The 54,480-nt window shown below is 65.1% G+C and carries 62 protein-coding genes and 1 tRNA gene (1 of these 63 cut by a window edge); 40 read left to right on the top strand and 23 right to left on the bottom strand.

What is annotated here, in order from left to right; genetic code table 11:
- Positions 1–787 carry the 3' portion of an MFS transporter gene (locus QTI51_RS24905; protein WP_116911113.1) on the top strand. It extends 746 nt beyond the left edge of the window, so 787 of the gene's 1,533 nt are visible here — the last part of the coding sequence; its start codon lies beyond the left edge, outside the window; it ends in the stop codon at positions 785–787.
- Positions 788–810: 23 nt separating this feature from the next.
- On the opposite strand, the gene QTI51_RS24900 is transcribed toward QTI51_RS24905, so the two are convergent.
- From QTI51_RS24900 to QTI51_RS24875, 6 genes are all read right to left on the bottom strand, one after another.
- Complete coding sequence (locus QTI51_RS24900; RefSeq protein ID WP_132748883.1) at positions 811–1,980, bottom strand: pentapeptide repeat-containing protein; 1,170 nt, start codon at positions 1,978–1,980, stop codon at positions 811–813.
- Between the two features lie 83 nt (positions 1,981–2,063).
- Entirely contained in the window at positions 2,064–3,386 is a 1,323-nt protein-coding gene (locus QTI51_RS24895) for a pentapeptide repeat-containing protein (RefSeq protein WP_116910904.1), read from the bottom strand.
- A gap of 221 nt (positions 3,387–3,607) precedes the next feature.
- Positions 3,608–4,849 (bottom strand): hypothetical protein, encoded by a 1,242-nt coding sequence (locus QTI51_RS24890; RefSeq protein WP_132748885.1) that lies wholly within the window; start codon positions 4,847–4,849, stop codon positions 3,608–3,610.
- Positions 4,846–5,019: a hypothetical protein gene (locus QTI51_RS24885; protein ID WP_165840382.1), complete on the bottom strand. Its 174-nt coding sequence runs from the start codon at positions 5,017–5,019 to the stop codon at positions 4,846–4,848. Before QTI51_RS24885 ends, QTI51_RS24890 begins: the two co-directional genes overlap by 4 nt.
- A 51-nt stretch (positions 5,020–5,070) precedes the next feature.
- The gene (locus QTI51_RS24880) at positions 5,071–5,232 is read right to left on the bottom strand and encodes a hypothetical protein (protein WP_165840383.1); all 162 of its coding nucleotides are present in this window, start codon (positions 5,230–5,232) and stop codon (positions 5,071–5,073) included.
- Positions 5,233–5,344: 112 nt separating this feature from the next.
- Positions 5,345–6,238, bottom strand: a complete 894-nt coding sequence (locus tag QTI51_RS24875; protein ID WP_116910906.1) for a LysR family transcriptional regulator — start codon at positions 6,236–6,238, stop codon at positions 5,345–5,347.
- 125 nt (positions 6,239–6,363) lie between these two features.
- Here QTI51_RS24875 and QTI51_RS24870 point away from each other — a divergent pair, with 125 nt between their 5' ends.
- The 3 genes from QTI51_RS24870 to QTI51_RS24860 all read left to right on the top strand — a co-directional run bounded on the left by QTI51_RS24870 (position 6,364) and on the right by QTI51_RS24860 (position 8,353).
- Positions 6,364–7,116: an SDR family oxidoreductase gene (locus QTI51_RS24870; protein WP_116910907.1), complete on the top strand. Its 753-nt coding sequence runs from the start codon at positions 6,364–6,366 to the stop codon at positions 7,114–7,116.
- Positions 7,117–7,155: 39 nt separating this feature from the next.
- Positions 7,156–8,052, top strand: a complete 897-nt coding sequence (locus QTI51_RS24865) for an SDR family NAD(P)-dependent oxidoreductase (protein ID WP_116910908.1) — start codon at positions 7,156–7,158, stop codon at positions 8,050–8,052.
- 76 nt (positions 8,053–8,128) lie between these two features.
- A complete protein-coding gene (locus QTI51_RS24860; RefSeq protein WP_116910909.1) occupies positions 8,129–8,353 on the top strand; it encodes a SlyX family protein in 225 nt (74 codons plus the stop codon).
- A 64-nt stretch (positions 8,354–8,417) separates the two neighbouring features.
- Here the strand turns inward: QTI51_RS24860 and trhA are convergent, their stop codons facing one another.
- The 8 genes from trhA to cyoA all read right to left on the bottom strand — a co-directional run bounded on the left by trhA (position 8,418) and on the right by cyoA (position 16,128).
- Positions 8,418–9,104: a PAQR family membrane homeostasis protein TrhA gene (gene trhA / locus QTI51_RS24855; RefSeq protein ID WP_116910910.1), complete on the bottom strand. Its 687-nt coding sequence runs from the start codon at positions 9,102–9,104 to the stop codon at positions 8,418–8,420.
- 102 nt (positions 9,105–9,206) lie between these two features.
- Positions 9,207–9,752, bottom strand: coding sequence for a response regulator transcription factor (locus QTI51_RS24850; RefSeq protein WP_116910911.1), 546 nt, complete (start codon positions 9,750–9,752; stop codon positions 9,207–9,209).
- Positions 9,733–11,154, bottom strand: a complete 1,422-nt coding sequence (locus tag QTI51_RS24845) for an ATP-binding protein (RefSeq protein WP_116911114.1) — start codon at positions 11,152–11,154, stop codon at positions 9,733–9,735. The genes QTI51_RS24850 and QTI51_RS24845 overlap by 20 nt, the downstream gene beginning before the upstream one ends.
- Positions 11,155–11,207: 53 nt before the next feature.
- Positions 11,208–12,032 (bottom strand): SURF1 family protein, encoded by an 825-nt coding sequence (locus QTI51_RS24840; protein ID WP_116910912.1) that lies wholly within the window; start codon positions 12,030–12,032, stop codon positions 11,208–11,210.
- A complete protein-coding gene (gene cyoD / locus QTI51_RS24835; RefSeq protein ID WP_207786741.1) occupies positions 12,032–12,442 on the bottom strand; it encodes a cytochrome o ubiquinol oxidase subunit IV in 411 nt (136 codons plus the stop codon). The genes QTI51_RS24840 and cyoD overlap by 1 nt, the downstream gene beginning before the upstream one ends.
- Positions 12,439–13,104, bottom strand: coding sequence for a cytochrome o ubiquinol oxidase subunit III (gene cyoC, locus QTI51_RS24830; RefSeq protein WP_116911116.1), 666 nt, complete (start codon positions 13,102–13,104; stop codon positions 12,439–12,441). Before cyoC ends, cyoD begins: the two co-directional genes overlap by 4 nt.
- On the bottom strand, positions 13,097–15,100 hold the full coding sequence (cyoB, locus tag QTI51_RS24825; protein WP_116910913.1) for a cytochrome o ubiquinol oxidase subunit I: 2,004 nt from the start codon (positions 15,098–15,100) through the stop codon (positions 13,097–13,099). The genes cyoC and cyoB overlap by 8 nt, the downstream gene beginning before the upstream one ends.
- 2 nt (positions 15,101–15,102) lie before the next feature.
- The gene (gene cyoA, locus QTI51_RS24820; RefSeq protein ID WP_116910914.1) at positions 15,103–16,128 is read right to left on the bottom strand and encodes a ubiquinol oxidase subunit II; all 1,026 of its coding nucleotides are present in this window, start codon (positions 16,126–16,128) and stop codon (positions 15,103–15,105) included.
- A gap of 180 nt (positions 16,129–16,308) precedes the next feature.
- Here cyoA and QTI51_RS24815 point away from each other — a divergent pair, with 180 nt between their 5' ends.
- From QTI51_RS24815 to QTI51_RS24805, 3 genes are all read left to right on the top strand, one after another.
- Complete coding sequence (locus QTI51_RS24815) at positions 16,309–17,646, top strand: MFS transporter (protein ID WP_116910915.1); 1,338 nt, start codon at positions 16,309–16,311, stop codon at positions 17,644–17,646.
- An 83-nt stretch (positions 17,647–17,729) separates the two neighbouring features.
- Entirely contained in the window at positions 17,730–18,413 is a 684-nt protein-coding gene (locus QTI51_RS24810; protein WP_116910916.1) for an HAD family hydrolase, read from the top strand.
- Positions 18,410–18,739 (top strand): hypothetical protein, encoded by a 330-nt coding sequence (locus QTI51_RS24805; RefSeq protein WP_116910917.1) that lies wholly within the window; start codon positions 18,410–18,412, stop codon positions 18,737–18,739. Before QTI51_RS24810 ends, QTI51_RS24805 begins: the two co-directional genes overlap by 4 nt.
- Here QTI51_RS24805 and QTI51_RS24800 read toward each other — a convergent pair.
- From QTI51_RS24800 to QTI51_RS24780, 5 genes are all read right to left on the bottom strand, one after another.
- Positions 18,682–19,692 (bottom strand): isopenicillin N synthase family dioxygenase, encoded by a 1,011-nt coding sequence (locus tag QTI51_RS24800; RefSeq protein ID WP_116910918.1) that lies wholly within the window; start codon positions 19,690–19,692, stop codon positions 18,682–18,684. The genes QTI51_RS24805 and QTI51_RS24800 overlap by 58 nt on opposite strands.
- Entirely contained in the window at positions 19,689–20,441 is a 753-nt protein-coding gene (locus QTI51_RS24795) for an amino acid ABC transporter ATP-binding protein (RefSeq protein ID WP_116910919.1), read from the bottom strand. Before QTI51_RS24795 ends, QTI51_RS24800 begins: the two co-directional genes overlap by 4 nt.
- The gene (locus tag QTI51_RS24790) at positions 20,438–21,148 is read right to left on the bottom strand and encodes an amino acid ABC transporter permease (protein WP_286516309.1); all 711 of its coding nucleotides are present in this window, start codon (positions 21,146–21,148) and stop codon (positions 20,438–20,440) included. Before QTI51_RS24790 ends, QTI51_RS24795 begins: the two co-directional genes overlap by 4 nt.
- Before the next feature lie 13 nt (positions 21,149–21,161).
- Positions 21,162–21,857: an amino acid ABC transporter permease gene (locus tag QTI51_RS24785; protein WP_116910921.1), complete on the bottom strand. Its 696-nt coding sequence runs from the start codon at positions 21,855–21,857 to the stop codon at positions 21,162–21,164.
- Between the two features lie 264 nt (positions 21,858–22,121).
- On the bottom strand, positions 22,122–22,949 hold the full coding sequence (locus tag QTI51_RS24780) for an ABC transporter substrate-binding protein (protein WP_286516310.1): 828 nt from the start codon (positions 22,947–22,949) through the stop codon (positions 22,122–22,124).
- Between the two features lie 275 nt (positions 22,950–23,224).
- Between QTI51_RS24780 and fabV the strand changes: the two genes are divergently transcribed.
- The 4 genes from fabV to QTI51_RS24760 all read left to right on the top strand — a co-directional run bounded on the left by fabV (position 23,225) and on the right by QTI51_RS24760 (position 28,401).
- On the top strand, positions 23,225–24,421 hold the full coding sequence (fabV, locus tag QTI51_RS24775; protein WP_286516311.1) for an enoyl-ACP reductase FabV: 1,197 nt from the start codon (positions 23,225–23,227) through the stop codon (positions 24,419–24,421).
- A gap of 27 nt (positions 24,422–24,448) precedes the next feature.
- The gene (locus tag QTI51_RS24770) at positions 24,449–24,868 is read left to right on the top strand and encodes a group II truncated hemoglobin (protein WP_116910924.1); all 420 of its coding nucleotides are present in this window, start codon (positions 24,449–24,451) and stop codon (positions 24,866–24,868) included.
- Positions 24,869–24,906: 38 nt separating this feature from the next.
- Entirely contained in the window at positions 24,907–26,130 is a 1,224-nt protein-coding gene (locus tag QTI51_RS24765) for an NAD(P)/FAD-dependent oxidoreductase (protein WP_116911117.1), read from the top strand.
- Positions 26,131–26,331: 201 nt separating this feature from the next.
- A complete protein-coding gene (locus QTI51_RS24760) occupies positions 26,332–28,401 on the top strand; it encodes a bifunctional 2',3'-cyclic-nucleotide 2'-phosphodiesterase/3'-nucleotidase (protein WP_116910925.1) in 2,070 nt (689 codons plus the stop codon).
- Between the two features lie 151 nt (positions 28,402–28,552).
- Here QTI51_RS24760 and QTI51_RS24755 read toward each other — a convergent pair whose 3' ends face one another.
- Both QTI51_RS24755 and radC read right to left on the bottom strand, forming a co-directional pair.
- A complete protein-coding gene (locus QTI51_RS24755) occupies positions 28,553–29,209 on the bottom strand; it encodes a Smr/MutS family protein (protein WP_116910926.1) in 657 nt (218 codons plus the stop codon).
- Entirely contained in the window at positions 29,209–29,886 is a 678-nt protein-coding gene (radC, locus tag QTI51_RS24750) for a RadC family protein (protein WP_116910927.1), read from the bottom strand. The genes QTI51_RS24755 and radC overlap by 1 nt, the downstream gene beginning before the upstream one ends.
- A gap of 108 nt (positions 29,887–29,994) precedes the next feature.
- Here radC and QTI51_RS24745 point away from each other — a divergent pair, with 108 nt between their 5' ends.
- The 11 genes from QTI51_RS24745 to QTI51_RS24695 all read left to right on the top strand — a co-directional run bounded on the left by QTI51_RS24745 (position 29,995) and on the right by QTI51_RS24695 (position 37,764).
- Positions 29,995–30,438, top strand: a complete 444-nt coding sequence (locus tag QTI51_RS24745; RefSeq protein WP_116910928.1) for an FKBP-type peptidyl-prolyl cis-trans isomerase — start codon at positions 29,995–29,997, stop codon at positions 30,436–30,438.
- Positions 30,435–31,400 (top strand): 4-hydroxy-3-methylbut-2-enyl diphosphate reductase, encoded by a 966-nt coding sequence (ispH, locus tag QTI51_RS24740; RefSeq protein ID WP_116910929.1) that lies wholly within the window; start codon positions 30,435–30,437, stop codon positions 31,398–31,400. Before QTI51_RS24745 ends, ispH begins: the two co-directional genes overlap by 4 nt.
- Positions 31,397–32,362: a threonine/serine dehydratase gene (locus QTI51_RS24735; RefSeq protein ID WP_116910930.1), complete on the top strand. Its 966-nt coding sequence runs from the start codon at positions 31,397–31,399 to the stop codon at positions 32,360–32,362. Before ispH ends, QTI51_RS24735 begins: the two co-directional genes overlap by 4 nt.
- Positions 32,363–32,405: 43 nt before the next feature.
- Positions 32,406–33,737, top strand: coding sequence for a serine--tRNA ligase (gene serS, locus QTI51_RS24730; RefSeq protein ID WP_116910931.1), 1,332 nt, complete (start codon positions 32,406–32,408; stop codon positions 33,735–33,737).
- 56 nt (positions 33,738–33,793) lie between these two features.
- Positions 33,794–33,883, top strand: a tRNA-Ser gene (locus QTI51_RS24725).
- Between the two features lie 175 nt (positions 33,884–34,058).
- Positions 34,059–35,276, top strand: coding sequence for a tyrosine-type recombinase/integrase (locus tag QTI51_RS24720; protein ID WP_286516313.1), 1,218 nt, complete (start codon positions 34,059–34,061; stop codon positions 35,274–35,276).
- A 2-nt stretch (positions 35,277–35,278) separates the two neighbouring features.
- Positions 35,279–35,887, top strand: a complete 609-nt coding sequence (locus QTI51_RS24715) for a hypothetical protein (protein ID WP_286516314.1) — start codon at positions 35,279–35,281, stop codon at positions 35,885–35,887.
- A gap of 181 nt (positions 35,888–36,068) precedes the next feature.
- Entirely contained in the window at positions 36,069–36,362 is a 294-nt protein-coding gene (locus tag QTI51_RS24710; RefSeq protein WP_286516315.1) for a hypothetical protein, read from the top strand.
- A gap of 21 nt (positions 36,363–36,383) precedes the next feature.
- Positions 36,384–37,097 carry a hypothetical protein gene (locus QTI51_RS24705; protein ID WP_286516316.1) on the top strand — a complete coding sequence of 238 codons (714 nt, stop codon included), beginning with the start codon at positions 36,384–36,386 and terminating at the stop codon, positions 37,095–37,097.
- A gap of 61 nt (positions 37,098–37,158) precedes the next feature.
- The gene (locus QTI51_RS24700) at positions 37,159–37,395 is read left to right on the top strand and encodes a helix-turn-helix transcriptional regulator (protein ID WP_286516317.1); all 237 of its coding nucleotides are present in this window, start codon (positions 37,159–37,161) and stop codon (positions 37,393–37,395) included.
- 51 nt (positions 37,396–37,446) lie between these two features.
- Entirely contained in the window at positions 37,447–37,764 is a 318-nt protein-coding gene (locus QTI51_RS24695) for a site-specific integrase (protein WP_286516318.1), read from the top strand.
- 8 nt (positions 37,765–37,772) lie between these two features.
- Here the strand turns inward: QTI51_RS24695 and QTI51_RS24690 are convergent, their stop codons facing one another.
- Positions 37,773–38,114, bottom strand: coding sequence for a hypothetical protein (locus QTI51_RS24690; RefSeq protein ID WP_286516319.1), 342 nt, complete (start codon positions 38,112–38,114; stop codon positions 37,773–37,775).
- Positions 38,115–39,291: 1,177 nt separating this feature from the next.
- Here QTI51_RS24690 and QTI51_RS24685 point away from each other — a divergent pair.
- The 18 genes from QTI51_RS24685 (at position 39,292) to QTI51_RS24595 (ending at position 52,933) form a co-directional block, all read left to right on the top strand.
- Complete coding sequence (locus QTI51_RS24685) at positions 39,292–40,014, top strand: hypothetical protein (RefSeq protein ID WP_286516320.1); 723 nt, start codon at positions 39,292–39,294, stop codon at positions 40,012–40,014.
- 56 nt (positions 40,015–40,070) lie between these two features.
- Positions 40,071–40,421, top strand: a complete 351-nt coding sequence (locus tag QTI51_RS24680) for a hypothetical protein (RefSeq protein ID WP_286516322.1) — start codon at positions 40,071–40,073, stop codon at positions 40,419–40,421.
- A 114-nt stretch (positions 40,422–40,535) separates the two neighbouring features.
- Positions 40,536–41,426: a hypothetical protein gene (locus tag QTI51_RS24675; RefSeq protein ID WP_286516324.1), complete on the top strand. Its 891-nt coding sequence runs from the start codon at positions 40,536–40,538 to the stop codon at positions 41,424–41,426.
- A 116-nt stretch (positions 41,427–41,542) separates the two neighbouring features.
- The gene (locus tag QTI51_RS24670) at positions 41,543–41,764 is read left to right on the top strand and encodes a helix-turn-helix transcriptional regulator (RefSeq protein ID WP_286516325.1); all 222 of its coding nucleotides are present in this window, start codon (positions 41,543–41,545) and stop codon (positions 41,762–41,764) included.
- Positions 41,765–41,789: 25 nt separating this feature from the next.
- Positions 41,790–42,254, top strand: a complete 465-nt coding sequence (locus tag QTI51_RS24665; RefSeq protein ID WP_286516326.1) for a CHC2 zinc finger domain-containing protein — start codon at positions 41,790–41,792, stop codon at positions 42,252–42,254.
- Positions 42,251–43,321: an AAA family ATPase gene (locus QTI51_RS24660; protein ID WP_286516327.1), complete on the top strand. Its 1,071-nt coding sequence runs from the start codon at positions 42,251–42,253 to the stop codon at positions 43,319–43,321. Before QTI51_RS24665 ends, QTI51_RS24660 begins: the two co-directional genes overlap by 4 nt.
- Before the next feature lie 147 nt (positions 43,322–43,468).
- On the top strand, positions 43,469–44,041 hold the full coding sequence (locus QTI51_RS24655) for a hypothetical protein (protein WP_286516328.1): 573 nt from the start codon (positions 43,469–43,471) through the stop codon (positions 44,039–44,041).
- Positions 44,042–44,434: 393 nt separating this feature from the next.
- The gene (locus tag QTI51_RS24645) at positions 44,435–44,959 is read left to right on the top strand and encodes a hypothetical protein (RefSeq protein ID WP_286547656.1); all 525 of its coding nucleotides are present in this window, start codon (positions 44,435–44,437) and stop codon (positions 44,957–44,959) included.
- Positions 44,960–45,092: 133 nt separating this feature from the next.
- Positions 45,093–45,581: a hypothetical protein gene (locus QTI51_RS24640; protein ID WP_286516331.1), complete on the top strand. Its 489-nt coding sequence runs from the start codon at positions 45,093–45,095 to the stop codon at positions 45,579–45,581.
- Positions 45,578–46,009: a hypothetical protein gene (locus QTI51_RS24635; protein WP_286516333.1), complete on the top strand. Its 432-nt coding sequence runs from the start codon at positions 45,578–45,580 to the stop codon at positions 46,007–46,009. Before QTI51_RS24640 ends, QTI51_RS24635 begins: the two co-directional genes overlap by 4 nt.
- Positions 46,009–46,215 carry a hypothetical protein gene (locus tag QTI51_RS24630; protein ID WP_286516334.1) on the top strand — a complete coding sequence of 69 codons (207 nt, stop codon included), beginning with the start codon at positions 46,009–46,011 and terminating at the stop codon, positions 46,213–46,215. The genes QTI51_RS24635 and QTI51_RS24630 overlap by 1 nt, the downstream gene beginning before the upstream one ends.
- Before the next feature lie 92 nt (positions 46,216–46,307).
- Positions 46,308–46,595, top strand: coding sequence for a hypothetical protein (locus QTI51_RS24625; protein ID WP_286516335.1), 288 nt, complete (start codon positions 46,308–46,310; stop codon positions 46,593–46,595).
- A 64-nt stretch (positions 46,596–46,659) separates the two neighbouring features.
- Entirely contained in the window at positions 46,660–47,013 is a 354-nt protein-coding gene (locus QTI51_RS24620; protein WP_286516337.1) for a hypothetical protein, read from the top strand.
- Positions 47,010–47,549 (top strand): aspartyl/asparaginyl beta-hydroxylase domain-containing protein, encoded by a 540-nt coding sequence (locus tag QTI51_RS24615; RefSeq protein ID WP_286516338.1) that lies wholly within the window; start codon positions 47,010–47,012, stop codon positions 47,547–47,549. Before QTI51_RS24620 ends, QTI51_RS24615 begins: the two co-directional genes overlap by 4 nt.
- A 52-nt stretch (positions 47,550–47,601) precedes the next feature.
- Positions 47,602–48,330, top strand: a complete 729-nt coding sequence (locus QTI51_RS24610) for a hypothetical protein (RefSeq protein WP_286516339.1) — start codon at positions 47,602–47,604, stop codon at positions 48,328–48,330.
- Positions 48,331–48,340: 10 nt separating this feature from the next.
- Positions 48,341–48,670, top strand: a complete 330-nt coding sequence (locus QTI51_RS24605) for a hypothetical protein (protein WP_286516340.1) — start codon at positions 48,341–48,343, stop codon at positions 48,668–48,670.
- 7 nt (positions 48,671–48,677) lie between these two features.
- Positions 48,678–50,207: a hypothetical protein gene (locus QTI51_RS24600; protein ID WP_286516342.1), complete on the top strand. Its 1,530-nt coding sequence runs from the start codon at positions 48,678–48,680 to the stop codon at positions 50,205–50,207.
- Positions 50,207–52,933 (top strand): lytic transglycosylase domain-containing protein, encoded by a 2,727-nt coding sequence (locus QTI51_RS24595; protein WP_286516343.1) that lies wholly within the window; start codon positions 50,207–50,209, stop codon positions 52,931–52,933. The genes QTI51_RS24600 and QTI51_RS24595 overlap by 1 nt, the downstream gene beginning before the upstream one ends.
- 97 nt (positions 52,934–53,030) lie before the next feature.
- Here the strand turns inward: QTI51_RS24595 and QTI51_RS24590 are convergent, their stop codons facing one another.
- Positions 53,031–53,726 (bottom strand): DUF6988 family protein, encoded by a 696-nt coding sequence (locus QTI51_RS24590; protein WP_286516344.1) that lies wholly within the window; start codon positions 53,724–53,726, stop codon positions 53,031–53,033.
- Between the last annotated feature and the right edge of the window lie 754 nt (positions 53,727–54,480).

Genomic DNA, 54,480 nt, shown 5'->3' with positions numbered 1-54,480 from the left:
GCGGCGCGTGGCGCACCCGATGCTCGACCTGTCGCTGTTCCGTTTTCCGCGCTTTGTCGGCGTGCAGCTGCTGGCCGCCGCGCCGGCCTACGGTTTCGTCGTGCTGCTGGTGCTGCTGCCGATTCGCTTCATCGGCCTGGAAGGGCGCAGCGCGCTGGAGGCGGGCAGCTTCATGTTCGCGCTGTCGGGGCCGATCCTGGTGGTGCCGACATTGGCCGCGTGGCTGGCGCACCGGTTCTCGGCGGGCGCGATCTCGGCGGTGGGACTGCTGGTGTGCGCGGCCGGGCTGGCGTGGCTGAGCCGCTGCGCGCCCGGTGCGCCGCTGCACGAACTGGCGGGTGCGCTGCTGCTCATCGGCGCGGGCATCGGCCTGCCGTGGGGGCTGATGGACGGGCTGGCCGTGAGCGTGGTGCCGCGCGAGCGGGCGGGCATGGCGTCGGGCATCTTCAACACCGTGCGGGTGGCGGGCGAGGGCATCGCGCTGGCGCTGGTGGGCGCGGGCCTCACGGCGCTGGTGGCGGCGCGGCTGGGACATTCGGCCGCAGGCTCGCAGGCAGTGTCACAGGCGGCGCAACGCATGACGACGGGAGACTTGTCGCAGGCATTGGCCCTGCTGCCGGATGTGGACCGCGCGGGGGTGTTGCAGGCGTACGGCGCGGCGTTCGGCAGCTTGCTGTGCGTGCTGGCGGGGGTGACGGTGCTGACGGCGCTGGTGGTGTTTTTGTTCTTGCGGCGCGAGGGGCGTGGGGAGGAGCAGGCGGTGGGGTTGGAGTCGCCTGCGTGTTGATGTCGACCGGGCTCCCCGCCGTTTTAGCGTGGCTTGATGTTGGAGCCTTCGAGCTTGGCCTGTCCTTTGGCGAAGGGCTGGACCTTGCTTTCCCTGGCTTGGGTGTTGGTGAAATCGGTTGAGCGGGCGATGGTGTTGGCGGTAAGTTCCAGCCAGGCGATGCGGCTGTTCGAAAGCACCAGGCTGTCCAGCGTGCAGCCCTGCATCTGGAACAGCGAAGTGTGGATGTGGTGCGTATTCAAACGCGGCACCTTGCTCGCTTGAATGACGACGCTGTCGTTGACGCGCGCTCGCACGTTGGCCAGGTCGAGGCCCGTGCCGCCGGCGATGGTGACGGGTTCGGTGGAGAGGTTGCCGCCGAACACGACGTTGTCGATGTCGATGGCCCGAATTCCGCCAACGTACGCCTCGAAGACCTTTGTGCCGTTACCGAAGATCTGGCTGTTTCGCACGCTGAGGCGCCCGGCTTCCTTGACGTAGGCGTTGATGTAGCCGCCTTTGACGCGTTCGAAGAGGATGGTTTCCTTGACGGTGGCGTCCGTGAGATCGAACTCTTCCAACACGGTGTCTATAACTTCGAGCGAATGCAGGTTGCTTGCAGTCAAGTCGAACTTGCCCCTCAGCTTGCACCCGATGATCTGTACTTTTGGGACGATGCCTTTCGATTCCCTCGCGTCGATCGGGCACTGCATCGAGTCGAACTCACAGTTTCGAATCACCAGTGCCGAGTGCCCCAGCACGCCGAACCACTTCCCTCTGCAGCCATCGAACGCTGCTTCCCCGTAGCTTCCGATGCTGCCCCAGTGATTCGAGTCTTCGCTGGTTCCAATGAAATCGCATCGCTCGTACACCACCGCGCTGCTGCCTTCGGCGCCCCACAGGTGCGAAGCGCCGGCCACGCCGCAATCGCTGAAGCGCACCGACTTCTGCACGCCCCAGGCGAAGATGCCGGAGAACCGGCACCCGCTGAATCTGCAGTCGCTCATCGATGCGAGCTTGACTTCATAGGCGCCAAGGAAGTCGCAATTCTTGAACAGCACATTTCGCCACGCCAACCCCTCGAATCGCACGCCGTGGACTTCAGCGTCCTCAATGGTCAGCAAGGCGTCGCCGGTTTCCTTGCGGCGGAGTTCGGGGTCTTGCAGGTACGCAAAGGCCTTGCCGAGACTGTCGATCCTTCGTTTTTTTCTCACGGTGTTTGCGGCTCGCGTTGATGATGAAAGTGTTCCGAATGCGGCTGCACCGGCAATGAGAAATCGGCGACGTTGCATACGGGCTATTTGCCTTTGATGACGGCACCCGGCATTCGAGTCGCCTGCCTGTTGATGTTGGAGCCTTCGAGCTTGGCCTGTCCTTTGGCGAAGGGCTGGACCTTGTTTTCCCTGGTCTGGGTGTTGGTGAAATCGGTTGAGCGGGCGATGGTGTTCCCCACTAGTTCCAGTTTGCCGATACGGCCGTGGGAAATGTTCAGGCTGCCGATCGTGTTGCGCTCGAAACGGAGATGCCGGGTTTCAAGCCACGAGGCGTCCACCATCGGCAAGCTGCAATCGCGGATGACCGTCAGTTCGTTCAGCGGCGTCGTGCGCCATTCATCGTCCTGCAGAGGACGCCCCGGGCCCAGGTTGACCTTCATCGTCATCGGCGTGCCGAAGCTGCTTCTCTCGAGCAGGACTTGCTGGGCGCTGTCCATTGCCATGACGAAAGAAACATCCCGCCCGCTGCCCCGGATCTCACTGTCGCGGACCGTGAGACTGCGAGCCGAAGCCACGCTCGCATCGATGAAACTCGCCTTGACGCGCTCGAAGAGAACGTCGCCCTTGACCTTTGCATCGGAGAGGGTCAGTTCTTCGAGCACGGTGTCGCGGATGGTGAGCGAACGAAGCGTCGCGGGCGTCATGTCGAACATGCCGCGCAGCGTTGATTTTTCGATCCACACGTCGGAGCCACCGCCGTCCTTGCTGACGTTGCAGTCGACGGTGTCGAAGTCGCAACCGACGATCATGTGCCGCGTCTCACTGATGACGTTCGTCCATTTCATCTTGCAACGCGTGAACTCCGTCTCGCCATAGGACCCCATGCCGCCCCAGCGATTGGGGTCGGGGTCGACGCCAGTGAAGCTGCAGTCCACGAAGCGCACGCCCTTGCTCGCCACGCCGCCGACGACAAAGGTGTTGGCCCTGGCGCTGCAGCGCAGGAAGTCGACGTTCACGAGCTTTCCGAAATTGAATATCCCGGCGAATCGGCAGTTCGAAAACTCGACGGCCTCCATGTCTGCCTTGATCTCGTAGGCCCCTACGAAATCGCAATCGACGAACCTGATGTTTCGCCATGAGGCATCGACAAAGCTGACGCCGGACACCTCGACGTCGCGGATCTCCAGAACCGCATCGCCCGTCTCCCTTGCTCGGAGGGCCGGGTCCTGGAGGTATGCCCATTTCTTGTCGAGCGTGCGTACGTTGCTTTTTCTCATGGCGAACCCTGTTGTTTGCGCGGCGAACGCCGTGATGAGCAATGCGGCGCTCGTGAAGACGCGGCGCTTCAACGGTGTGCCGCCGAAGGACTCGCCGTAGCTGCTGGCGGTCCGGGGGGTGTTGGGCATGGGCGTCGTGCTCCTAGCGGGTTTGATCAGTTGCGGCAGTTTGTGCGTGCCGGGCAGTTGGCCGTGCAAACAACCTCAATGTCGCGCCGACAGTCCATTGCAAAGCTCCAGCACCTATCAGGAAGCGCGTACCAGCTGGGGTGACGGCGCTGACGGCGCTGGTGGTGTTCCGGTGGGCGCCGCAGTCGCCTGCCTGATGTCGAGTGGCCTGCAAACCTCTCTTAACGGGGCTTGATGTTGGAACCTTCGAGCTTGGCCTGTCCTTTGGCGAAGGGCTGGACCTTGCTTTCCCCGGCTTGGGTGTTGGTGAAATCGGCCGAGCGGGCGATGGTGTTGGCGGTGAGTTCCAGCCGGGCGATGCGGCTGTTCGAAAGCACCAGGCTGTCCAGCGTGCAGCCCTGCATCTGGAACAGCGAAGTGTGGATGTGGTGCGTGTTCAAACGCGGCACCTTGCTCGATTGAATGACGACGCTGTCGTTGACGCGCGCTCGCACGTTGGCCAGGTCGAGGCCCGTGCCGCCGGCGATGGTGACGGGTTCGGTGGAGAGGTCACCGCCGAACACGACGTTGTCGATGTCGATGGCCCGGATTCCGCCGGCGTACGCCTCGAAGACCTTTGTGCCGTTACCGAAGATCTGGCTGTTTCGCACGCTGAGGCGCCCGGCTTCCTTGACGTAGGCGTTGATGTAGCCGCCTTTGACGCGTTCGAAGAGGATGCCTTCCTTGACGGTGGCGTCCGTGAGATCGAATTCTTCCAACACGGTGTCTCGCACCGTGAGCGAAAGAAGGGTTGCCGGCCTCATGTCGAACTTTCCGCGTAGCCTTGATCCTTCGATCAGCACTTCAGAACCGCCGCCGTCTTTGCTGACGGTGCAGTCGACGTTGTCGAAGTCGCAGTCGACGATGGTGTGCCGGGTTTCGCTCACCACGTTGGCCCACTTCATCTTGCAACGCACGAACTCCGTTTCACCATAAGAACCCATCCCACCCCAACGATTGGGGTCGGCATCGGTCCCGGTGAACGTGCAGTCCGAAAAGCGCACCCCTTTGCTCCCGACACCGCCGACGACGAAGGTGCCGGCCCTGGCGGTGCACTGCACGAAGTCCACGCTTGTGAGCTTGCCGAAATTGAAGACTCCGGCGAACCGGCAGCCCGCAAACGTCACTGCCTCCATGTCCGTCTTGACCTCGTACGCCCCCACGAAATCGCAGTCGATGAACTTGATGCTTCGCCACAGAATCTCGCCGAAGTCGACGCCAGCGATCTCGACGTTGCGAACCTCCAGGATGGAGTCGCCCGCTTCCTTTTTCCGTAGGCTTGGATCGAGGAGATATCCGAGAGTTTTTTGCAGCGTGCGTACGTTGTTTTTTCTCATGGCGAATCCTGTTGCTGGTGACGCCCAAGCCGCGCCAAGCAGTACGGCCTGCGTGAAACGGCGACGTTCGATGGCGTGATGTTTCATCGCTGATTCGTCTTCTTGCCGGCAATGACTTCTTCGGCGGGTATGTAGCCCTTGTCTTCGCAATGGCTCGCAAAGAATTTCCATTCCAGCACCTCCATGCGCTTCCTAAAGCCTTGCGTGAATTCGAACAGCACGGCCTTGGCGTCTGCATGGAACATCGGCGAGACCATGCATCACTTCCTGATCGCGTCACCCGCGGATTTTTTGCCACTCCTCAACGCCTAGACCCCCAGCGATGCCGTGGCGATGAAGAGGCTGCATTTCTCCTGGCTCGCAGCGAGCAGCAGCGGCGTGCCGAGGCTGGGGTACAGAATCACAGCCACCTTTTGGGCCGGGTCGCTGCAATCGCATACCGCGCTGGCGGTGCGGGGGGTGTGGGGCATGGGCTTCGCGCTCCGGGTGGGTCCATCGGGTCGCGGCAGTTTGTGTGCGCCATGGCGCAGGCACTGCAAACAATGGTCACCTCGCGCCGGCGCTCCGGGGGCGCGCCCGACCTCAGGTTTCAGCGGTCTCGAACACATCCCGCAGCCACTGCGTGAACACCCGCACGCGCGACGACAGCTGCCGGTTCTGCGCATACAGCACCGACACCGGCATCGGCGGCGGCGCGAAGCCGGGCAGCAGCACCTTCAGCCGGCCGTCCGCCAGCTCGCTCGCCACGCGGTAGCGCGGCACCTGCACCAGGCCCAGGCCCGCGACGGCGCAGCCGGTGTACAGGTCCGCACCGGTCACCGACACGGCGGCCGGCAGGTGCACTGTCGTCACCTTGCAGTCGACGGTGAACTCCAGCGGCACCGCCTTGCCCGTGCCGCTGGAGATGTAGTCGACGGCGCGGTGCGACGCCAGCGCCTCCAGGCCCTCGGGCTCGCCGTGCGCCGCCAGGTAGCCGGGGCTCGCCACCGTCACCTGCGGCAGCAGCGCCACGCGGCGCGCGACCATCGACGAGTCTTGCAGCGTGCCCGCGCGCAGCACGCAGTCGACGCCCTCGCGCACCAGGTCCACCAGCCGGTCGTCCTCGCCGATGTGCAGTTCCAGCCCGGGGTGGCGCGCCAGGAAGGCCGGCAGCGCCGGGACCACGAAGTGCCGCGCCAGCGTGCCCTGCAGGTTCACGCGCAGCAGGCCCTTGGGTGCCTCGTCGCGGAACAGGCCCTCGGCCTCCTCGACGTCGGCCAGCAGCCGCACGCAGCGCCGGTAGTAGGCCTCGCCGTCCTGCGTGAGGCGCACGGTGCGGGTGGTGCGCTCCAGCAGCCGGGTGCCGATGCGCTGCTCCACCCGCTTGATCAGGTTGGTGACGGTGGCACGCGGAATCTGCAGGTCTTCGGAGGCCTGCGTGAAGCTCTGGCGCTCGGCGATGCGCACGAAGGCCTGCATTTCCTGGAAACGGTCCATCGGGCTGCGCTCGCATTCATTGTTGAAGTAAATGGAATGGTAATGACGATGCGGGCGTGATTATCTTTAGCGCGGAACGATCGATCATTCGTTCATCCCACCACTCCCTGCCAAGGAAACGCACCATGAACACCCCCGCCCACATCGCCAACTCCCGCGTCGCCCTCGTCACCGGCGCGTCGCGCGGCATCGGCGCCGCCATCGCGCAGCGGCTCGCCCAGGACGGCTTCGCCGTCGCCGTCAACTACGCGTCGAGCTCGGCACAGGCCGACGCCCTGGTCGCCGAACTGCAGGCGGCGGGCGGCAAGGCCCTTGCCGTGAAGGCCGACGTGGCCAGCGCCGAACAGGTGCGCGCCATGTTCGATGCCGTCGAGGCGCAGCTCGGCAAGGTCGACGTGCTGGTCAACAACGCCGGCGTGCTCAAGGCCGTGCCGCTGGCCGAGCACACCGACGCGCTGTACGACCAGACCTTCGACATCAACGTGCGCGGCACCTTCAACACCCTGCGCGAAGCCGCCACGCGGCTCAACGAGGGCGGGCGCGTCGTCAACTTCTCGAGCACCACGCTCGCGCTGAACATGCCGGGCTACGCGATCTACAACGCCACCAAGGCCGCGGTCGAGGCCTTCACGCATGTGTTCGCCAAGGAACTGCGCGGGCGCGACATCACCGTGAACGCCGTGGCGCCGGGCCCGGTCGCCACCTCGCTGTTCCTCGACGGCAAGACCGACGAGCAGGTGCAGGCCTTCGCCAAGATGCCGCCGCTGCAGCGCCTGGGCCAGCCCGGGGACATCGCCTCGGTGGTCTCGTTCCTGGCCGGCCCGGACGCGGGCTGGGTCAACGGACAGGTCCTGCGCGCCAACGGCGGCGTGGCCTGAGCCGCGAGGTTCAAGAGCAAACGCTTCGGAGAAAACACCATGCAGAAACAGATCGTCCTGGTCACCGGCGCGGGCACCGGCATCGGCAGGCTCACGGCTCTCTCGCTGGCGCAGGCCGGCCACATCGTCTATGCGTCGATGCGCGACATCGCCGGCCGCAACGCCGGCCGCGCCGCCGAGCTGCGCGCGCTGGCCGCGGCGCAGGACATTCAGCTGCACCCGCTGGAGCTCGACGTGCTCTCGCAGCCATCGGCCGATGCCGCCGCCGCGACCATCGTGCGCGAGCAGGGCCACCTCGACGTGGTGATGCAGAACGCCGGCCACCTCGTGGTCGGCCCCACCGAGGCCTTCACGCCCGAGGACATCATGAAGGTGTTCGACACCAACGTGCTCGGCGCCCAGCGCGTGAACCGCGCGGTGCTGCCGTACCTGCGCAGGCAGGAGTCGGGGCTGATGCTGTGGATCAGCAGCACCACCACCAAGGGCGGCTTTCCGCCGTTCATGGGGCCCTATGGCGCGGCCAAGGCGGCGATGGATTCGCTGGCCGTGACGCTGGCCTACGAGATCGCGCGTTTCGGCATCGAGACCTCCATCGTCGTGCCCGGCGCCTTCACCCAGGGCACCGACCACTTCCCCAGCGCGGGCAAGCCGGCCGACGCGGCAACCGCATCCGCCTATGCCCGCTACGACGGCGTGATGGACCAGATCGGCGAACGCCTGTCGGCCCTCACGCCCGCCAACGCCGACCCGCAGGCGGTGGCCGACGACATCGTTCGCATCGTGGGCTTGCCCGCAGGCACGCGGCCGATGCGCTCGCTGATCGACTTCGTGGGCGACGGCGCGGCGGAGGTGTTCGAGGTGTCGGAGCGCGTGCGCATCGCGTTCGCCAGGCGCATCGGCATGGGCGACCTGCTGGAGGCCAGGGTGCGACGCTAGCCACTAGCCGCTAACCGCAGGCCATCAAAAAACGGCGTCACAAAAGACGCGTCGGTCTTCCTGTCCAATAGCGCCCATGGAAAACCAACCCGACGCCCTTGCCGAACGCGTGACCGAGCTCGAGATCAAGTCGAGCTACGCCGAAGACCTGCTCGACCAGCTGAACATGACGATCTACCGCCAGCAGCAGCAGATCGACCGGCTGATCCTGCATGTCACGCAGCTTCGCGAGCAGAGCGCGAACGCGATGCAGGACGGCGCGGGGGGCAGTCCGCGCGACGAGTTGCCGCCTCATTACTGAGTGGCTGCACGGAGAATTTGTCTGAGGGCATCGGCGTGTTGGCCCCTGAACCCGCGACGACGAATCAGCCGTGCGAATGCCAGAGCACCGCGAAGAAGTGGCAGGTGCTACCAGCCAGCACGAACAGGTGCCACACCGAATGCGCGAAGCGCACCTTGTTGTCGAACAGGAACACCACGGCGCCCGCCGTGTAGAACAGCCCGCCGGCCACCAGCCAGCCCAGCCCCGCCGCCGACATGCGCTCGTACAGCGGCACAGCCGCCATCAGCGCCATCCAGCCCATGGCCACGTACAGGCCGGTCGACCACAGCGGGTGCTGCAGCCGGTTGAACAGCTTGGCGCTCACGCCCAGCACCGCCGCCGCGCAGATGGCGCCGAACAAGGTCCAGCCCAGCGGCCCGCGCAGCACGCCGAACAGGAAGGGCATGTAGCTGCCCGCGATGAACAGGTAGATGGCCGCATGGTCCAGCCGGTTGAACCAGGCCTTGGCCCGGCCCATGGGCAGCGCGTGGTACAGCGTGGAAATCAGGTACAGCACGATGGCCGTGCCCGCGAACAGGCAGGCGCCGACCACGCCCGCGGCCTGGCCCTGGTGCGCCGCGCTGTAGACCAGGATGGGCAGGGCCGCGATGGCCAGCGCCAGGCCCAGGCCGTGGCTGAGCGCGTTGAAAAGCTCTTCCATCGCCGTCTGGTCGCGTGCCGCCAGGACGGCGGCGCGGGGCGGGCTTTGCGTGTGCGAACGGGTTGTCATCGGTACCTCCTGCGAATGGGGTGGATGTGGCGTGCGGGCTTGCAAGAAGCGCACCGCGCGCCCGGTTTGATCGACCTGTTGAAGACCTGTTTGAGCGACCTTCTACTTGACCTGCTGCTTGCCCAGCTTGCGCGCCAGCGTGCGCCGGTGCATGCCGAGCCTGCGCGCGGTCTCCGAGATGTTGAAGCCGGTCTCGGCCAGCGTTTCGTGAATGCGCTCCCATTCGAGCGTCTTGATCGAGGTCGAGCGGTTGGTCAGCTCCACCTCGGTGGTGCCGGCCGCGCGGCCGAAGGCGGCCTCGATGTCGTCCGTGTTCGACGGCTTGGCCAGGTAGTGGCAGGCGCCCAGCTTGATGGCCTCCACCGCGGTCGCGATGCTGGCGAAGCCCGTGAGCACCACGATCAGCATCTTCGGGTTGTGCTGGTGCAGCATCTGCACGCAGGCCAGGCCCGAGGCCTCGCCGTTGAGCTTCAGGTCGACCACGGCATAGCCCGGCGAGCCGGCGGCCAGCAGCGCCTCCACCTCCGCGAGGTTGCTCGCCTGTTTCACGCCGTAGCCGCGGCGCTCGAAGGAGCGGCCGAGCGCGCGCGCGAAGGCGTCGTCGTCCTCGACGATCAGCAACTGGCGCTCAGCTTCGGTTTCTGTCATGGCCTTCCGATTCGATGGTTCCGTCCTGCGGGAGGGCGTCGTCGCCGATGTAGGCGACGTCCTCGTCCTCCACTTCTTCTTCCTCGAGCACGATCGCCGCCAGGGGCAGCGTGATCTTCACGATGGCACCGCCCTCGGGCCGGTTCAGCGCCGCCACGCGCCCGCCCACGGTGCGCGCCACGTTGACGACCAGGAACAGCCCCAGGCCGCCGCCGGGGCGGCCCTTGCTCGACTGGTAGGGTTTGCCGAACTCCTTCAGGATGGCCGGCAGGAAGCCGGGGCCCGCGTCCGTGACCGTGATCGTCAGCGTGTCGGCGTCGTGCGCCGCTTCCAGACGCAGCCAGTGCGGCGACGCCTCCAGCGCATTGTCGAGGACGTTGCAGATCATCTGCTTGAGCGCCGAGTCGGAAACCATGGGCAGGTCCCGGCCAAAGCGGTTGTCGTACTCGAAGTCCTCGATGGGGCGGGTGGTGCGCCACTCCTGCACCAGGTCGTCCAGGAAGGTGCTGACGGTGGTTTCCTCGGACGACTCGCCGCGCGCCTCGCCGGCGGACAGCAGGATGCCGCTCACGATGCTCTTGCAGCGCTGGATCTGCAGCTCCATCTCGGCCACCTCGGTGAGCAGCTCGGGGTCGGAGTTGAAGTGCGGCAGCCGGCGCCAGTCGCCCAGGATCACGGCCAGCGTGGCCAGCGGCGTGCCCAGCTCGTGCGCGGCGCCCGAAGCCAGCAGGCCCATGCGCACGATGTGTTCTTCTTCGGAGGCGCGCTGGCGCAGGTCGGCCAGCCGCGCGTCGCGCGCGCGCAGGTTGCGGCTGATGCGGGTGATGAAGATCACCAGCAGCGCCGCGTTCAGCGCGAAGCACACCAGCATGCCCTGCACGTAGGGGCTCGCCAGGCCGCGGTGGTGGTCCAGCGGCAGCGCCAGCGGGCGCGAGAACAGCGCCAGCAGCGCAAAGCACAGGCTGGTGATGACCACGATGGTCCAGGTCGACCAGGGCTTGAGCAGCACCGCGCCCAGCGTCACCTGCAGCAGGAACAGGAAGACGAACGGGTTGGTCGCGCCGCCGCTCAGGTAGAGCTGCGCGGTGAGCGTGGCCACGTCGATCAGCAGCGCCAGGAACAGCTCGCCGTTGGTCACGCGCCGCGGGCTGCGCGAGCGCCACAGGCTGACCATGTTGAACAGCGCCAGGCAGGTCAGCACCTGCAGCATGTGGTCCAGCGGCAGCCGGATGGCGAAACCGTAGTGCACCAGCAGGATCGTGACCACCTGCCCGACCACGGCGAACCAGCGCAGCTGGATCAGCTGCAGCATGTTCTGGTGGCCGGTGGCGTTGTCCAGGTTGGCGAACCCGACGCGGGGCGCGTGCAGCTCGCCCGCGACCGCTTCGGTCGTGGCGAACATCTTGGGTGGGGTGGGCGTCGGCATGAGCTGCATTTTCGCCGCACCCGAAGCGCTCACTCGGTGGCGCCCGGCTGTCGCGCTCGGCGCTTCTCGTCGCGCCAGACGAACCAGGCCGCGCCCAGCACCATCAGCGCCAGGCCGTACCAGGTGAAGGCGTACACGGCGTGGCTGTTGGGAAAGGCGATGACCGTCAGGCCGCCGGCGGGCCAGGCGGGGGTGTCGGCAGTGGCAGCTGGCTGCGTTGGCTGTGCCGACTGTGCCGACTGTGCCGACAGTATAGGTGCCGCCTCGGCGTCGATGAAGTAGGGTGCCACGTTGCCCAGGCCGCGCGCCGCGGCAATGGCCTGCACGTCGCGCGAGAACCAGCGGTCGGCCGCCGGGTCGTTCTTGCGCAGGAAGCCGCCCTTGGGCTCGCTCAGGCGCAGCAGGCCGGCCACGGTGGTCTCGCCCTGGGGCTCGGGAGCGGTACGCGCCGCGCGTTCTCGTGCTTCTGGCGGCACGAAGCCCCGGTTGACCAGCACCACGGTGCCGTCGGCGGCCTTCAGCGGGGTCAGCACCCAGAAGCCGGCGCCGAGCCGGGTGCTGGCCTGCACCAGCGTCTCTTTGTCGTGAAGGAAGGTGCCGGTGACGCGAAGGTGCCGGTACTCGTCGTCGGCCGCACTGATGGTGGGCCATTCGGCTTGCCCGGGGGCCGCGGTGGCCGGGGCGTGCACGCGCTGGTCGACGCGGGCGATGAGGTCGAGCTTCCAGGCGCGGCGCTCGACCTGCCAGGTTCCCAGTGCGAAGAACCCGGCGAAGGCAACGGCGGCAAGGACCGCCAGCACCACCCGCGCCGTGCGCGAGGAAGAGGAACGCTGGCGGACTGCCGACGCCGCCATCAGGGCATGTTCTTCATGTCGTGCATGGACGGCATCATGTTGGTGTTCATGTGATACATGACCCACAGCGAGCCGGCCAGCGTGATGACCACGACCACGATGGTGAAGATGAGCGCCAGCAGGTTCCAGCCGCCTTCGGACTTGGCGTCCATGTGCAGGAAGTACACCATGTGCACCACGATCTGCACCACCGCGAACGCGAGGATCACGAGGGCGGTGGTGTTCGGCTTGTCGAACACCTTGGCCATCACCAGCCAGAACGGAATGGCGGTCAGGACCACGGCCAGCACGAAGCCGGTCATGTAGCCCTTGAAGGTGCTGTGGCTCACGGGGCCGTCGTCATGCCCATGGTCGCCGTGGCTGTCGTGGCCATGTGCGCCGTGGCCGGCGTTGTCGATATGCGCGCTCATTGCAGCGATCCCATCAGGTACACGAAGGTGAAGACGCCGATCCAGACCACGTCCAGAAAGTGCCAGAACATCGACAGGCACATCAGGCGGCGGCGGTTGGCGGCGGTGAAGCCGTGCTTGGGCAGCTGGAACATCAGCACGATGAGCCAGACGATGCCGAAGGTCACGTGCAGGCCGTGGGTGCCCACCAGCGCGAAGAACGACGACAGGAAGGCGCTGCGCTGCGGGCCGGCGCCTTCGTGGATCAGGTGCGCGAACTCGTACAGCTCCAGGCCGATGAAGCCCGCGCCCAGCAGGCCGGTGATGGCCAGCCACACCAGCACGCCGCCCATGCGGCGCTGCTGCATCTGCAGCATCGCGAAGCCGTACGTGATGGACGACAGCAGCAGCAGCGAGGTGTTGATGGCCACCAGCGGCAGGTCGAACAGGTCGGCGCCCGAAGGGCCGGCCGCGTAGCTGCGGCCCAGCACGCCGTACACCGCGAACAGGCACGCGAAGATCAGGCAGTCGCTCATCAGGTAGAGCCAGAACCCCAGCAGGGTTCCGTTCTCCGGATGGTGGTCTTCGTTGCGGACGTTGAACAGCTCGAACGTGGGCACGCTCGAGGCGTTGCCCACGGTGTTCGTGTGGGCGGAGGAGGGGAGGGCGGTGATGTTAGACATGGGCGGCCAGGAGGCGCGTGCGCGCGTCTTCGGTACGAACGACTTCATCCGTGGGGATGTGGTAGTCGCGCTTGTAATTGAAGGTGTGGACGATGATGGCCACGAGCATGGCGACGAAGCCGATGCCGGCCAGCAGCCACATCTGCCAGATCAGCGCGAAGCCCATCACCGCGCTCAGCGCCGCGATGATGAAGCCGGCGGCCGTGTTCTTGGGCATGTGGATCGGGCTGAAGCCTTCCAGCGGACGCTGGTAGCCGCGGGCCTTCATGTCCGACCAGGCGTCGTTGTCATGAATGCGCGGGGTGAACGCAAAGTTGTAGGCCGGCGGGGGCGACGAGGTCGACCATTCGAGCGTGCGGCCGTCCCACGGGTCGCCCGTGGTGTCGCGCAGCGAGTCGCGGCGGATGTAGCTCACCACCAGCTGGATGATGAACGAGGCGATGCCCAGCGCGATCAGCACGGCGCCGAAGGCGGCGACCTGGAACCAGATCTGCAGCGACATGTCCTGGAAGTGGCTCATGCGGCGCGTGACGCCCATCAGGCCGAGCACGTACAGCGGCATGAAGGCGGTCCAGAAGCCGACGATCCAGAACCAGAACGAGCACTTGCCCCAGAACGGGTCCAGCTTGTAGCCGAAGGCCTTCGGGAACCAGTAGGTGATGCCCGCCAGCATTCCGAACAGCACGCCGCCGATGATCACGTTGTGGAAGTGGGCGATCAGGAACAGGCTGTTGTGCAGCACGAAGTCGGCCGGGGGAACGGCCAGCAGCACGCCGGTCATGCCGCCGAACACGAAGGTGATCATGAAGCCGATGGTCCACATCATGGGCAGCTCGAACCGGATGCGGCCGCGGTACATGGTGAACAGCCAGTTGAAGATCTTCGCGCCCGTGGGGATCGAGATGATCATCGTCGTGATGCCGAAGAACGAGTTCACGCTGGCGCCGGAGCCCATGGTGAAGAAGTGGTGCAGCCACACGAGGTACGACAGGATGGTGATCACCACCGTGGCGTACACCATCGAGGCGTAGCCGAACAGGCGCTTGCCGGAGAAGGTGGAGACCACTTCCGAGAAGATGCCGAAGGCCGGCAGGATCAGGATGTACACCTCGGGGTGGCCCCAGATCCAGATCAGGTTCACGTACATCATGGCGTTGCCGCCCATGTCGTTCGTGAAGAAGTTCGTGCCGACGTAGCGGTCCAGCGACAGCAGGGCCAGCACGGCGGTCAGCACCGGGAAGGCGGCAACGATCAGCACGTTGGTGCACAGGGCGGTCCAGGTGAAGACGGGCATCTTCATCATGGTCATGCCGGGTGCGCGCATCTTCACGATGGTTGCCAGCAGGTTCACGCCAGAGAGCAGCGTGCCCACCCCCGCTATCTGCAACGACCATATGTAGTAGTCGACCCCCACGTCGGGGCTGAAGATGATGCCCGAGAGCGGCGGGTACGCCAGCCAGCCGGTCTTGGCGAACTCGCCCACGAACAGCGACGCCATCACGAGGCCGGCGCCGAAGGTGGTCATCCAGAAGCTGAAGTTGTTCAGGAACGGGAAGGCCACGTCGCGCGCGCCGATCTGCAGCGGCACCACGAAGTTCATGAGGCCCGTGACCAGCGGCATCGCCACGAAGAAGATCATGATCACGCCGTGGGCGGTGAAGACTTGGTCGTAGTGGTGCGGCGGCAGGAAGCCGGCGTTGTCGCCGAAGGCCATCGCCTGCTGGGCGCGCATCATCAGTGCGTCGGCAAAGCCGCGCAGCAGCATCACCAGGCCCAGGATGATGTACATGATGCCGATCTTCTTGTGGTCGATGCTGGTGATCCAGTCACGCCACAGCGGGCCCCACAGCTTGAAGTAGGTGAGCGCGGCCAGGACGGCGATGCCGCCCAGCACCACGCCGGCAAATGTCGCGAGCAGGATGGGCTCGTGCAGGGGAATCGCCTCCAGTGAGAGGCGACCGAAGACCAGCTTCGTGAGGTCGAGGTGTTCGAGCATCGTTATTCTTCGGTGGTGCACATCGCCGTGACGTACTTGCGCTTGGGCGAATTGATGTTGTCGGGCTGCCAGGCTTGCATGGTGGCCACGTTGAAGGCGCCGGGCTTGCCCAGTCCGCCGTCGGCGTCGATGGCCATCATCTGCTTCATGCACATCTTGCTGCTGTCGACGCAGCGGTTCAGGATGGCTTCGTACAGGTCGGGTGCCACGGTGGCGTAGTGGCGCACCGGCTCGCGCTCGCTGGGCGCTTCCAGCTTCTGGTACAGGGCGCGGTCGAGGCCGCCTTCCTTGTTGCTCTTGACCTTCTCGACCCACTGGTCGAAGTCGCCGTGGCTCAGGCCGTGGAACTTGAAGCGCATGCCCGAGAAGCCCGCGCCGCTGTAGTTGGCGGAGAAGCCGTCGAACTCACCCGGCTTGTTGATCACCGCGTTCAGCTTGGTCTGCATGCCCGGCATGGCGTAGATCTGGCCGGCCAGCGCGGGAATGAAGAAGGAGTTCATCACCGAGGAGGCCGTGATCTTGAACTCGATCGGGCGGTCCACCGGGGCCGCCAGCTCGTTCACCGTGGCAATGCCCTGCTCGGGGTAGATGAAGAGCCACTTCCAGTCGAGCGCCACCACTTCGACCACCAGCGGCTTGGTGTCCGCGGGAATGGCGCGCTGGGCGTCGATGCGGCGCAGCGGCTGGTACGGGTCCAGCGTGTGGGTGCTGATCCAGGTGATCGCGCCGAGCGCGATGATGATGAGCAGCGGCGCCGCCCAGATCGCCAGCTCGAGCTGCGTGGAGTGGTCCCAGTCGGGGCTGTAGACCGCCTCCTTGTTCGACTGGCGGTAGCGCCACGCGAACAGGATGGTCAGGGCGACCACCGGGATGATGATGATCAGCATCAGCACGGTGGAGACGACGATGAGTCGTCCCTGCTGATGGGCGATGTCGCCGGAGGGGTTCATCAACACCGTGTTGCAGCCGGCCAGGAGGACGACTGGAAGCAGCAGGAGTGATCGGCGAAGGTTCTTTAGGATGTGCATGCCGTGGGGAAAAGAGGTGCGAGGTCGGCGCAAAATGACCCCACAATCTACGCCGTGAGACGGGTTTTGCCTATTGGACGTTTTGTCCTATGGCGGTAAACGTGTTTCAGTGCGACGCTATAGGCTCTCCATGATCTTTTTGTGTCGCGTCCCGGCGTGGCATTCGAATTACAGCAAGCAATGACGACGTCCAGCATCACTCCGCAAGGCGCCCATCCGCTGCCGAGCTCGCCCGAACGCGACGCCCGGCAGATCGACGACCACTCGCACATCGCCCCGGGTGAAATCGCTGTCGGCGTGATCATCGGCCGTGCCTCCGAATACTTCGACTTCTTCGTCTACGGCATTGCCTCGGTGCTGGTGTTCCCGGCCGTGTTCTTCCCGTTCGAGCAGCACCTCGAGGGTGTGCTGTATTCGTTCCTGATCTTCTCCTTCGCCTTCATCGCGCGTCCGTTCGGAACTGTCATCTCGATGGCCATCCAGCGACGTTTCGGGCGCGAGGCCAAGCTCACGCTGGCGCTGTTCGTGCTGGGCACCTCCACGGCCGGCATCGCGTTTTTGCCCGGCTATTCGAGCATCGGCTTCACGGCCATCGTGCTGCTGTCGCTGTTCCGCTTCGGCCAGGGCCTGGCGCTGGGCGGCTCGTGGGACGGCCTGCCCTCGCTGCTGGCGCTAAACGCACCGGCCAACCGCCGCGGCTGGTACGCCATGCTCGGCCAGCTGGGCGCGCCCATCGGCTTCTTCATTGCCAGCGCGCTGTTCGCCTACCTGTACTCCAGCCTCCCCAGCGAAGACTTCCTCGATTGGGGCTGGCGCTACAGCTTCTACGTGGCCTTCGCCATCAACGTGGTCGCGCTGTTCGCCCGGCTGCGCCTGGTGGCCACCGACGACTACTCGCGCCTGCTCGAAGAGCGTGAACTGGAGCCCACCAGCGTCACCGAACTGGTCGGCTCGCAGGGCGGCAACATCCTGATCGGCGCCTTCGCCGCGCTGGCCAGCTACGCGCTGTTCCACCTGATCACCGTGTTCCCGCTGTCGTGGATCACGCTGTACTCCGACCAGTCGGTCACCGAATTCCTGGTCGTGCAGATGATCGGCGCTGTGCTCGGCGCCGCCGGCATCGTGGCCTCGGGCCTGCTGGCCGACCGCATCGGCCGCCGTTTCACGCTGGGCGGCCTGGCCGCGGTGATTGCCGCCTTCAGCGGCTTCGCCCCCACGCTGCTCGACGGCGGCCGTGTCGGGCAGGACATCTTCATCCTGGTGGGCTTCGTGATCCTGGGCCTGTCGTACGGCCAGGCGTCCGGCGCCGTGACTTCCAATTTCGCGCCCAAGTACCGCTACGTCGGCGCCGCCCTGACGGCCGACGTGGCCTGGCTGGTCGGCGCGGCCTTCGCCCCGCTGGTGGCCCTGGGCCTGTCGGCCCACTTCGGCCTGGCCTACGTGAGCGTCTACCTGCTGTCGGGCGCGGTCGCCACGCTGGCCGCGCTGGGTTTGAACCGGGCGCTGGCACGCGACTGAGCCGCCGCTGTCGTTCTGTTTCAATCCAAAGGGGCCTTCAGGCCCCTTTTTCTTTTAGGCCCCTTTTTCATTAGGATGCCCGCATGTTCGCCGCCGCCATCTTCGACATGGACGGGCTGCTGATCGACTCGGAGCGCCCCATCATGGCCGCCTGGATCGACGCCGCCCGCACGCTCGACATCGAGCTTTCGCACAGCCAGTACATGCAGGTCGTGGGGCTGTCCACTTCCGAATCGCAGGCCGTCCTGGCGGCGCTGCTGGGCGGCGACGAGGCGTACCTGCACGCCATCGACCAGGTCCGCCAGCGCCTGCAGCTGGAGCGCTCGGACGGCGAGCCGCTGTTTCCCATCAAGGCCGGCGCGGCCGAGTTCCTGGACGCCTTGCGCGCCCGGGGCATCCGGTGCGCGGTGGCCTCGTCGTCCACCCGCGGGCAGATCCAGGCTTGCCTTGGGAGCCTCGACCTGCTGCACCATTTCTCGGCTTTCGCGGGCGGCGACGAGGTGGCACGGGCCAAGCCCGACCCGGCGCTCTACCTGCTCGCCGCGCAGCGGCTGGAGGTGGCTCCGGCGGACTGCATCGCTTTCGAAGACAGCGAGAACGGCGCCAAGGCCGCGCTGGCCGCCGGCATGCGCGTCGTCGTGGTGCCCGACCTCAAGCACCCGCCCGCGGCCATTGTCGAGCGGGCGTTCCATGTGCTCGAGTCGCTGCACCACGCCGTGCCGCACCTGCCGCTGTGGTTTCCCGCGGAGACCGCGAGGCTGCCGTGATCAAGATCGGCACGCTCTGCCATGTGGTCGACAGCTGCCAGGCGTCGCCTTTCACGGAGCGTGCGGTGGGGCGGATCGTCGAGGTGGTGTCGGCGCCCTACGAGGCACCCAGCGAGCGCTACCTGCCCGGCACCTACTACGACGTGCTGTTCGAAGGCTGGACCTTCTATTGCCGCAGCGACAAGCTCATTCCCATCTCCGATCCCGATGCCGAGGTCGAACGCTGGGAAGACGTCTTCCTGGAAGAGCCGGTGTCAACGCCCGTCGTTCAGAGCACTTCGTCGCGCAACTGTGGAAACACCTTCGACACCTTCGCCAGCAGGTAGTCGCCGTAACGGCCGCTGAAGGCGTGCACGTTGGCGCGGTCCCAGCGCTCGGCGCTGTCGTCGCGCGCCGCAGCGCCCGCCAGCCCCTCGATGCGCTGCACGCGCGCCTCGAAGTTCGGGTCGAAGAACAGCGGAAAAGACAGCCGGTCGTGGCCCGAGGTGTTGCGCTTCACGCGGTGCGGCGTCGACTTGTACAGCCCGCCGGTCATGCGGTCGAGCATGTCGCCGATGTTGCAGACGAAGGAGCCGGCAACGGGCGGCGCGTCGATCCAGCCGCTGGGCGTGTGCACCGCCAGCCCGCCGATGTGGTCCTGGTGCAGCACCGTCAGCAGCCCGTAGTCGGTGTGCTCGCCCACGCCCCACTGCACGTCCAGCCCCTCTGGCACGGGCTGCGAGGGGTAGTTGAACAGGCGGAAAAGAATGAGCGGATCGGCCGTGTAGCGTTCGGCGAAGTAGTTCGCTTGCAGCTCCAGGCTCAGCGCAATGCCCTCCATCAGCCGGTGGCCCAGCTGCGTCACCGCCGCCATGTACGCGAGGATGGTGTCGCGAAACTCCGCCAGCCCGGGCGCATCGGGAAACAGGTTCGGCCCGTGCACCGGCGTCTTTGCCAGCACCAGCGGGTGCGTGGCGGGCAGCTCGGTGCCCAGGTAGAGGCCTTCCTTCCAGTCGGGCCGGCCCGAGGTCAGCTCGCCGCCGAGCGGAAAGTAGCCGCGCCACGCGCGCCCGCCCAGCGCCATGCGCCACTGCATCTTGGTGTCTCCGGGCAGCGCGAAGAAGCGGTGGCTCAGCACCTCGAGCCGCTGCACCAGCGCCGCATCGACGCCGTGGCCCGTCACGTAGAAGAAGCCGTGCGCGCGGCAGGCGGCGCCGATCTGCGCCGCGACGGCGTCGCGCCCGGCCGTGCCCGCCACGAGCGGCGCCACGTCGATGAGGGGGAGGGATGAAGCGGTCATGCGTCTCTTGGGTCTCGCGAGAAGGGCGATCGGATGTCGGACAGGAACTGCTTCGCCCGCGGATGCTGCGGGCGGTTGAAGAAGTCGTCGGGCGTGGCGCGCTCCAGCACCTTGCCTTCGTCCATGAACAGCACGCGGTCGGCCACCTCGCGCGCGAAGCCCATCTCGTGGGTGACGCACACCATGGTCATGCCGTCGCGCGTGAGGTCGCGCATCACCAGCAGCACCTCGCCGACCATCTCGGGGTCGAGCGCGCTGGTGGGCTCGTCGAACAGCATCAGCGGTGGCTCCATCGCGAGCGCGCGCGCGATCGCCACGCGCTGCTGCTGGCCGCCGGAGAGCTCGCTGGGCCACGCGTCTGCCTTGTGCGACAGCCCCACGCGCTGCAGCAGCGCCATCGCGCGCTCGTCGGCCTCCTTGCGCGAGAGGCCGCGCAACTGCATGGGCGCCATCGTGCAGTTCTGCAGCACCGTGAGGTGCGGGAACAGGTTGAACTGCTGGAAGACGAAGCCGATGCGCGAGCGAAAGGCGTTCACGTCCAGCCCCGGCGCGTGGATGTCCTGCCCGTCGACCACGATGCGGCCCGACTGGATGGGCTCCAGCCGGTTGAAGGTGCGGATGAGCGTCGACTTGCCCGAGCCCGAGGGCCCGCACACCACGACGACCTCGCCCTTGTGGATGGTCTCGGTCACGTCGACCAGGGCGTGGTAGCTGCCGTACCACTTGTTGACTTTGTCGAGTTCGATCATGCGGTCACCTTGGCGGTGGCGGTGGAAATGCCGCGGCGCGCGAGCCGGCGTTCGAGCCAGTAGGCGAAGCGCGACAGGCCGAAGCACAGAATGAAATACGTGCCACCCAGGATCAGGTAGATCTGCGCCGGCTTGGTGAACACCTGCGTGTTGATCTGCGTGGCAATGAACGACACCTCGGCCAGCCCGATGATGTAGCCCAGCGAGGTCTCCTTGATGGTCGAGACGAACTGGTTCACCAGCGAGGGCAGCATGCTGCGCAGCGCCTGCGGCAGCACCACAAGGCGCATCGCGCGGCCGTAGCCCAGGCCCAGCGCGCGGGCCGTTTCCATCTGCCCGCGCGGCAGGCCCTGGATGCCGGCGCGCACGATTTCCGCGAGGTAGGCCGCATCGAAGATGACCAGCGCGATCAGCATGGTGGTGAACTGGTCGGTCTTCACGCCGGTGACGCTGGGCAGGAAGAAGTAGGCCCAGAAGATCACCATCAGGAGCGGCAGGCCGCGCACCACGAACACGAAGCCCGTGACCGGCCAGCGCAGCCAGCGCCACGGGCTCGTGCGCGCCAGGCCCAGCGCGATGCCTAGCGGCAGCGCCAGCACCAGCCCGCAGGAGGCCAGCAGCAGCGTGAGCACCAGCCCGCCGAGCGGGCCGTTGGGGTACTGCCCGATGAAGAAGTAGACCCAGTAGTCGTTGATGATCTGAAGCATGGTGTGGCCGCCCTCAGACCGTTCGCACGGGGAAGCGGTGGTGGTACCAGGTCGCCAGCCCCGTGATGGCCAGCGACACCGTCAGGTAGGCCGCGCTCGCGAACGCGAAGGACTCGAAGCTGCGAAACGTCGCGCTCTCCACTTGCCCGGCCTGGTACATCAGCTCGGCCACGCCGATGACGGTGGCGATGGAGGTGTTCTTCCACAGGCTCAGCGTCTGCGAGATGAGCGGCGGCACCGTCACCCGCAGCGCCTGCGGCAGCACCACGCGGCGCATGGTCGCGAGGTAGCTGAAGCCCATCGCGCGGCCGGCCTCGAACTGCACCGTGGGAATCGCGCGGATGCCGCTGCGTATGTCTTCGGCCATGAACGCGGCGGTGTAGAGCGCCAGCGCGATGATGGCGCTGTAGGCCTCGATGTGGCCCGCGTAGAGCCACTGCTTGATGCCCTCGGGCAGCAGCTCGGGCGCGCCGAAGTACCAGAACAGCATGTGCGCGAGCAGCGGAATGTTGCGGATCGACTCCACGTACGCAAAGCCGAGCCAGCGCAGCGGCGCGAAGGGCGACAGCCGCAGCATGGCCACCACCAGCGCCAGCGGCAGGGCCAGCACCAGCGCGGCCACGAGCAGCTGCAGCGACAGCAGCAGGCCCGCGACCAGCATGTCGTGGTACTTGCCGGTGAGCAGCAAGGAATAGTCGAACAGGGGCATGGGGGGCGACAGTATCACTGCCCGCAAGGGGGCGGCGGCGCTTGTTGGAGTGCGGCGCTCATGCGAAGGCCGCTTGCCCCCATCCCGGCCTTCCCCCAGAGGGGGAAGGAGCGAGGCGGCGGCTTGGTTTTTCTCCCTCCCCCGCTGGGGGAGGGTTGGGGTGGGGGCACGTCGGCGCTTGCCTAAGCGCGGCGCTCAATCGAACGCCGCTTGCCCCCATCCCGGCCTTCCCCCGGAAGGGGAAGGAGCAAGGCTGGAACCCGCTCAGTCGATCTTGTCGCTGTCGAGCTTGAAGTCGCGCGTCTCGAAGCCCGAGGCCGTCGTCGGGCCGTACCACTTCACGAAGATCTTCTGCGCCTCGCCCGACTTCTCGAGCTCGCGCAGCGTGTCGTCCACCACCGCCTTCAGGCCGCTCTCGCCTTTCTTGATGCCGATGGCCAGCGCCTCGGTGCTCAGGTTCTGCTTGAGCACCACGTACTGCGCCTTCTGCGGGCCCAGCTTGGCGTAGCTGCGCAGCAGCGCGGCCTCGTCGTCCACGTAGCCCACGCCCTTGCCCTGCTGCAGCGCCTGGAAGGCCTGCTGGCTGGTGTCGAAGGTCACGACCTCGACGTTGGGCACCGCCTTGCGGATGTTCGGCTCCTGCGTGCCGCCGCGGATGGTCAGCACCTTCTTGCCCGCGAGCTGCGACACCTCGCCGATGCCGCTGTCCTTCTTCACGATAGCCTTCTGGCCGGTCACGAAGGTGGTGAGCGAGAAGTCGATCTGCGCCTCGCGCTCCTTGTTGTGCGTGAGGCCGGCGGCCACCAGGTCCACGTGGCCCTGCTGCAGCTCGGGAATGCGCGCGGCCACCGCGATCTGCTTGAGCACCGGCTTCACGCCGATCTTCTTCGCGATGGCGTTCACCAGGTCGACTTCGTAGCCGACGATCTGGCGCGTCTTCGGGTCGACGAAGGTCGCGGGCTCGTCGGTGCCGAGCACGCCGACGACCAGTTCGCCCTTCTTCTTGATGTCGGCCAGCTGGTCGGCGTGCGCGAGCGTGCCGAACAGCAGGGTGGAAGCGGCCAGGGCCGCGGCAATCAGGTTCAAGCGCATGTTCTTCTCCTTGAGGGATGGCAGGGCGAGACCATATCAATAAAACCGCAGATCATTAAATGGTCAATTCATATATCGACATGTGTGCGTGGCTATGAGCGCGAGGCGGGTGGCGCCGCGGCATTTCGCCTGTGTGGCTGCTGAAGGCGCGGCGGGCGGGCTGGGTTAAATTCGCGGCGCCCAACGCACGCCGGCTGCGCTCTTGCAGCCCCTGTGCCGCGCCTCGCGGCGCCTCACCGAACGCGCCTCACCGAACATTGACTAGCGAGCTTTCCATGATCATCAAACCCCGCGTGCGCGGCTTCATCTGCGTCACCACCCATCCCACCGGCTGCGAGGCCAACGTCGCGCAGCAGATCGCCTACGTGAAGGCGCAGCCGCCCATCGCCGGCGGTCCGAAGAAGGTGCTGGTGATCGGCGCGTCGACCGGCTACGGCCTGGCCGCGCGCATCACCTCGGCCTTCGGCTGCGGCGCCGACACGCTGGGCGTGTTCTTCGAGCGCGCCGGCAGCGAGACCCGGCCCGGCTCGCCCGGCTGGTACAACACCGCCGCCTTCCACCACGCCGCGGCCGCCGAAGGCCGCTATGCGAAGAGCATCAACGGCGACGGTTTCTCCGACGCGGTGAAGCAGCAGACCATCGACACCATCCGCGCCGACCTCGGCCAGGTCGACCTCGTGGTCTACAGCCTGGCCGCGCCGCGGCGCACGCACCCGAAGACCGGCCAGGTCTTCAACTCGGTGCTCAAGCCCGTCGGCAAGTCGGTGAACCTGCGCGGCCTCGACACCGACAACGAGACCGTGAAGGAGACGGTGCTCGACGCCGCCACGCAGGAAGAAATCGACAACACCGTGGCCGTCATGGGCGGCGAAGACTGGCAGATGTGGATCGACGCGCTGCAGCAGGCCGGCGTGCTGGCCCCGGGCGCGAAGACCACGGCCTTCACTTACCTGGGCGAGCAGATCACGCACGACATCTACTGGAACGGCTCCATCGGCGCGGCCAAGAAAGACCTCGACCAGAAAGTGCTGGGCATTCGCGAGCAGCTGGCCGCCACCGGCGGCGATGCGCGGGTGTCGGTGCTGAAGGCCGTGGTCACGCAGGCCAGCTCGGCCATTCCGATGATGCCGCTGTACCTGTCGCTGCTATTCAAGGTGATGAAGGAGCAGGGCACGCACGAAGGCTGCATCGAGCAGGTGCACGGCCTGTATGCGGAAAGCCTCTACGGCGGCGCGCCGCACCTGGACGCCGAAGGCCGCCTGCGCGCGGACTACAAGGAACTGGCGCCGCAGGTGCAGACGCGCGTGCAGGAACTCTGGCCGCAGGTGACCAGCGACAACCTGTACGAGTTGACCGATTTCGCGAGCTACAAGATCGAGTTTCTGCGGCTCTTCGGCTTCGCCGTGGAAGGTGTGGACTACGCGGCGGACGTGAACCCCGACGTGGCCATTCCAGGCCTCGTCCAGGTCTGAAGAAGCGCCGGAGAGATACTCCCGCCCATGCAGATTCAAGACAAGCCGCCCGCCGGCACGCCCTTCGAGTGGATCGGCGGCGAACCCAAGGTGGAAGCGCTGGTGGAGCGCTTCTACGATTTGATGGACCTCGAGTCCGACTACGCGCAGCTGCGCGCCGTGCACGGCACCAGCCTCGACAACGCGCGCCAGCGCCTGTTCTGGTTCCTGTGCGGCTGGCTCGGCGGCCCGCAGCACTACACCGAGCGCTTCGGCCACCCGATGCTGCGCGCGCGCCATTTGCCGCAGAGCATCGGCGGCCACTCCATCGGCATCAAGGAGCGCGACCAGTGGCTGGCCTGCATGGACCAGGCCATGGGCGAGACGGGCGTGCCCGAAGACCTGCGCGAACGGCTGCGCGACTCCTTCTTCAAGACCGCCGACTGGATGCGCAATCGCGGCGAATGAACGACCTCACAACGATTTCGAAAGACGCTTCTCTCATCATGAATTCCATCGTCATCATCGGCGGCGGCCACGCCGCGGCCCAGCTCTGTGCCGGCCTTGCGGAAGCGGGGCAGGGCGCGCGCGTGCACCTGGTCTGCGAAGAGGCCTGCGAGCCCTACCACCGGCCGCCGCTGTCCAAGGCATTTCTCAAGAGCGCCGACGAGCCCACGCAGCCGCACAAGGCCGCCGACTGGTACCGCGAGGCGGGCATCACGCTGCACCTCGGCGACGCGGCCGTGTCCATCGACCGCGACGCGCACACCGTCACGCTGCGCTCAGGCGCGGTACTCCCGTGGGAGCGCCTGGTGCTGGCCACCGGCACGCGTGCCCGGCAGATGCCCGAGCTGAGGCCGGGCCTGGAGAACGTCGCGAGCCTGCGCGCCGTCGAGGAGGCGCACCGCCTGCGCGAGCGCCTCGCCGCGGCCGAGCGCGTCACCGTGCTCGGCGGCGGCTTCATCGGGCTCGAAGTGGCGGCCACCGCCAAGGCGCTGGGGAAGGCGGTGCAGGTCATCGAAAGCGCGCCGCGCCTGCTGGGCCGTGCCGTGTCGCCAGAGCTGTCGGCGCACGTGCTCGCCACGCACCGCGCGGCGGGCATCGACATCGTGCTCGGCGCGCAGACCGGCGCGTTCGAGGTCGAGGGCGACCGGCTGTTGTCGGTGCAGGTCAACGGCGTGAAGCAGCCGGTCGACCTGCTGCTGCTGAGCGTGGGCGCCGTGCCCGAGACCGCGCTGGCGCAGGCGGCCGGCATCGAGTGCGCCGACGGCATCGTGGTCGACGCGCAGATGCAGACCAGCGCGGCCGGCGTGCTCGCGGTGGGCGACTGCACGCGCTTTCCGGACCGCCGCGCGGCCCGCGCGCTGCGGCTGGAATCGGTGCAGAACGCCAACGACCAGGCACGCACGGCCGTGGCCACGCTGACCGGCGCGGCACGCGACCACGACGCGGTGGCATGGTTCTGGTCCGACCAGGGCAGCATGCGCCTGCAGATGGCGGGCCTGATGCCGGCCGAAGGCACGCCGGGCCTCGCCAGCTTGCGCCGCCCGGGGCCCAAGCCCGAGGCGTTCTCGCTGTTCCACTATGTCGACGGCCAGCTCGTGTGCGTGGAGTCGGTGAACGCGCCGGTCGACCACATGATGAGCCGCAAGCTGCTCGAAGCGGGCCGCAGCCCCGACGCGGCGGCGGTGGCGGACGTGTCAATACCACTAAAGAATCACCTGTCGTAAAGCTGCCGCACGCGGGCGCGCGTCAGGCAGGGTTCACCAACCTGTCACTGCGCTTTCAGAGACTGGCCTTCCTCGAATTTGCAGGGAGATCTCTCGATGAACAATGCAGCTACTGCGGCCCTTTCGGCCCATGCGACCCGTTCCCTGGCGCGCCCGGCATCCCCGGCCTCGCCACGTTCACCACACTCGCGCCTCGTGCCCATGACCACCTGTGCCGCCGTGCTTGCCGCCGTGCTCACCGCCTGCGGTGGCGGCAGCGACGGCGGCAACGTGGTGCTGCCACCGGCCCCTCCGCCCACCACGCCGCCCGCGCCAGCGCCCGCGCCGGTGGCGGCAGGCACGCGCGCCACGGTGGCTTTGCTGGAAACCACCGACCTGCACTTCAACGTGCGCAGCTACGACTACTTCAAGCTCGCCGAAGACAAGTCGTACGGCTACGAGCGCACCGCCACGCTCATCAACGCGGCGCGCAAGGAATTCGCGAACACCATGCTGTTCGACAACGGCGACACCATCCAGGGCACAGCGCTGGCCGACTACGAGGCGCTGGTCAGCCGCATTCCGTGCACGCAGCCGCTGTCGGTCTACAAGGCCATGAACGCCACCGGCTACGACGCCGGCACGCTGGGCAACCACGAGTTCAACTACGGGCTGGACTTTCTCAACCAGGTGCTCGGCGGCGGGCTCGATGTCGACGGCGTCGATGGCACCAAGAAGTGCGCCGGCCCCGCCTTTCCGATGGTGCTGGCGAACGTGCAGAGCGTGAAGAGCGGCAAGCCGCTGCTCGCGCCGTACACCATCGTCACCAAGCAGTTCACGGCCACCGGCCCCGACGGCAAGGCCGTGACGGTGCCGGTGAAGGTCGGCGTCATCGGCTTCACCACGCCCGGCATCCTGAACTGGGACAAGCGCTTTCTCGAAGGCAAGGTGCGCACCGAAGGCGCGGTCGAGTCGGCCACCAAATACATTCCCGAGCTGCGCGCGCAGGGCGCCGACATCGTGGTCGCGCTGCAGCACGGCGGCCTCGACGCATCGCCGTACTCGCCGACCATGGAAAGCCCCGGCCTGTACCTGTCGAAGGTGCCGGGCATCGACGCGCTCATGATGGGCCACCAGCACGGCGTGTTCCCCGACCGCGGCACCAACCCGGGCTACAAGCAGGCCGGCGTGGACAACACGGCGGGCACCGTCAACGGCGTGCCCGCCGTCATGGCCAGTTCGTGGGGCAAGGCGCTGGGCCTCATCCGGCTCGACCTGGTGTACGACGGCAAGGCCTGGAACGTGGACAAGACGAAGACCGACGTCCAGCTGCGCTCCACGCAGACCGGCAAGGACGGCGCGGGCAAGGCGATCTACGTGGACGCCGACCCGGCCGTTGCGCCGCTGGTCGAAACGCAGCACCAGGCCGCCATCAACTACGTGAAGACGCCCATCGGCAGCACCGACTTCCGCATGAACACCTATTTCGCGGACGTGGGCGACCCGGGCGCGATCCAGATCGTGAACCAGGCGCAGGCCGACTACGTGAAGGCCTACCTGCAGGCCAACCTGCCGCAGTACGCGAGCTTGCCGGTGCTGTCGGTGAGCGCGCCGTTCAAGTCGGGCTACGAGGGCGGGCGCGACTACACCGACGTGGCCGTGGGCAACCTGGCGATCTTCAACGCGGCAGACCTCTACCTGTACCCGAACACCGTGTACGCGGTGAAGGTGACGGGCGCTGAAGTCAAGGCCTGGCTGGAGGCCGCGGCCAAGCGCTTCAACAAGATCAGCACGACGGCCACGGCCGACCAGCAGCTCATCAGCACCTTCCCCGGCTACAACTTCGACATGTTCACCACGCCCGACGTGCAGTACGAGATCGACGTGACGCAGGAGGTGGGCAGCCGCATCAGGAACCTGACGTACCTGGGCGCGCCCATCGACCCGGCGAAGGAGTTCGTCATCGCGACGAACAACTACCGCGCGACCAGCGGCGCGAGCTTCATTCCGGCGCTGGACGGCCGCGCGACGATCTATGCGTCGCCCGATGCCAACCGCGACGTGCTGATCGACTACGTGAAGACGCACAAGACCATCACGCGCGCGGCCAACGGCGCGGCCCGCAGCTGGCGCTTCACGCAGGTGACGACGGCGGGGAACGTGGTGTTCACGTCGGGGCAGGGGCAGTTGAGCGCCGCGACCGATGCGGGGTTGGGCAATGTGTCGCTGCTGATGGCGGATGACGGGAGCGGGAAGGGGCGCTCGGTCTACAAGCTCGATTTGAGCAAGTAGGCGGTTGTCTTTTTCCCTCTCCCCTCGGGGAGAGGGCCAGGGTTAGGGCAGGTGCCTTCGACAAGGCGCGGCCTGGACGCAAGTGCTGCTCCCTCACCCCAACCCTCTCCCCAAGGGGAGAGGGGGCAGGAGAAGAAGCGGGGAAAACGCCTCAGCGCCGCACCGGCGCCAGCAACACCACCAGCGCCCCGGCCCCGCCTTCCGCCGGCTTTGCTTGCACGAAGGCGATCACCTCGTTCTTCTGGATCAGCCAGCGCTGCGTCTTGGTCTTCAGCACCGGCTGCTTGCCCGGCGAGCCCAGCCCCTTGCCGTGCACCACGCGCACGCAGCGCAGCCCCTGCTTGTGGGCCGTGCGAATGAAGCCGCCCAGCGCCTCGCGCGCCTCGTCGCTGCGCAGGCCGTGCAGGTCGACCTGCGCCTGGATCGACCATTCGCCCTTGCGCAGCCGCGCCGTCACGTCGGTGCCGATGCCGGGGCGGCGAAAGCTCATGGCGTCGTCCACGTCGAGCAGCGTGGTCACGTCGAACTCGTCGGAGAGCGATTCGCGCAGCACGCGCTGCTCGTCGAGCTGGTGCTGCACCGGAATGGGCGCGGGCGGCTCGGGCGCGAGCGGCACCGAGGCCTTGCGGCGCAGCGGCTCGGTCGCACCGATGGCGCGGGTGAACAGGTCCTTTTCGGCGGCGCGCCGGCGTTCGGCCGCGGCCTTGGCCGCCGCTTCAGCCGCCTCGCGCGCGCGGGTTTCGGCGATCACGCGCTGCACCTGCTTCAGGTCGGCCAGGTTCTTCAGGGAGGGGGGACGCGAAGCCATCAGAGCAGCCCTTCTTCGGCCATCGAGAAACTGCGCCCGGGGCTCACGATGACGTGGTCGAGCACCCGCACGTCCACCAGGGCCAGCGCGGCGCGCAGCGTTTGCGTGAGCGAATGGTCGGCGCGCGAGGGCTCGATGCTGCCGCTCGGGTGGTTGTGCGACAGCACCACGGCCGAGGCCTGGTGGTGGATGGCGCGAGTGACCACTTCGCGCGGGTACACGCTGGTCTGCGTGAGCGTGCCGCGGAACATTTCCTCCAGCGCCACCAGGCGGTGCTGCACGTCGAGGAACAGCACCGCGAACACCTCGTAGGGGCGCGAGCCGATGTGCAGCTGCAGGTACTGCTTGACGGCGTTGGGCGAATCGAACACCGCGCGCTCCTTCAGCGTCTGGCCCATGGCGCGGCGGGCCAGCTCGAGCACCGCCATCAGCTCGGAGCGCTTGGTGCTGCCGCCCATGCCCTTGACGGTCTTCAGGTCGTCGGCGCCGGTTTGCAGCAGGCCCGCCAGGCCGCCGAAGCGCTCGAGCAGCTGCTGCGCCAGCTGCAGCACGTTCTTGCCCGCCACGCCGGTGCGCAGCAGCAGGGCCAGCAGCTCGGCGTCCGCCAGCGCGGAGGCGCCTCGCGCAATGAGCTTTTCGCGCGGGCGGGCGTCGAGAGGGAGATCCTTGAATGCCATGAAACCCTGGGTGAAACCTTGGCGGAACCGGGTGGAAGCCCCGCTCCGTAAAATGAAGGCCAGTTTATCGGGACACCCACCTTGTCTTTGCCCACCTCTGATGCCCTCATGTCCCAAGTTGTGACTTCTGGCTCCTTCCTGACCCTGCACTACCGGCTGGCCGGTCCTGCGGGCGACATCATCAACACCTTTGCCGACAAGCCCGCGACCCTGTCGCTGGGCACTGGCGAGCTTTCTCCGGCCATGGAGCAGCGCCTGATGGGCCTGGAAGAGGGCACCCACGCCACCTTCGAGCTGCCCGCCGGCGAGGCTTTCGGCGAGCGCAACGCCGACATGCAGCAATGGGTAGCCCGCAAGCTGCTCGCGAAAATGGGCGACCCCGACGAGAAATACGCCGTGGGCGACGTCGTGCAGTTCCCCACGCCCGACGGCACCGGCAGCTACGCCGGCGCGGTGGTCGAGTCCAGCGACACCGCGGTGCGCTTCGACTTCAACCACCCGCTGGCAGGCCAGCCCGTCACCTTCGAAGTGAAGCTGATCGGCGTGCTATGACCGGCATCTCGGAAGTCCTCCTGGCCGAGCCGCGCGGCTTCTGCGCGGGCGTCGACCGCGCCATCGAGATCGTGGAGCGCGCGCTGGCCAAGTTCGGCGCCCCCATCTACGTGCGCCACGAAATCGTGCACAACACCTACGTGGTGAACGAGCTCAAGGCCAAGGGCGCGATCTTCATCGAGGAACTCTCCGACGTGCCGCCCGGCGCCACGCTGGTGTTCAGCGCGCACGGCGTGAGCAAGGCGGTGGAGCAGGAGGCGCGCGACCGCGGCTTCGCCATCTTCGACGCCACCTGCCCGCTGGTGACCAAGGTGCACGTCGAGGTGGCCAAGCTCGCGAAGGAGGGCTACGAGTTCATCATGATCGGCCACAAGGGGCACCCCGAGGTCGAGGGCACGATGGGCCAGCTCTCCAGCGGCATCCACCTGGTCGAAGACGTGGCCGATGTGGCCAGGGTCTCGCCGGGGCAGACCGACAAGCTCGCGGTGGTCACCCAGACCACGCTGAGCGTGGACGACGCCGCCGAGATCGCCGCCGCCGTGCGTGCGCGCTTTCCGGCCGTGCGCGAGCCCAAGCAGCAGGACATCTGCTACGCCACCCAGAACCGCCAGGACGCGGTGAAGATCATGAGCCCCCAGGTCGACCTGGTGATCGTGGTCGGCAGCCCCACCAGCTCCAACAGCAACCGGCTGCGCGAACTGGCGCAGCGCCTGGGCACCGAGAGCTACATGGTCGATTCGGCCGAAGAGCTCAAGCCCGAGTGGTTCGAGGGCAAGACGCGCATCGGCCTCACGGCCGGCGCCTCGGCGCCCGAGGTGCTGGTGCGCGAAGTGATCGACCGCGTGCGCGCGCTGGGCGCGGTGTCGGTGCGCAAGATGGACGGCATCGAGGAAACCATCAAGTTCCCGCTCCCCAAGGGCCTCAAGCTCGACGACATTCCCCCTCCCGGACACATCTCTTGAACGACAAGAACACGAACGACTGGCGCGCCGACATCGAGAGCGCCGCCACCCGCATCGACGAGCGCGCCACCCACTTCCTGCGCCAGACGCCGCTGTGGAAGCTGCCGGCCGCCGCTTTCGGCGTGAAGGCGCCCGGTGCCGAGGTATGGCTCAAGCTGGAGCACATGCAGGTCAGCGGCAGCTTCAAGGCGCGCGGCATGATGAACCGGCTGCTGGCCAACGACATTCCCGCCAGCGGCGTGGTCGTGGCCTCGGGCGGTAACGCCGGCATTGCCACCGCCGCCGCGGCGCAGGCGCTGGGCGTGCCCTGCCAGGTGTTCCTGCCCGGCGTATCGCCCGAAGCCAAGCGCGCGCGCCTGCGTGCGCTGGGCGCCGAGGTGGTCGTGGTCGGCCAGCTGTACCCCGACGCGCTGGCCGCCTGCCTCACGCGCCAGAAGGAATCGGGCGCCTTGCTCACGCATGCCTACGACCAGCCCGAAGTGGTGGCCGGCGCCGGCACGTTGGGCCGCGAGATCGAAGCGCAGGGCGGCCTGCCCGACGCGGTGCTGGTGAGCGTGGGCGGCGGCGGGCTCATCGGCGGCCTGGCCGGCTGGTTCGAGAAGCGCGCCCGCGTGGTGGCGCTCGAGCCCGAGAAGGCGCCCACGCTGTACCGCGCCCGCGAAGCGGGTGAGCCGGTCGACGTGGACGTGAGCGGCATTGCCGCCGATTCGCTGGGCGCGCGCCGCATCGGCAACATCGCCTGGGAGATCACGCAGCAGCAGGTCGAACACGCGCTGCTGCTGTCCGACGAGGCCATCCGCGCCGCGCAGCAGTGGCTGTGGAAGGAGCTCAAGCTCGCCGTGGAGCCCGCCGCCGCATTGCCGCTGGCCGCGCTGCAGACCGGCGCCTACGTGCCGCGCGAGGGCGAGAAGGTGTGCCTGATCGTCTGCGGCGCCAACGTCGACCCCGCCACCGTCGCCTGACCGGCCCGCGAATTCCTCAAGACCCGACCTCTAAAATCGACCGATGCTCGACATCACCCTGCTCCGCAAAGACCTGGCCTCCGCTGTGGCCGGCCTCGAAAAACGCAAGAAGAACCAGCCCTACCTCGACGTGTCGGCGTTCACCGCGCTCGAGGCCGAGCGCAAGACGCTGCAAACCCGCACCGAGGAAATCCAGGCGCGCCGCAACACGCTGAACAAGCAGATCGGCCCGCTCAAGGCCAAGGGCGAGTCGGTCGACGCGCTGATGACCGAGGTCAACGCGCTCAAAGCGGAGCAGGAATCGCAACTGAAGCGGCTGGAAGAAATTCAGCCCGAGCTGCATGCGCTGCTGCTCGCCGTGCCCAACCTGCCGCACGCGAGCGTGCCGCTGGGCGAGGACGAGACCGGCAACGTCGAGATGCGCCGCTGGGCCCCGCAAGGCGGCGCAGGCGCCAACGCCGTGCCGCTGGCGTTCACGCCGAAGGACCACGTCGACCTGGGCGCGCCGCTGGGCCTGGACTTCGAGATGGGCGCCAAGCTCGCCGGCTCGCGCTTCACCGTCATGAAGGGCCCGATCGCACGTCTGCACCGCGCGCTCGCGCAGTTCATGATCGACACGCAGACCGAGAAGCACGGCTACACCGAGTGCTACGTGCCCTACATCGTCAATGCCGCCACGCTCAGCGGCACGGGCCAGCTGCCCAAGTTCGAGGGCGACCTGTTCGCCGCGAAGAAGGGCGGCCAGGACGGCGAGCCCGCGCCCGACCATTCGGCGCTGTACCTCATTCCGACCAGCGAAGTGCCGCTGACCAACTTCGTGCGCGACGAGGTGGTGGCCGAGTCGCAACTGCCCATCAAGCTCACGGCCCACACGCCGTGCTTCCGCTCCGAAGCCGGCAGCGCCGGGCGCGACACGCGCGGCATGATCCGCCAGCACCAGTTCGACAAGGTCGAGATGGTGCAGGTGGTGCACCCCGAGAAGAGCTACGACGCGCTCGAGCAGATGACCGGCCACGCTGAAGCAGTGCTGCAGGCGCTGGAGCTGCCGTACCGCGTGGTGCTGCTGTGCACCGGCGACATGGGCTTCGGCGCCGCCAAGACCTACGACCTGGAAGTGTGGTTGCCCGCGCAGGACACATACCGCGAGATCAGCTCGGTGTCGAACTGCGAGGCCTTCCAGGCGCGCCGCCTGCAGGCGCGCTTCAAGAACGCCAACGGCAAGAACGAGCTGGTGCACACCTTGAACGGTTCCGGCCTGGCCGTGGGCCGCGCGCTGGTGGCGGTGCTGGAGAACCACCAGAACGAAGACGGCTCGATCAACGTGCCGGCGGCGTTGCGTCCGTACATCGGCGGCGCTGAAACTTTGCGGGCTTGATTCTTTTTGTCGAAACGACAGAAATTACCCGTATAATCGAAGGCTCGACAGACACCGGAGAGGTGGCAGAGTGGTCGAATGTACCTGACTCGAAATCAGGCGTACTAGCGATAGTACCGAGGGTTCGAATCCCTCCCTCTCCTCCAAAAATGATTCCGCAGTTAGCCGCCGATGGCCTGGAATCAGCAGTTAAGCCCCGCTAGACGGGGCTTTTTTGTGCGCGGTTGTCCGGCAACGTCTTTTGACAGCCGGCATGAAACGGGGGCACAGTTGGGGGCATAGACCGCGGTTCACGCGGGTACTCCCGAAAAATGCCCCCAGATGCCTCTCACCGACACCGCCTGTAAGAACGCGAAATGCGCTGACGGCCGCGCGTACCAACGCTTTGCCGATAGCGGCGGCCTCTACCTCGAAGCGACTGTCACGGGCAGCAAGCTCTGGCGCTGGAAGTACCGGTTCAACGGCAAAGAGAAGCGGCTGGCGATCGGTATCTATCCCGAAGTGACTCTGGCGCAGGCGCGGCGCGCTCGCGACGACGCGCGGTTGATCTTGAAGGGCGGCTCCGATCCAGCCCAGACCAAGGCCGACGCCAAGCTCAGCGCTCGGGTCAGCGTCGGCAACACCTTCGAGGCGGTCGCCCGGGCCTGGCACGAACACTGGAAGGCCGGCAAGTCCGAACGGCACGCCGGCTATGTGCTCACCAGGCTTGAGGCAGACGTCTTTCCCGACCTGGGACGCCGGCCAATCGTGACCATCACGGCGCCGCAACTGCTCGCGGTCGCCAAGAAGATCGAGGCCCGCGGTGCCGTCGACATCGCGAAGCGCGCATGGCAGACCTGCAGCCAGATCTTCAGGTACGGCATTGCGCACGGGATCATCGAGCGCAACCCGGCGAGCGACGTGAAGCCCTCCGACGCCCTCAAGCCGCGCAGCAAGGGGCACTTCGCGCGCATTGAGCCCAAGGAGCTGCCAGAGCTGCTGCGCAAGATCGAGGCGTATCAGGGGACTCCCGTGACCAGGCTGGCAATGAAGTTGATGGCGCTCACGTTCGTGCGTACCGGCGAACTCATTGGTGCGCGCTGGGAGGAGTTCGACCTAGAGGCCGCCGAGTGGCGCATCCCGGCGGAGCGGATGAAGATGAAGACGCCGCACATCGTGCCGCTGTCGGCCCAGGCCGTGGAGGTCCTGGGCTCCATTCACGAACTCCGCGGTTTGAGCGGCTTGCTTTTCCCTGGCGAGCGCGACCACGAGAAACCGATGTCCAACGGCACCATCCTGGGCGCGCTCAAGCGAATGGGCTACGCTGGCCGCATGACCGGTCACGGTTTCCGCGGCATCGCGTCGACGATCCTGCATGAGCGCGGGCACCGGCACGACATCATCGAGCTGCAGCTCGCACACCAAGAGCGCGACGAGGTAAGTGCAGCCTACAACTTCGCGACGTACTTACCCCAGCGGCGCCTGATGATGCAGGGGTGGGCCGACCATCTGGACCAATTGCGCCGCGGCGCCAAAGTCCTGGCATTCAAGGCAGCTTGATGATGAGCTTTCTCGACTTCGTGATGACCAGCTTGGCAAGTGGCGCGGTGAGCGCAGTTCTGCTTGGAGCCGCGGCATTCATGTTCAAGGCTCAACTCGGGCATTGGCTGAACAAAGACATCGAGCGCATCAAGGCGTCGCACCAGCGCGACCTCGAGTCCTACAAGGTTTCCTTGATTGCCGAAACGGAAAAGACGAAGGCGTCCCAGGAGGTCAGCAAAGCCATGGCCGTGCTGATGGTCGAAAAGAAGTTCGCTGCGCTGAACCGTTTGCATTTGGCTGTTGAGCTTCAAGCTTCGAACGTGTTGGGACTGCTCTCTATTCATACCGGTGAGAAACGCTCCGCGGACATCCAAGCTATGAATATCTCAGTCAAGGAGCTTATGGGCGCCTTTCGGAACGCCAGCATCTACTTCACTTCTGAGGAGATGGAGTGCTTCTATCGACTTGCGAACAAAGTGCAGGGGGCGCTGGGCATGGCGATGGGATTGAGCAAGCCTGCGGATGCGAAGACTGTCGAGGCACAGGAGCTCAACCTTTTCCCAGCACAGGCCGCAGTCAACGAAATCATGAGACGTCGACTCGATGCGATGCTCAGGATGACGGACTGATTGCGCGCGCGGCCGATGCTCTCTGCCCAGCAAGTCGCCCATCTGCTCGCCTTGTCGCGTAGCCAGAGCCGCTGCCCCGCGGCCTCGGCCAACTCCCCAGCTAAGTGGCATGCCCGCCTCTGTTCCACCGGCTTGCCGGGCTAACCAGGAGCGATGCATTGTGCCGCTCTATGCTGTTCGAATGACGATTCGTTTTTTTCAGCCCGTTGTGCTTCTCATCTTCCTGGCCTCCGGCGCCCGCGCCGATAGCAAAGATCGCATCATGGCCTCGCGATACCTGCGCGCGCAGTTCTGCGTAGAGCGCGCAGTCGGGCAGCGGTGGCACGAGCGCTATGACATTCCGGTGGTGATGAATCGCTGGGGTGTCAGCGAACCTACGGTCAGCGGGTTGGCGAAGGCTCCAGAGGCGCTGCGCAGAGCCCACACTCGCTGCCGTTTGGAGAACGAGATTGCGAATGAGCCGATTCCTGGTTGATCGTCGAAGGGAGCGCTAAACGTGCAAGGAGAAGATTCAGCCGAACATGCCGCGTCGCCCACCGATGAAAACGATCGAGGCCTGTTCAGATTCGGGCCGGAAGAAGGCGCAGCGCAGCGTCGTGCTGACCTCGCCGCCTACCGCTATCTATCGACCTCCAACGAACTCCATGCCATGCCGAAGGCTACGCCAGCGGAGGCGAGGGGGAGCGGGGTCAGCAATCTCCGCTTGGCATTGCTGGACTTCTTGAAGGAGGCAGGCGGAGCATGCGAGCCCGTCTGCATTGATCAAGAGCTTGCCCGGGAACTGCATCGGGAGCTGCAGCAGCACTTCTCCGGCGGGACGTTTGGGATGTTGCTCAGCCGTCCGCAGCGCACTGAAGCTCATCGACCCAAGGAGAACTTCCTTCAGCGGCGCGTCAAGCTGAACGCTCTCGTGTATCTGCACGGCGCAGAAATGGGAGTGGTGAAGACATCCAGTCCCATGAAGGATGTTCGCCTAGCGTGCGGTTTGAGAAGCGAAGGGACCGTCCGAGGTTGGAAGGCAGACCAGGAAATGATGGAGGAAGCGCGCGAGCGTGCCATCAGTGTCATCGTCGAGCATGCCGAGCAGCCGCGGGCCACGCTCGAGGCGGCTTTTGCCAGGGTGCTCGAGCGCGCCGGGCTTGTCTATCGGAAGCATGTCCTCGACTCGGGGCTGGTAGGGGAGCTTGCCCGCAAAAAAGCCGGCACTTAATCGCGGTTGATCAAGAGGTGAGGCGTTGTCAGACTCCAGGAAAGTCTAAGGAGCTTGCAAGTTGACCATTCATCCAAAACTTGACGAGGCAGACGCGCTAGCAGGCCATCCAGCAGCGCTTCTTCGGTGCTCGTATGTGACGGCGCTCACCGGCCTTAGTCGTAGCACCCTCTACGCAAAGATCGCCGTCGGAACATTTCCGGAGCCGGTCAGGCTCGGACCGCGTTGTAGTCGATGGCGTGTAAGGGACGTGGCCGCCTGGCTGGACGCGCTCGAGCCCGGGCGTCGGCCTACTTAGACTGCGAACCGTCTGCGGTCTGATTCTCAAAACCTCTCGCAAGCCCGTGCGTTGGCGTGGAAGGTCTCAGCCGAACGGCCCGTTGGCGACGATACGTTGCGCGCCACGCTGCAAACGCTGCGCTACGACCCGACGGTGCAGACCGTGCGCGGGTTCCTCGCGACCGCGCGCACGATGGTTCGTGAGCGGTTGAAGGTTGACCCGGCCGCCATATCGAGACTCCCTGGCGCATACGTCGAAGGCCAGAATGGCGAGGTGTACGACCGGGCTGAGTACGTCGGAGAGCGCGTGCTGATGATTCAACGGTGGGCCGACTATCTCGACAAGCTAGCCGCGAGCGTTGAAATCGCGCAGTTCAAGACGGGCTGATGGTGCCGCTAGGGGCGCAACCTATTCACCGTCGAGGTCCGCCAAACGTGATTGGGGCTCGGGCCCGTGTTCAAGACTGCTGCCGTCCGATCTTTCGCCGACGTGACTCTGTTTGTGCCATCCGCGTTGTTCGGTCGCTCGCTGCTTTGGCTTTCGATAAAAGGAACGTCGATGGCTCCGCGGAGCATGGCGTGCAATTCGACCTCAACCTTCAAGGAGTTGATCAACGTTTGGGCCGTTTCGCACACCGCCCGCTGCCTCGCTATGTCGAGCGGCTTCGTGTTGTCATCCAGGGTTTCGAGCACCTTGAACAGGTGGCCGCGCAGGCTTTCGATGTTTCGCTTCGACATCTTGCAATTTCCTTTGAGCTTGGTGATGGAGGGCGATGAGTGATCGCAATTCGGGCGGGTAGGCAGGGAACTTCGAAAGCCTCGAGCGGTTCGAGCCATTCAGCATGTAGGACGGATCGCGGGAGAGGGACAACACGTTCGCCCGCCGATAGATACCCTTGAGTCCGCGACCTGGAAGCAATTCGGCGAATGCAGTTATCGGGGTAGACGGGAAGTGCTTCCGCAGCACCTCGTCTTCTTCATGTGACCAGAAACGAGAGGACCGTAGGCCCAGATGAGCAATGTGTTTCCGCATCCTGGGCATGGAGCAGGAGAGCAGTGCGGCCAAGAATAATGGGTCGATCTCGCTATAGAGCGCCCTTAGCATGGCGTTGTCCTCTGCGGTCCACCTGTCGACCGACCTCACTTTGGGCATTTGCAGGTTCTTGACGCGTCGTTGAAGAACGGCTCTTTTGGAGCGACCGAGAGCCGCCGCGATCGCCACATCCGTCATCGTGCCGCAGTGGCTCAGAACGTAGGCGTCTTCTTCGTCGGTCCAACGGTGAGCGCATCTGGGCTCTTTCACTTCGTTCTCCCTCGACTGAGGCAAGTGGCTCTGGCTGGCGTTAGCGGAGGGACGCCAGGATGGTGTACATGTTTCGCCATGCCGCTAGTTTCTGGGGTGGCACCAGGGCTCGCCACGGCGGAAAACCGGATGGGCAATTGCAATGCTTCCCGGCACTTGGGCGCGCGCGCACCCGCACGCGCGTTGAGGCTATGGGCTCGCAACAAGAGCGCAGTTGCGAATGGAAAGACTTGTGACCGCGCGCAGGTCATGGCAGTGGTAGGGCAACTACCAGGGTTGCAGACGGGTATTTATGGGTTTACGATAAATGCTATGCAGAAAAAAATAATTCCAACAGAGGTGGAGTCTCTTGCCCGCGGTCGGCCGCCACTTCCTGAGGGTGAAGCGATGGTGCCCGTGATGGTGAAGATGAAGCCCGCGCAAAAGGAAAAGCTTCAGCGACTCGGCGGTGCGTCATGGATGCGAGAACGCATCGACAAGGCAAAGGAGCCAAGGGAATAACCGCTATGCCCCGCGGCGGTTTATGCGGGGCACAAAAGGCGACGGCCAGGGTGGTAGTGACACCCCAGCCGTCTGACCAAAACGTGCACAACTTAGAAGGAGATGCACATCATGGCTACAGCAATTATCCGCCGATCCGGCGATCGACCACATCTTGCGTTGGTCGCCTCGAAGCAGCCCTCGCAGCAAGATGCAGCCGCGTCTACGCGGACGCGCAGAGCGTGGCGTGATCGCCGACCGCTCGAACGTGAGGAATGGCACTGGGCCAACGCGTACACCGGCACTGCCGAGGCGTTGGTGGCCGCGGGGATTTGTCGCATGGATCAGCTGCCGGGCCAACCCGGCAATAAGAAGACGTCCTGCACCTACTACCGAGGGCAGCCATGCGGACGGACTGCGTTCAATGGAGCCCAGCGGGACGCTTACTTCATGACGATTAGTGCGGAGGGCAAGACACGTTTTCGTGTCGTCAAGGGACTCCCGGTCGAGGAACAGGATCGCCGCTCGCTCGCTCTGCGTGAAGCCGAAAAGGCTAGAACCGAAGCGAACAATAAACTGGAGTACGAGGCTGCCGCTGCTCGCCTGGCACAACGCAAGCGCGAGAGCACCGCTGATGTTCTTCGCGATCAGTTGCAAGGGTACGCTGGTGGCCTTCGGCGCGCGTTGGACTCGTGCCAGCAAGGCCAGGAACTGTTTCACGATTGGCGTCTCTCCGAAAACGACCTGCAGCGCGTTCTGCTGCAGGTTGAGGCGCTGGAACACGCGGTGCGGGGTGTGACGCCTATCCGCTACGAGTCGCGCACTGTCAGCCGCCTGGTGGCGGTGAAGCTATGAGCGGGGGTGTTGCGCCAGGCCGCGCCAGACGCGTAGCGCAGACCCGGGCCGACGGATTGGCAAGCGCGACCGCTGCGGCCCGCGAGCCCGTCGCGTTGTCTGTCGCAAAGCTGGACGCGGCGCTCTGCGTCATTTCACAGGCCCGCGATGTCGCTGAAGCTATGGCGACCTGTGAAGGCGTTGACGCTTTTTGGGGAGTCTTGCGACTGGTCGAGTGCGGCGTGGACAAAGTGGAGGCGGCATTCGCCAGCCGCTCGCGGGATGCCAGCGATGAGGCGAGCGATGAACTCGCGGGAGTGCTTGGCGTTCTTGGCGAAATAAACCTCGATCATATTTTGCTCCACGCTCTAGTGACGCTGGTAGCCCTGGCGAAGTCGAACCTCGATACATCAGCGCTCGGCAAATAGTCGCGGCCTCCTCGCGCGGCACAGTTTCACTGCCAGCCCTAGGCTGATCCCCGAAAACCCGTTTCCCTGACGGGCTGGGCTGGCATCTTTTTTCAGGGGCGTGAGGGACGCTTGATGAATGACGAAGGCGAGTTTAAAGATGAGGCTGAAAGATCTTTGGTTGCCGAGGAAGATGCTGTCAGGCCGCTAGATTTCGGCGACAGTTTCGATTTCCTTTGGGAGGACTACCTGTTCCTTCCCGGCCTGGGCCGAGACTATTACAACCTTCCCGATGCTGCTCTGCTGGGGGCCATCGACGCGGGATTGTCCGGTCGAGTACCTGGAGTTCTGCCTGAACACTGGGGTAGCTACGAATCTGACGAGGCCGAGTTTCGCCGCGGTGTTGCCCCTACGCAAAAGCGAATCTTAGATCTGCTGACGCGGTGCGTCATATCCGGACTTTTGAAAGCGGAGATCAAGGCTCGGAGCCCATTAGATTCCTCGCTAATACCTGATCGCACGTATGTTTCGCTAAGCGATCTGATCGATTGCCTGGAGACGCATGGGTCTCCGCGAGGAGATTACTTTGGGCAGGAACTGGAGGACGCCGCCTCCGCCATGCAGACAGAGGCACAAGCGACTGCGCGAGCCAGGGCGGAGTTTCGCCACGGGACAGCCGGTAGCCTCGCGACGCTCGAGGGGGCAAAACAACCTGGCGAGCAACCAGAGGTCTTCTGGAAAAGGGTCGCCGAATCTCAAAGTCTTGCTATCGCCGAGCTTCGAACCCAAATCGACGGGGGCCGTCCCGCTCACCCTCAACGTGAGCTGTCTACCAAGGAGCGAAACACCCTCTTGACACTCGTCGCCGTGCTTTGCCAACAGGCAAACCTGGACCCGGCGAAAACCGCGAAGACGGCAGGAGTGCTCCAGGCTGCAGCTGCGAGGATGGGTATAGGGCTGGGCGAAACGACCATTGAAAACAAGCTGAAGGCGATTCCGGATGCTGTTGCCAGCCGCTTGAAGTAGCGACTCTTTCGGCACCTGCCCAATTTCTAGGGCAATTGCCCCTTATATCGCCTGCGGTTCTCGACCATAGGGCCATCTGAACATCGGCGGACAACGCCGGACAAGGAAAAGGCAATATGGAAAACAAGCGGACGCAGGCCACAGCCCCTACTGACAGAGGCATTCATCCCGCCACGCTGCTGCGTGCCTCAGCCGTCGAAGAACTCACCGGGCTAAAGCGATCGGCGTTATATGCGCGCATCGCGGCCGGCACTTTCCCCCGGCAAATCGTACTTTCTTCTCGTTGTGCGCGCTGGCGCGCCGGTGAGGTTTTCGACTGGCTGGAGGCGCTCAAGTGAGCAAGGACGAACAACTCGAAGCGCCATGAGTTTCGTTAAAGACAGACTTGCTGACCCATCAGCGTATTTCGAGAGCGAGGGCGTGACGCTTATCGGACGGGGAAGGTGGCGCACTGCGCGCTGCGATTTTCACGGCGGCAGCGACAGCATGCGCATCAATACTGAGACTGGCGCATGGGTGTGCATGGCTGGATGCGGTGCCCGTGGCGGCGACGTGTTGGCTTATCACATGGCCACGCACGGGGTGAGCTTCGTGGAAGCTGCCAAAGCCCTAGGAGCCTGGGAGGAAGACGGCAAGCACTTGCAGCGGCGGCGACCTACGACGTTCCCGCCCCGCGACGCCCTCTATCTGCTGCGACAGGACGCGACGCTCGCAGCCGTCGCCGCGGGCAACTTGGCGCGCGGAGTGGCGCTCTCGGCTGAGGACCGTGACAGCCTCATGCGCGCTGCTCGGCGCATCACGTTGATCGCGTCGGAGGTCGAAGAGTGAGCGCGGTCCTCGAGCAGCCCAAGAACCTCGAGGCGTTGCGGCGTTCGGCCGACCGGAAGGTGGACGCGGCAGCCCAGATGGTGCGCCGGCTTGAGGTCCAGTTAGCTCAAGATCTCTCGGACGAGGCCGAGTTTGAAGATGAGCTTATCGAAGGGTTCATCGGGCGCCAGGCCATGTCAGTGCTCTACGGCGACAGCAACAGCGGCAAGACGTTCCTGGCAATCGACATAGCCGCAGCTGTCTGTCAGGGACAGCAATGGATGGGGCGCAATGTTGACGCGGGCATGGTGGTCTACCTTGCCACCGAATCGCCTAGGTCGGTGTGCGAGCGATTGAAGGCCTACCATGCGCACCACAGAATGAAGTTGCAGAACTTCGTGGTGGTGAAGTCGCCCATCAACCTTTACGAGAGCGAGGCCGACACCACCGCCGTCGTCGCGTTGATTCGCGAGATGGAAACGTTACATGGGGCAAAGTGCGAGCTCGTGGTCGGCGACACCTTGGCCCGACTGAGCGCCGGTGCGAATGAGAATAGCGGCGAAGACATGGGGGTGGTTGTGCGTCACGTCGACAGGATCCGGCAAGAGGCTGCGGTGCACTTCATGCTGATCCACCATTCCGGCAAGGACGCTGCGCGCGGGATGCGTGGTTGGAGCGGCCTGCGTGCAGCTACTGATACTGAGGTCGAAATCACGGCCAACGAAACGACCGGCAACCGTGCTGCCGAGGTTACGAAGCAGCGCGACATGGCCGGCAAAGGTGAGCGGATCGGCTTCCGTCTTCACACGATCAAGATGGGCACCGGCAAGTGGGGCCAGCCTCGCACGTCCTGCGTAGTGACCCCCATCGACGCGCCGGCACCCGTTAAGAAGCTCCCGCGGCTGGGGGGTGTTCAGCAAGCGATTCTGGGCGTGCTGCGCGGTCATGGCGCCGACATGCGGACGCGGGAGATCGCGTCAACGTTGGAGGGCCAATACGGCAAAACATCAGTCTACAACGCCGTCGAACGGCTCAAAGATTTGGCCTTGATCGAGGTCTCTGCAGGTATCGTCCACCTCATCAAATGACCGCGATTCACGCCATTCACGTCCATTCACGTCTGCATTCCCGTGAATCCCGTGAATATTCACGTTTGTTCACGCCGCCCTATATAGGGCGTGAACACGTGAACGGCTGAGGTTGTCGACGCATCTTCGCGATCGGTAGAAGACCACATGCCTAGTCAACGCCAGCCAGCAACAGCATCGAAAAACTTCTATCAAAACAGCGAGCCCATGAAATCCCCTCGAGAGAAAGCCGCTGCGGGCAAGCTTGGCAAGTCGACCAGATACCTGGGCCTACTTGGCCAGCCCATCGTGGCTAACCACATTCCGGGACTGCTCGCGGATGATGCTCGCCACATCGAAAGCGCACGGCAGGTCGGGCTGATGCTCGAGAAGCTCCCGTTGCTGGCGGAGGCTCACGGCGTTGCGAATGGTGATTGGTTTGCCTTGGTACTGGCCCTTGCAAGAGAACATGTTCCCGGGTTCAAGGTTGTAGCAAAGGGCGGCCGATCCGAACTCTGGAGCGACATCGAAAAAGCCGAGCTGAGCATCGAGGTTGAAGCCGCTCGAAAAGCTGTAAAGACGCTGAAACAGGCGATCGAGGCCGTGCTTTTGGGCGGAAGGTGGGCCGAGAAGCGACCTACCGCGAGCGCGTTAGAGACGCACTATCGGCATGCCGACAAGAAGGTCGTTGCGCTTCTCAGGGATGCACAGGCTTACCGAACTGGACGAGGAGATCGGTGAGAGGTTTGGACGGAGAAAAGGGGGGCAGGGGTATTTCTCCCTGACTTGCGAAGCGAAGATGAGTGCTTATCAACTTGCCGTGAGGCGTAAGGATAAGCAACTATGTCAAGACAATCTTCTCAACAGTTCCCGCCACTCGAGTCGGTCACGCGTCCGACGGTGCCTACCGAGTGGGCAGCGCATTTCTTGGACCGTCGCCCTCAGACCCTTCGGAACTGGGCAATGGGCAAGGGGTCTGGCCCGATCCGTCCCTTACGAGTAAACGGACGGTTGGCTTGGCCAGTCAGCGAGTTGAAGCGAGTGCTTGGAGTTGGGCAGTGAGTGCTGTAGATGGCACGAAGCAAAGCTCCAGCCGATCCTCGCGGGGGCCATGTTCGGCTGTACTGGGCGATCTTGGACAGTCCGGCCTGGCGCGTCCTGACGCATGCGGATGTGCGCGTGTACCTGTCTCTCCGTCGCAAGCTCGGACGCACCAACAACGGCGACATCAACGCCACGCTGGCCGAACTCAAGCATGCCGGCATATCGAGCAGCTCGACGCTCGCGTCAGCGTTGCGGCGACTGGAGCTCTTGGGCTTCATCGAGAAGACGCGGCAGGGCGGCATTGCCAATGGCGGCAAGCTTTGCAGCCTGTATCGCTTCACCGACGAGCCGACGTTCGAGATCAAGAAAGCGGGCGTGCTGGCCGGCGCTGCGACGAACGAGTGGCAGCGCTTCGCGTCGATGACGGAAGCCCGTGCCGCGCTCCGACCTGGCGCGCCAGAAATCACATCGAAGGTTCGACTATCGAACCGGAGCGCTTCGACTATCGAAGCGGAGAGGCCATTCTCCGACTCGACTATCGAACACGTGGCCGTTTCTCCGGTTCGATCATCGAAGCGGACAAAAAGGGCCCCAATCGTCCCGCAACCCGCATGAACACTGGGGTCGCGAAGAATTTCAGCGGTAGGACGGAAAAAGCGTCTCCGCTTCGACTATCGAACACCATTGCATGTTGCCAGGGCAAGCGGTGCAAGACTGCCTTCCCGGCCACCAAGGAAAGGACTCAAGCATGACGACCGCACAAAACATTCCCGGGCTTGTCATCGAGTTTCCGGAATCAACTGCCGCAGAACAGACGGTCCTGCTGCAGCAGGAGTTCGGCGGATCGGTTCACCAGGTTGAGCTTCACAAGCTACACGTTCGAATGCTCGCGGAAAGATTGGGCATCGTGCCCACCGTGACAGCGGAAGCAGCTGACATGCTTTCGACCAGCGTGGGGCAGTCAATGCGGTTCGCTAGCGAGCGTGGGCAGTTGCAGCGCGCGCTCTTGCGTATCGAATCCATGGCTGAACAGCTGCACGAGAACCTGAGGATCACCCATGACAATGGGCATGAGGACCTCACCGTCGAGATCGGTCAAGCCGTGGCCCTCGTCGACTTCGTCGAGTTCTTCTGCGAGTCGTACCGCTGTGCGCCCTCGACTGCTGAGCCACCCGAACCTGAGTGCAAGGCCCTCGAGACGTTGGATGAAGCACTGGCAGCAGGAGCAGTCGTATGAACGCCCCGAACACCACGCCTGCCTCGGTTGGCACCACTGACGACGATGCTCTCATTGCAGAGCTCCCAGACCTGCGCATCGAGGTGAGCCACAGCGAGGACATGGTGATCCTTCAACAGGGTCGTAACGGTGAAGAAGACCGCATCGCGATCCACCGGTGGCAAGTGCGCATGCTGGCCGAGCAGTTTGGATTGCTGCCGGCGCGCACGCATGCCCGGGCGACCGTCGAGTCGTTGGCGCGGCGGCTGCTCAAGCTACGCGAGCGCGTCGATCACCTCGGTGAGCACCTTTATGTGCATGTCGAGGACCAGTATTCGCTGCAGTACGCAATGGCCTCATGCGAGATTGCCGACGAGTTCGTCGCAGACCTCGATTCGCTGACCGGCGGCACTGTCACGGCGCCGAAGCATTCGAACGAGGTGCTCTGATGAAAAAGTCTACTCTTCCCTTGAATCTCGCGAAGCTCTGTGCGCAGGTCGCCAACGAGCAGACCAGGCGGCAAACCTGGGAACTCGGGCATGCGCTCAAGCGTGAGTTCGAAAAGAGGATCGCCGATGGCGAGACCGTCGAGGCCGCGGAAATCGAGCTGACGCAGCGGCTCAAGGCCGCGGTAATCCAGCAGATGAGGCGGTAAGCCATGGTCAAGCAACCCGTTCCGCACAGGCGCGTGTGTGCGCGCGCAAGGCCATGGAATTTTAGGATGACAGCCAATCCGGAGTTTTCCTTGTGATCGCAGGGCTCAGTGCTGCCGAACGCATCGAGGCAACAACCGTTTTGCTGGCGACTTTTGCCGCGAGTGAAGATCTGACCGTCACAGCGGACATGCGCGTCGGCGAGAAGGATGCAGCGGACTTGTTGGGCTACACCGCGGGCCATCTCAAAAACCTTAGGCAGGAAGGGCGCGGGCCGGTGAGCTATCAGCGAGGTGTTGCCGGCTCGCGCGTCAGCTACAGGCTGACGGATCTCTCGGCGTGGATCGAATCTGGCCGTGAAGGAGCAGGCAACGACATTTAACGGCATGGAGTTCCTGGTGCCACACGCCGAGACTTGAGTCATCGAAACTTCGAATGAGGCGACTGTGACGATTGATGAGCAGCTTGGTGTATCGCATCACTTCGGTGGCGGCGTCTATGCCAAAGAGACTGTAGTGCCTGCGGGCTTCGTCCTCGTGCAGCACAAGCATGAGCATGACCACCTTTCAATCCTTGCGGCTGGCAGAGTCGAATTGATGGTTGACGGTGTGCGCAGCGAACTCACCGGACCCGCATGCGTGACCATCGTGGCGGGCAAGCATCACGGCATCAAAGCGCTGACCAACGTGTCCTGGTACTGCATTCATGCGACCGACTGCACCGATGCCCAGCGGGTCGACGAGTTGCTCATCGCGGCCTCCGACGAAGACATGAGCGCGATCGGCAGGAGCATGTTGTGACACCGGTCAAGCTGCTGGAGCGCAGGGTCGATGTGCAACCGATATGCGCGGCGCTGGAGCTTCACCCCGAATTGTGGGACAGGCACACAGCGCGCACATCGCCAGCGTACTCGCCGCATCACGGGCTCTCCGACATCTGGGCCCGGTTTGCCGACCCCGCAACGATGCAGCCTGACGGATCTCACGACTCGATCTGGTATCCGCCGGCTGACGTGCTGCCGGTGCGCGACATTGTGTATCCGCTGATGGCTGATGTGCGCGGTGAGCGCCTGGGCGGCGTGTTGATCACGCGCATCAAGCCGGGCCAGCTCTGCAAGCCGCACACCGATCCGGGGTGGCATGCGCGCTATTACGACAAGTTTGCCGTGCAGATCGCCGCGGCGCCCGAGCAGGCATTCCATTTCAAAGGCCACACGCTGGTAACAGCTGCTGGCGACGTCTTTTGGTTCGACAACTCGCACACCCACTGGGTGACTAACGAGAGCGACACCGACCGAATCACCATGATCGTCTGCATCAAGACGGAAAGGAACTGATATGCCGTGGGGAGCAGCAGTAGGAGCTGGCATTGGCCTTCTGGGCGATGCAATGAAGAGCGACAAGAACGGCGGTGCCGGTGCGCAGTCGTCGTCCCAGAGCAAGGAGCCCTGGGCGCCCGCGCAGCCGTGGCTGCTGTCGAACGTCGTGCAGGGCCAGGCGCTGCAGGACAAATACACGGCGCAGCCATTCAGCCCGCAGCAGCAGGCTGCCTACGACAACAGCTATGCGCAAAGCGACTACATGCGCGGCCTGGTGCCAAGCCTGCTGAACCAGCTGCAGGGTCAGCCCGTCGGCTTCGATCCGAGCAATCCCACGGCGCGCCCGAAGGCGTGGGACTGGAACGCCCTGGCGAACGGCGCGCTCGGCCAGCAGTCAGTCCGCAACGCCACTGCGCCGGCTGCCGCCCCCGCGACCAGTCCGCTCTCCCAGTTCATGCAGCAAAGCGACGTGCTGAGCGGTGCCACCATGTCCGGAATGGGTAGCGGCGGTCTGCTCGGCACCGGCGGCTACGGGTCGTTCAAATACGGCATGGCCATGCCCCAGCCGGGCACGCAGGCCTACCGCGACATGAGCGATTACTTCAACAACGGCGGCGCTGACCCGAACAACCTGTATGGGCGGCAAGCGAGTGCCTACCAGGTGCCTCCGGCGAACCCTCTGTCTCGGCTGTGGACGTCGGGCGGTCTGCTTGGAGCTGGTGCCCCAGGTGAAGCGGAAGGCCCCGCCTCCGGCGCGCCAGGTGGCGCGGCGAGCGCTGGTCCCGGCGGCACGTTCTAAGGAGTGCAACGTGATTCCCGCAACGAAATCCGATGACGAAGCCTCGAGCCAGCCGCACGAGCCTAAGTTCTACAGCGAATGGAGCGACCCAACTGGCGCTCTAGTGCTGCCAGACCCGCAGCGTCACGATGAATTTGTGGCGTACGCCAAACAGGTCATCGCGATTCTCCGGCCCCACCTTCTCCTGTTCCTGGCCGGCGGACGAGCCCGCGTACTGCTGGGTCAAGGAATTTTCTGCTTTGACCTGCCCGCAGCACGGGGCACATGGATCGAGGTGGAAGACGTCGCCACACGTCTGAAACTCCTTCCTTGGGTCGAGCCCAACGAAGTCATGCACTGAGGAATCTATGAGTCTTCTCGACTTTCTCAACACCCCTGACGCGCAGTTGGGCCTCGGGCTGCTGGCGGCCGGCGGGCCTTCCACACAACCCATGAGCTTTGGACAACGCATTGCACAGGGTGTCCAGTACGCGCAATCGAGCAAGGACGCGGATCTGCGGCGGCAGTATGTGCGATCTCAGATTGATGAAAACGCGGCGCAGATCGCTGCACGTAATCTCCAGGCACAACGCGATCAAGCCATCAATGGCCTAGTCATGGGGCGTGTGGGTGGGCTCAACGCGAGTGTGCCAGGCGCGGCTGCTGGGAACGGGACACCAGTCATCGCGCCCGGTGTTCAAAGCGCTGGGGCAGGCGGCGTGGGGACCCAGGGCGCAGGTGCGATTCTGCCGGGCGGTCCTCTAGGCGGCTCGCGTCCAGGTGCTGGGGTCGCCTCTGGATCTGGGACCGGGGCTGCATTCCCGTTCTCGCTGGACGACATTACCGCCTTGCAGGGGTTTGGCTACAAAGGCGCCGATGGTCTGTTCAACATGTACAAGTACGCCACCGACGGAGTGAAACGCGAGGCTGGGAACTACTACCAAGACCCGCGGACTGGAGAGGTCCGCTATATGCCGAAGCTGGGCGAGGGGCAGACCATCGGTCCGAATGGTGACGTCGTGACCGCGCGGGGGTACGACACTTCGAACGCAAACATCAAGGGCCGGGAGACTCAGGCGAGTGAGGCGGCCAGGTATCCGTTCACCGTGGGGGCAGATCGATCAAGGCAGCTGACTCAGGCGGCGCTCGACCCTCAGACTTACGTCGGCGACGACGACAACAGCTACAGCGGCACGCGTTTGCAGGGAGTGATGGCCTCCGGTGGCGGCCCCCTCATTGGCCTGCCGCCGCAAGCAGCGCAAGGTGGAGGCGCGACGACAAGTGCCGGCCCTTTGATCGGGCGCGAGCTCGGCGGCGGCGCGGGCACTGCTCGACCTTTCATGACCAGTCGCAATCCGGTGACCCAGCAATCACGCATCGCACTCAACGACAACTGGATCAAAAATTCGTACCAACCGACCGTCGAGTCTGGTCGCGCGGCATCGGACGCGTTGACCAATGTGCAGGCGCTTCGGTCAATCAACATGAACACCGGTTGGGGTGCTGAGGCGAAGGCAAGCGCGGCCGGTGTTCTGGCGGGCCTTGGAGTGGCGCCGGCCAGCGTCGAGATGTTCGCCGCAAACGCGCAGAAGTTCCAGTCTGTGGCCATGGACCGCTTGATGAAGAAGCAGGTCGAGCAGAAAGGTACGGCTACGGAGGGTGACGCAAAGCGGATCGGCCAGACGTACGTCGCGTTGCAGAACACTCCCGCAGCGAACGACTTCATCCTCGATCTCGCTCAGGCCCAAGCCAATCAAGACCAGCGTCGCGCGCAGTTCTACGAGGCTGCGCTGCCTTTGGCTCAGAAGGCCGGCGACCTGACGCGCGTGGATCGCGAGTGGAGAAAGATTCAGGGATCGATCTGGGCTGACCCGACCCTGCAGCGCTGGAGCAAATGATGGAACTGTTCGACCAACTCGAAGCGCAGTATGGCCTCCCATCGGGGCTGCTGGACGGCGTGTGGTCTGCCGAGTCGGGCCGCGGCCGGAGCATGCGCTCACCGAAAGGCGCCGTGGGGCATTTTCAATTCATGCCGGCCACCGCGCAGCAATACGGTGTCGATGACCCCAGCAACCTGGCGCAGGCAGCCACAGGTGCCGCGCGCATGTACGCGGACTTGCTGAAGCAGTACGGCGGCGACCTGCCGCGCGCGCTCGCTGGCTACAACTGGGGCCAGGGCAACCTCGCCCGCAACGGCTTCAATGCGGCTCCAGCGGAGACCCGCAACTACATCCAGAAAGTGACGGCCAGCATGGGGCAACCGCAAGCACGCGCGCAACAGGATGCGCCATCTGACGACTGGGCCACGCTGACGGCGCAGTTTGCGCCCGGCCAGGTTAGGCAGCCATCGCAGGATCCAGACCCCTGGGCCGAGCTCGGTGCGAAGTTCGCCCAGCCGGCTGCGCCCGCGCGCCCGGCGGCACCTGCGGCCACCGTGCCGCAGACGCAGTCCTCGCAGCCAGACGGCGCGGCTAGCCGACGCGCGCTCACTGCGACGATCCCTTTCGTTGGCCCGGCCATGGCGGCGTTGGGAATCAGCCCCGACGTACCAGCGCTTGCCAAGGGGGCTGCCTCGGGCTTTGCCGACATTGGGAACACGATCATCAACAGTGGCACCAGGGCCGGCGTGGATATGTGGTCTGGTATCGATGACCCGAATGGGTTGATCGACCCGAAGTTCAAGCGCCCGAGCGGCGTGTCCAGCCTTGTGACGGGGCAGAAGTCGATGTCCCCGGTCGAGCGAGAGAACGCCGAGCGTGCGCGAAGTCTCGCCGACTTCAACCGCGACAACGAGGGCGGTGGCTGGTTCACGGCAGGTCGCATGGCCGGGAATATTGCTGCCACGCTGCCAGTGGGGGGCGTGCTCGCGGCGCCCCTGAGGGCCGCCGCACCAGTGCTCGCGCCGTTGGCCGATGCTGTGGCCACTGGCGGCTTCCGCACAGGACTAGCGCCCGCGACGCTAGCCGGGCGCATGGGGAATACCGCGCTGCGCGCCACGGGCGGTGCTGTGGCCGGTGGCGCGGCCGCGGGGCTGGTGAATCCAGCTGATGCGGGTATAGGCGCCGCGATCGGAGGCATCCTCCCGCCGGCGCTGCAGGGTGTGAACAAGGCCGGCGACCTGGCCGGTAGGGCCTACCGCGCGTTGGCCGCTTCCCCGAGCACCACTGCCGCCCGAAGCGTTCTTGATGTCGGCGGGTTCGCAACGCCAACGCAGATCGCCGAGGTACAGGCCGCGCTTCGTGCGCAGGGTCCAAACATCGTGGGCGAGGCGCCGACCGTCTCGCAGATCCTGCAGAACCCGGAGATCTCGCAGCTCGAGCGCACGGTGCGCAACACCCCCGGCGGTGCGCCCGCGCTGATTGCTCGTGACCAGGCGCAGAACGCCGCCCGCCTGGAGGCGCTGAACCGAATATCTCCAGTCACCAGCACAGTGCAGGACGCGGCGGCTAACTTTGGAAACACAGCTGGCCCGCAGATCACCGCCGCCGACACCGCTGCTCGCGCGCGCACCAACCGTGCATTCCAAGGGGTTGACCCGCTCGACGAAACGCGCTTCATCGTGCCGGCGGGCGAGATGCAGGCGCAGGTAGATCGGTTCCTTGGACCCGGCACCTTCGGCATAGGTCAACGGGCCAACCAGGCTGTTGAGACTGCTATCGGGATGGGCGGGCAGGCGGCACAGGCCACTGGCCAACAAGTTGCAACCGTGCCATTTGCGCAGGTGCAGAACCTTCGGTCTTCGCTCACGACCGCGGCACGCAAGATCGAGAACAGCTCGGGCGGCGCTGACAAGGAGTCCGCGGCCTTGCGTGCCATGGTCGCCGACATCGACGCTCGCGTGCAGGCAGTGTCGCAAGGGCGAGGCACCGTGGGCGAGAGCTTTCCTCCGGACATCGTGGCGCAGTGGGAGCGCGCGCTGCAATCCAAGCGGGATCAGATCTCACAGTTCCGTACTGGCCCCCAGAACTCAATATTCCGTCAGGGTGGCGACAACCAAGCGGTGGCGCAGGGTGCCGAGATCGCGCCGCTGTTCTTCAATCCCAAGATGTCGCAGGCGGATGACATCGCTGCCTTTCAGCGCGTCGCTACACCCGAGACGACAGCCCTACTGAAGAACTACGCCGTGTCCCAGGCGGCAGACCGCACGGACGCCCTCGGGCGTTTGACGAACGCGAAGTTCAATCCTTGGCTGGATGCCCGCAGTGGAGCGATTGGCGGCTTGTTCGACGAAGGTGAGCGAGCCACCCTGACTGGCGTGGGGCGCAACCTGGAACGTGCGGATGCAGCAGAACGTCTCGGCATGGCGAAGGGCTCGAATACATCACAGAACGTTCAGAACGCCCTGGGCCTCGGAATACTCGATAGCCGCGCCGTGAATCTGCTGGCCAGTCGAACGCCGTTTATCGGGAAGTTCACAGGCCCGATGCTCGATGCCTTGCGTGAGTCCGCGAAGCGCGGGAAAGCCGCGCGCATCAGCGGCCTGCTGTCCGATCCTGCGGAGCTGGACCGCGCTATTGCGGACTACCTGAGCCAGTCGGTCCGCGGTCCTGGCCTGCTGGGTGACTCGCAGACCGTTCCTTTTCTGCTGCGTTCAAGTCCTCTGTTAGCGAGCGACCGGTCCTGACGCGATAGAGGAAGCTGACCACGAATACCACCACGGCAAGGCCAATGGCCTTCCACAGCAGGTACTCAGTGAACAGTGACGAGGTCATCGGCCCATTCTAGATGCCTCGGTCGCGCGCACGCTCTGGGGTGCTGGCGGCGGCGGTCGCCAGTGTCGAGCGCCCCTGAGATGCGCATAGCTCGGCTTTCCACTCCTTGTGTCGGTCGATCACCTCCTGTGCCTTGCCGGCATGCAGGTCCAGAGAGCCTCCGGCCACGCCGACAATTCCCATGCACGCGAGCAACCCATAAATGTCCATGAGGTTCAAGAGCTCCTGAACTTCGGTCTCCGAGTGCTGCGGCGCAACACCGTCTGCTCCGAGCCATCGGATCACCTGCTTCATCCCGCCGTGCGCGTAGTCGGAAAGAGCTTCCCAGGCCATGGCCTTGCTCCGGCCGAAGACACCGTCGGTCTCTCTGACCTTGCCCAGCGCTCGCACCATGGCGTCGAACGTCGGCAGGACGCCCAGGTCAAACGCTTTTGAGTGGTCCGCTTCAGTAGCGCAGTGCTGCGCCCAGGAGCCTTTGACGCAGGCCTCGTACACAGGTCGCGCAAGCGCAAACGCCGACGTTCTCGCGCCGTGCCTCAGCAAACACAAGATCGCTTCACGGTGGTCCAGCGCGATTGAGAAGAACGCCATAGCCATAGCGTTCTGGCCGTCGTTTTGAAAGGTGGCGGGGTGGTGCTCGCTGATCCATTCTGACAACTCGAGCGATCGGTCGATGGCAGCATTCATCGTTGAGGAGTTTTCCATGCAAAGCTTCCTTTCACCGCGATCGTACGGAAAGTGTGACGGCATCGCGCGCGGTTGAAAGGTCGCGACTCTCTGCCATCCGCTTTCTGAAGCGATGTTGACGCCGTGCTTTGCGTCGTGGAGGTGCTTTTTGAAAAGTCACCTTTGAGCGAAGGCGTCATTTGAAATGCGCCTTTCGGAGAAGGTGAGAATTGAAATCTCAGCTCTCCGAGTTTCCCGATTTCAAATCGGGAAACTCCTCGTACGAACCACCCGCTGATCCACATCTGGTAGGCGATCACCAACACCTTGGACACGTACGTACCCTGAACGCCGGGCGCTCCGCCTCGGACCGTGTTGACCGGAGCGATGCACGCCGGTGTGCAACGCTTTTCGATCGCCAGGGCCAGAGCCTGGGTTTCAGGCCGGCGCATGAACTAGCCGGGGCGGTGCGCGTCCGTCGCTTTTCCGCGAGCTACAGCAGCCCGGTGCAGGTCGTTCAACAGTGTCCGGCCGGCCGCGTCTTGGCGGGTCACCCAGATCGGCCGGGTCCGCACGCCACTCGGATGTGCACGGACCAGTGCAAACGAGTCGGACGCGTTGAAGCGATCACGAGGAATGTGCACCGGACCCCACACCAAAGTCGTCACCAAAGCCTGCACCTAACCCCCCCATTGGTGCAGCACCCAGCCCCTGCCGCTTCGACGTGGGCGCGACGAGTCGCAGGAGGTCGCGAGCTTTCTCGGCGCGCCATACGCAGTCGCAGCAATTCTCA

This window comes from Variovorax sp. J22G73, from assembly GCF_030317035.1.
Taxonomy (GTDB): Bacteria; Pseudomonadota; Gammaproteobacteria; order Burkholderiales; family Burkholderiaceae_C; genus Variovorax.
The sequence above is the reverse complement of the archived record's forward strand: the minus strand, read 5'-3'. Positions and strand labels throughout refer to the sequence as shown.

Excerpts from the sequence above, each read along its gene's own strand:
- QTI51_RS24895 (WP_116910904.1), bottom strand. The coding sequence starts at position 3,386 with ATGCCCAACACCCCCCGGACCGCCAGCAGCTACGGCGAGTCCTTCGGC.
- QTI51_RS24890 (WP_132748885.1), bottom strand. The coding sequence starts at position 4,849 with ATGAAACATCACGCCATCGAACGTCGCCGTTTCACGCAGGCCGTACTG.
- QTI51_RS24885 (WP_165840382.1), bottom strand. The coding sequence starts at position 5,019 with ATGGTCTCGCCGATGTTCCATGCAGACGCCAAGGCCGTGCTGTTCGAA.
- QTI51_RS24880 (WP_165840383.1), bottom strand. The coding sequence starts at position 5,232 with ATGCCCCACACCCCCCGCACCGCCAGCGCGGTATGCGATTGCAGCGAC.
- QTI51_RS24875 (WP_116910906.1), bottom strand. The coding sequence starts at position 6,238 with ATGGACCGTTTCCAGGAAATGCAGGCCTTCGTGCGCATCGCCGAGCGC.
- QTI51_RS24870 (WP_116910907.1), top strand. The coding sequence starts at position 6,364 with ATGAACACCCCCGCCCACATCGCCAACTCCCGCGTCGCCCTCGTCACC.
- QTI51_RS24865 (WP_116910908.1), top strand. The coding sequence starts at position 7,156 with ATGCAGAAACAGATCGTCCTGGTCACCGGCGCGGGCACCGGCATCGGC.
- QTI51_RS24860 (WP_116910909.1), top strand. The coding sequence starts at position 8,129 with ATGGAAAACCAACCCGACGCCCTTGCCGAACGCGTGACCGAGCTCGAG.
- trhA (WP_116910910.1), bottom strand. The coding sequence starts at position 9,104 with ATGACAACCCGTTCGCACACGCAAAGCCCGCCCCGCGCCGCCGTCCTG.
- QTI51_RS24850 (WP_116910911.1), bottom strand. The coding sequence starts at position 9,752 with ATGACAGAAACCGAAGCTGAGCGCCAGTTGCTGATCGTCGAGGACGAC.
- QTI51_RS24845 (WP_116911114.1), bottom strand. The coding sequence starts at position 11,154 with ATGTTCGCCACGACCGAAGCGGTCGCGGGCGAGCTGCACGCGCCCCGC.
- QTI51_RS24840 (WP_116910912.1), bottom strand. The coding sequence starts at position 12,032 with ATGGCGGCGTCGGCAGTCCGCCAGCGTTCCTCTTCCTCGCGCACGGCG.
- cyoD (WP_207786741.1), bottom strand. The coding sequence starts at position 12,442 with ATGAGCGCGCATATCGACAACGCCGGCCACGGCGCACATGGCCACGAC.
- cyoC (WP_116911116.1), bottom strand. The coding sequence starts at position 13,104 with ATGTCTAACATCACCGCCCTCCCCTCCTCCGCCCACACGAACACCGTG.
- cyoB (WP_116910913.1), bottom strand. The coding sequence starts at position 15,100 with ATGCTCGAACACCTCGACCTCACGAAGCTGGTCTTCGGTCGCCTCTCA.
- cyoA (WP_116910914.1), bottom strand. The coding sequence starts at position 16,128 with ATGCACATCCTAAAGAACCTTCGCCGATCACTCCTGCTGCTTCCAGTC.
- QTI51_RS24815 (WP_116910915.1), top strand. The coding sequence starts at position 16,309 with ATGACGACGTCCAGCATCACTCCGCAAGGCGCCCATCCGCTGCCGAGC.
- QTI51_RS24810 (WP_116910916.1), top strand. The coding sequence starts at position 17,730 with ATGTTCGCCGCCGCCATCTTCGACATGGACGGGCTGCTGATCGACTCG.
- QTI51_RS24800 (WP_116910918.1), bottom strand. The coding sequence starts at position 19,692 with ATGACCGCTTCATCCCTCCCCCTCATCGACGTGGCGCCGCTCGTGGCG.
- QTI51_RS24795 (WP_116910919.1), bottom strand. The coding sequence starts at position 20,441 with ATGATCGAACTCGACAAAGTCAACAAGTGGTACGGCAGCTACCACGCC.
- QTI51_RS24790 (WP_286516309.1), bottom strand. The coding sequence starts at position 21,148 with ATGCTTCAGATCATCAACGACTACTGGGTCTACTTCTTCATCGGGCAG.
- QTI51_RS24785 (WP_116910921.1), bottom strand. The coding sequence starts at position 21,857 with ATGCCCCTGTTCGACTATTCCTTGCTGCTCACCGGCAAGTACCACGAC.
- QTI51_RS24780 (WP_286516310.1), bottom strand. The coding sequence starts at position 22,949 with ATGCGCTTGAACCTGATTGCCGCGGCCCTGGCCGCTTCCACCCTGCTG.
- fabV (WP_286516311.1), top strand. The coding sequence starts at position 23,225 with ATGATCATCAAACCCCGCGTGCGCGGCTTCATCTGCGTCACCACCCAT.
- QTI51_RS24770 (WP_116910924.1), top strand. The coding sequence starts at position 24,449 with ATGCAGATTCAAGACAAGCCGCCCGCCGGCACGCCCTTCGAGTGGATC.
- QTI51_RS24765 (WP_116911117.1), top strand. The coding sequence starts at position 24,907 with ATGAATTCCATCGTCATCATCGGCGGCGGCCACGCCGCGGCCCAGCTC.
- QTI51_RS24760 (WP_116910925.1), top strand. The coding sequence starts at position 26,332 with ATGACCACCTGTGCCGCCGTGCTTGCCGCCGTGCTCACCGCCTGCGGT.
- QTI51_RS24755 (WP_116910926.1), bottom strand. The coding sequence starts at position 29,209 with ATGGCTTCGCGTCCCCCCTCCCTGAAGAACCTGGCCGACCTGAAGCAG.
- radC (WP_116910927.1), bottom strand. The coding sequence starts at position 29,886 with ATGGCATTCAAGGATCTCCCTCTCGACGCCCGCCCGCGCGAAAAGCTC.
- QTI51_RS24745 (WP_116910928.1), top strand. The coding sequence starts at position 29,995 with ATGTCCCAAGTTGTGACTTCTGGCTCCTTCCTGACCCTGCACTACCGG.
- ispH (WP_116910929.1), top strand. The coding sequence starts at position 30,435 with ATGACCGGCATCTCGGAAGTCCTCCTGGCCGAGCCGCGCGGCTTCTGC.
- serS (WP_116910931.1), top strand. The coding sequence starts at position 32,406 with ATGCTCGACATCACCCTGCTCCGCAAAGACCTGGCCTCCGCTGTGGCC.
- QTI51_RS24720 (WP_286516313.1), top strand. The coding sequence starts at position 34,059 with ATGCCTCTCACCGACACCGCCTGTAAGAACGCGAAATGCGCTGACGGC.
- QTI51_RS24715 (WP_286516314.1), top strand. The coding sequence starts at position 35,279 with ATGAGCTTTCTCGACTTCGTGATGACCAGCTTGGCAAGTGGCGCGGTG.
- QTI51_RS24710 (WP_286516315.1), top strand. The coding sequence starts at position 36,069 with ATGACGATTCGTTTTTTTCAGCCCGTTGTGCTTCTCATCTTCCTGGCC.
- QTI51_RS24690 (WP_286516319.1), bottom strand. The coding sequence starts at position 38,114 with ATGTCGAAGCGAAACATCGAAAGCCTGCGCGGCCACCTGTTCAAGGTG.
- QTI51_RS24685 (WP_286516320.1), top strand. The coding sequence starts at position 39,292 with ATGGCTACAGCAATTATCCGCCGATCCGGCGATCGACCACATCTTGCG.
- QTI51_RS24675 (WP_286516324.1), top strand. The coding sequence starts at position 40,536 with ATGAATGACGAAGGCGAGTTTAAAGATGAGGCTGAAAGATCTTTGGTT.
- QTI51_RS24670 (WP_286516325.1), top strand. The coding sequence starts at position 41,543 with ATGGAAAACAAGCGGACGCAGGCCACAGCCCCTACTGACAGAGGCATT.
- QTI51_RS24665 (WP_286516326.1), top strand. The coding sequence starts at position 41,790 with ATGAGTTTCGTTAAAGACAGACTTGCTGACCCATCAGCGTATTTCGAG.
- QTI51_RS24655 (WP_286516328.1), top strand. The coding sequence starts at position 43,469 with ATGCCTAGTCAACGCCAGCCAGCAACAGCATCGAAAAACTTCTATCAA.
- QTI51_RS24640 (WP_286516331.1), top strand. The coding sequence starts at position 45,093 with ATGACGACCGCACAAAACATTCCCGGGCTTGTCATCGAGTTTCCGGAA.
- QTI51_RS24635 (WP_286516333.1), top strand. The coding sequence starts at position 45,578 with ATGAACGCCCCGAACACCACGCCTGCCTCGGTTGGCACCACTGACGAC.
- QTI51_RS24630 (WP_286516334.1), top strand. The coding sequence starts at position 46,009 with ATGAAAAAGTCTACTCTTCCCTTGAATCTCGCGAAGCTCTGTGCGCAG.
- QTI51_RS24610 (WP_286516339.1), top strand. The coding sequence starts at position 47,602 with ATGAAGAGCGACAAGAACGGCGGTGCCGGTGCGCAGTCGTCGTCCCAG.
- QTI51_RS24600 (WP_286516342.1), top strand. The coding sequence starts at position 48,678 with ATGAGTCTTCTCGACTTTCTCAACACCCCTGACGCGCAGTTGGGCCTC.
- QTI51_RS24595 (WP_286516343.1), top strand. The coding sequence starts at position 50,207 with ATGGAACTGTTCGACCAACTCGAAGCGCAGTATGGCCTCCCATCGGGG.
- QTI51_RS24590 (WP_286516344.1), bottom strand. The coding sequence starts at position 53,726 with ATGGAAAACTCCTCAACGATGAATGCTGCCATCGACCGATCGCTCGAG.